45 protein-coding genes, 1 tRNA gene and 1 pseudogene (2 of these 47 cut by a window edge) are annotated in these 57,671 nt (G+C 62.8%); 21 read left to right on the top strand and 26 right to left on the bottom strand.

The features are described from left to right. Window positions 1-465: the 5' portion of a fumarylacetoacetate hydrolase family protein gene (locus HCN50_RS21020; protein ID WP_171711591.1), read on the bottom strand. 378 nt of this gene lie to the left of the window's left edge; the window shows 465 of its 843 coding nt (coding positions 1-465); the start codon lies at window positions 463-465; its stop codon lies beyond the left edge, outside the window. A 234-nt stretch (window positions 466-699) separates the two neighbouring features. Further along, window positions 700-1,548 (bottom strand): MBL fold metallo-hydrolase, encoded by an 849-nt coding sequence (locus HCN50_RS21015; protein ID WP_171711590.1) that lies wholly within the window; start codon window positions 1,546-1,548, stop codon window positions 700-702. Between the two features lie 116 nt (window positions 1,549-1,664). Here HCN50_RS21015 and HCN50_RS21010 point away from each other — a divergent pair, with 116 nt between their 5' ends. Beyond that, window positions 1,665-2,078, top strand: a complete 414-nt coding sequence (locus HCN50_RS21010; protein ID WP_171711589.1) for a DUF3775 domain-containing protein — start codon at window positions 1,665-1,667, stop codon at window positions 2,076-2,078. Here the strand turns inward: HCN50_RS21010 and HCN50_RS21005 are convergent, their stop codons facing one another. The 3 genes from HCN50_RS21005 to HCN50_RS20995 all read right to left on the bottom strand — a co-directional run bounded on the left by HCN50_RS21005 (window position 2,079) and on the right by HCN50_RS20995 (window position 5,719). Beyond that, complete coding sequence (locus HCN50_RS21005; RefSeq protein ID WP_171711588.1) at window positions 2,079-3,068, bottom strand: NADPH:quinone reductase; 990 nt, start codon at window positions 3,066-3,068, stop codon at window positions 2,079-2,081. 10 nt (window positions 3,069-3,078) lie between these two features. After that, window positions 3,079-3,861, bottom strand: coding sequence for an SDR family oxidoreductase (locus tag HCN50_RS21000; RefSeq protein WP_171711587.1), 783 nt, complete (start codon window positions 3,859-3,861; stop codon window positions 3,079-3,081). Between the two features lie 250 nt (window positions 3,862-4,111). Then, window positions 4,112-5,719, bottom strand: coding sequence for a GMC family oxidoreductase (locus tag HCN50_RS20995; protein ID WP_171711586.1), 1,608 nt, complete (start codon window positions 5,717-5,719; stop codon window positions 4,112-4,114). A gap of 325 nt (window positions 5,720-6,044) precedes the next feature. On the opposite strand from HCN50_RS20995, the gene HCN50_RS20990 reads away from it, so the two are divergent. From HCN50_RS20990 to HCN50_RS34495, 5 genes are all read left to right on the top strand, one after another. Further along, a tRNA-Met gene (locus HCN50_RS20990) sits at window positions 6,045-6,121 on the top strand. 854 nt (window positions 6,122-6,975) lie between these two features. Continuing rightward, window positions 6,976-7,248: a DUF4167 domain-containing protein gene (locus HCN50_RS20985; protein WP_171711585.1), complete on the top strand. Its 273-nt coding sequence runs from the start codon at window positions 6,976-6,978 to the stop codon at window positions 7,246-7,248. Window positions 7,249-7,403: 155 nt separating this feature from the next. Further along, complete coding sequence (locus tag HCN50_RS34500; RefSeq protein WP_171711584.1) at window positions 7,404-8,231, top strand: universal stress protein; 828 nt, start codon at window positions 7,404-7,406, stop codon at window positions 8,229-8,231. Window positions 8,232-8,305: 74 nt separating this feature from the next. After that, the gene (locus tag HCN50_RS20975; protein WP_171711583.1) at window positions 8,306-8,920 is read left to right on the top strand and encodes a uracil-DNA glycosylase; all 615 of its coding nucleotides are present in this window, start codon (window positions 8,306-8,308) and stop codon (window positions 8,918-8,920) included. Window positions 8,921-9,105: 185 nt separating this feature from the next. Continuing rightward, on the top strand, window positions 9,106-11,454 hold the full coding sequence (locus HCN50_RS34495; RefSeq protein WP_171711582.1) for a glycoside hydrolase family 113: 2,349 nt from the start codon (window positions 9,106-9,108) through the stop codon (window positions 11,452-11,454). A gap of 24 nt (window positions 11,455-11,478) precedes the next feature. On the opposite strand, the gene HCN50_RS20965 is transcribed toward HCN50_RS34495, so the two are convergent. Next, window positions 11,479-11,823, bottom strand: a complete 345-nt coding sequence (locus HCN50_RS20965) for a hypothetical protein (RefSeq protein WP_171711581.1) — start codon at window positions 11,821-11,823, stop codon at window positions 11,479-11,481. A gap of 535 nt (window positions 11,824-12,358) precedes the next feature. Between HCN50_RS20965 and HCN50_RS20960 the strand changes: the two genes are divergently transcribed. Then, the gene (locus HCN50_RS20960) at window positions 12,359-13,180 is read left to right on the top strand and encodes a class I SAM-dependent methyltransferase (RefSeq protein ID WP_171711580.1); all 822 of its coding nucleotides are present in this window, start codon (window positions 12,359-12,361) and stop codon (window positions 13,178-13,180) included. 16 nt (window positions 13,181-13,196) lie between these two features. Here the strand turns inward: HCN50_RS20960 and HCN50_RS20955 are convergent, their stop codons facing one another. Genes HCN50_RS20955 through HCN50_RS20940 form a run of 4 tightly spaced genes read right to left on the bottom strand, consistent with a single transcriptional unit; the run spans window position 13,197 to window position 16,867 of the window. Then, a complete protein-coding gene (locus HCN50_RS20955; protein ID WP_235977119.1) occupies window positions 13,197-13,610 on the bottom strand; it encodes a hypothetical protein in 414 nt (137 codons plus the stop codon). Next, on the bottom strand, window positions 13,607-14,788 hold the full coding sequence (locus HCN50_RS20950; RefSeq protein WP_171711579.1) for a glycosyltransferase family 4 protein: 1,182 nt from the start codon (window positions 14,786-14,788) through the stop codon (window positions 13,607-13,609). The genes HCN50_RS20955 and HCN50_RS20950 overlap by 4 nt, the downstream gene beginning before the upstream one ends. A 10-nt stretch (window positions 14,789-14,798) precedes the next feature. Then, window positions 14,799-16,076, bottom strand: a complete 1,278-nt coding sequence (locus tag HCN50_RS20945) for a glycosyltransferase (protein WP_171711578.1) — start codon at window positions 16,074-16,076, stop codon at window positions 14,799-14,801. Then, window positions 16,073-16,867 (bottom strand): WecB/TagA/CpsF family glycosyltransferase, encoded by a 795-nt coding sequence (locus tag HCN50_RS20940; protein ID WP_171711577.1) that lies wholly within the window; start codon window positions 16,865-16,867, stop codon window positions 16,073-16,075. The genes HCN50_RS20945 and HCN50_RS20940 overlap by 4 nt, the downstream gene beginning before the upstream one ends. A 210-nt stretch (window positions 16,868-17,077) precedes the next feature. On the opposite strand from HCN50_RS20940, the gene HCN50_RS20935 reads away from it, so the two are divergent. After that, a complete protein-coding gene (locus tag HCN50_RS20935; RefSeq protein WP_171711576.1) occupies window positions 17,078-18,178 on the top strand; it encodes an endo-1,4-beta-xylanase in 1,101 nt (366 codons plus the stop codon). Window positions 18,179-18,199: 21 nt separating this feature from the next. Here HCN50_RS20935 and HCN50_RS20930 read toward each other — a convergent pair whose 3' ends face one another. From HCN50_RS20930 to HCN50_RS20885, 10 genes are all read right to left on the bottom strand, one after another. Further along, window positions 18,200-19,639 (bottom strand): lipopolysaccharide biosynthesis protein, encoded by a 1,440-nt coding sequence (locus tag HCN50_RS20930; protein WP_171711575.1) that lies wholly within the window; start codon window positions 19,637-19,639, stop codon window positions 18,200-18,202. Window positions 19,640-19,642: 3 nt separating this feature from the next. After that, window positions 19,643-20,695, bottom strand: coding sequence for an acyltransferase family protein (locus tag HCN50_RS20925; RefSeq protein ID WP_235977118.1), 1,053 nt, complete (start codon window positions 20,693-20,695; stop codon window positions 19,643-19,645). Further along, window positions 20,695-21,801: an acyltransferase family protein gene (locus HCN50_RS20920; RefSeq protein WP_171711574.1), complete on the bottom strand. Its 1,107-nt coding sequence runs from the start codon at window positions 21,799-21,801 to the stop codon at window positions 20,695-20,697. Before HCN50_RS20920 ends, HCN50_RS20925 begins: the two co-directional genes overlap by 1 nt. Further along, window positions 21,794-22,867: a glycosyltransferase family 4 protein gene (locus HCN50_RS20915; protein ID WP_171711573.1), complete on the bottom strand. Its 1,074-nt coding sequence runs from the start codon at window positions 22,865-22,867 to the stop codon at window positions 21,794-21,796. Before HCN50_RS20915 ends, HCN50_RS20920 begins: the two co-directional genes overlap by 8 nt. Window positions 22,868-22,887: 20 nt before the next feature. Next, a complete protein-coding gene (locus tag HCN50_RS20910) occupies window positions 22,888-24,288 on the bottom strand; it encodes a VpsF family polysaccharide biosynthesis protein (protein ID WP_311968088.1) in 1,401 nt (466 codons plus the stop codon). After that, a complete protein-coding gene (locus HCN50_RS20905) occupies window positions 24,285-26,597 on the bottom strand; it encodes an AAA family ATPase (RefSeq protein ID WP_171711572.1) in 2,313 nt (770 codons plus the stop codon). Before HCN50_RS20905 ends, HCN50_RS20910 begins: the two co-directional genes overlap by 4 nt. Beyond that, window positions 26,578-27,933: an outer membrane beta-barrel protein gene (locus HCN50_RS20900; protein ID WP_311968107.1), complete on the bottom strand. Its 1,356-nt coding sequence runs from the start codon at window positions 27,931-27,933 to the stop codon at window positions 26,578-26,580. Before HCN50_RS20900 ends, HCN50_RS20905 begins: the two co-directional genes overlap by 20 nt. Before the next feature lie 367 nt (window positions 27,934-28,300). After that, complete coding sequence (locus HCN50_RS20895; protein ID WP_235977116.1) at window positions 28,301-28,894, bottom strand: polysaccharide biosynthesis/export family protein; 594 nt, start codon at window positions 28,892-28,894, stop codon at window positions 28,301-28,303. Window positions 28,895-29,041: 147 nt separating this feature from the next. Then, window positions 29,042-29,776, bottom strand: a complete 735-nt coding sequence (locus HCN50_RS20890) for a metallophosphoesterase family protein (RefSeq protein ID WP_171711570.1) — start codon at window positions 29,774-29,776, stop codon at window positions 29,042-29,044. An 83-nt stretch (window positions 29,777-29,859) separates the two neighbouring features. Continuing rightward, a complete protein-coding gene (locus HCN50_RS20885) occupies window positions 29,860-30,003 on the bottom strand; it encodes a hypothetical protein (protein WP_171711569.1) in 144 nt (47 codons plus the stop codon). Here HCN50_RS20885 and HCN50_RS33705 point away from each other — a divergent pair. The 5 genes from HCN50_RS33705 to HCN50_RS20860 all read left to right on the top strand — a co-directional run bounded on the left by HCN50_RS33705 (window position 30,002) and on the right by HCN50_RS20860 (window position 36,109). Then, entirely contained in the window at window positions 30,002-31,312 is a 1,311-nt protein-coding gene (locus tag HCN50_RS33705; RefSeq protein WP_235977115.1) for a sugar transferase, read from the top strand. The genes HCN50_RS20885 and HCN50_RS33705 overlap by 2 nt on opposite strands. A 41-nt stretch (window positions 31,313-31,353) precedes the next feature. After that, on the top strand, window positions 31,354-32,787 hold the full coding sequence (locus tag HCN50_RS20875) for a mannose-1-phosphate guanylyltransferase/mannose-6-phosphate isomerase (protein WP_171712008.1): 1,434 nt from the start codon (window positions 31,354-31,356) through the stop codon (window positions 32,785-32,787). A gap of 83 nt (window positions 32,788-32,870) precedes the next feature. Then, window positions 32,871-33,659: an FkbM family methyltransferase gene (locus tag HCN50_RS20870; protein WP_171711568.1), complete on the top strand. Its 789-nt coding sequence runs from the start codon at window positions 32,871-32,873 to the stop codon at window positions 33,657-33,659. A gap of 67 nt (window positions 33,660-33,726) precedes the next feature. Beyond that, window positions 33,727-35,046, top strand: a complete 1,320-nt coding sequence (locus HCN50_RS20865; RefSeq protein WP_171711567.1) for a UDP-glucose dehydrogenase family protein — start codon at window positions 33,727-33,729, stop codon at window positions 35,044-35,046. Window positions 35,047-35,092: 46 nt separating this feature from the next. Beyond that, window positions 35,093-36,109: an NAD-dependent epimerase gene (locus tag HCN50_RS20860; protein WP_171712006.1), complete on the top strand. Its 1,017-nt coding sequence runs from the start codon at window positions 35,093-35,095 to the stop codon at window positions 36,107-36,109. Here the strand turns inward: HCN50_RS20860 and HCN50_RS20855 are convergent. Next, complete coding sequence (locus tag HCN50_RS20855; RefSeq protein ID WP_171711566.1) at window positions 36,094-37,071, bottom strand: helix-turn-helix domain-containing protein; 978 nt, start codon at window positions 37,069-37,071, stop codon at window positions 36,094-36,096. The genes HCN50_RS20860 and HCN50_RS20855 overlap by 16 nt on opposite strands. A 152-nt stretch (window positions 37,072-37,223) precedes the next feature. On the opposite strand from HCN50_RS20855, the gene HCN50_RS20850 reads away from it, so the two are divergent. The 4 genes and pseudogenes from HCN50_RS20850 to HCN50_RS20830 all read left to right on the top strand — a co-directional run bounded on the left by HCN50_RS20850 (window position 37,224) and on the right by HCN50_RS20830 (window position 42,861). Beyond that, a complete protein-coding gene (locus HCN50_RS20850; protein ID WP_171711565.1) occupies window positions 37,224-39,200 on the top strand; it encodes a primary-amine oxidase in 1,977 nt (658 codons plus the stop codon). Between the two features lie 47 nt (window positions 39,201-39,247). Beyond that, window positions 39,248-40,333 (top strand): TRAP transporter substrate-binding protein, encoded by a 1,086-nt coding sequence (locus tag HCN50_RS20845; protein WP_171711564.1) that lies wholly within the window; start codon window positions 39,248-39,250, stop codon window positions 40,331-40,333. 71 nt (window positions 40,334-40,404) lie between these two features. After that, window positions 40,405-41,981, top strand: a pseudogene (gene ggt, locus HCN50_RS20840) (gamma-glutamyltransferase). Window positions 41,982-42,054: 73 nt separating this feature from the next. Continuing rightward, window positions 42,055-42,861 (top strand): MBL fold metallo-hydrolase, encoded by an 807-nt coding sequence (locus tag HCN50_RS20830; protein ID WP_171711562.1) that lies wholly within the window; start codon window positions 42,055-42,057, stop codon window positions 42,859-42,861. A 2-nt stretch (window positions 42,862-42,863) separates the two neighbouring features. On the opposite strand, the gene HCN50_RS20825 is transcribed toward HCN50_RS20830, so the two are convergent. From HCN50_RS20825 to HCN50_RS20815, 3 genes are all read right to left on the bottom strand, one after another. Then, a complete protein-coding gene (locus HCN50_RS20825; RefSeq protein ID WP_171711561.1) occupies window positions 42,864-43,949 on the bottom strand; it encodes a 2Fe-2S iron-sulfur cluster-binding protein in 1,086 nt (361 codons plus the stop codon). Then, window positions 43,950-45,833: an ethylbenzene dehydrogenase-related protein gene (locus tag HCN50_RS20820; protein WP_171711560.1), complete on the bottom strand. Its 1,884-nt coding sequence runs from the start codon at window positions 45,831-45,833 to the stop codon at window positions 43,950-43,952. 253 nt (window positions 45,834-46,086) lie between these two features. Further along, on the bottom strand, window positions 46,087-47,280 hold the full coding sequence (locus HCN50_RS20815; protein ID WP_171711559.1) for a hypothetical protein: 1,194 nt from the start codon (window positions 47,278-47,280) through the stop codon (window positions 46,087-46,089). A gap of 866 nt (window positions 47,281-48,146) precedes the next feature. Here HCN50_RS20815 and HCN50_RS20810 point away from each other — a divergent pair. From HCN50_RS20810 to htpG, 3 genes are all read left to right on the top strand, one after another. Next, a complete protein-coding gene (locus HCN50_RS20810) occupies window positions 48,147-49,862 on the top strand; it encodes a type I secretion system permease/ATPase (RefSeq protein WP_171712002.1) in 1,716 nt (571 codons plus the stop codon). Then, entirely contained in the window at window positions 49,859-51,829 is a 1,971-nt protein-coding gene (locus HCN50_RS20805; RefSeq protein ID WP_171711558.1) for an HlyD family type I secretion periplasmic adaptor subunit, read from the top strand. The genes HCN50_RS20810 and HCN50_RS20805 overlap by 4 nt, the downstream gene beginning before the upstream one ends. Before the next feature lie 105 nt (window positions 51,830-51,934). After that, a complete protein-coding gene (gene htpG / locus HCN50_RS20800) occupies window positions 51,935-53,800 on the top strand; it encodes a molecular chaperone HtpG (RefSeq protein ID WP_171711557.1) in 1,866 nt (621 codons plus the stop codon). A gap of 28 nt (window positions 53,801-53,828) precedes the next feature. Here the strand turns inward: htpG and HCN50_RS20795 are convergent, their stop codons facing one another. Then, window positions 53,829-55,322 (bottom strand): GMC family oxidoreductase, encoded by a 1,494-nt coding sequence (locus HCN50_RS20795; protein WP_171711556.1) that lies wholly within the window; start codon window positions 55,320-55,322, stop codon window positions 53,829-53,831. A gap of 97 nt (window positions 55,323-55,419) precedes the next feature. Then, window positions 55,420-56,382 carry an alpha/beta fold hydrolase gene (locus HCN50_RS20790; RefSeq protein WP_171711555.1) on the bottom strand — a complete coding sequence of 321 codons (963 nt, stop codon included), beginning with the start codon at window positions 56,380-56,382 and terminating at the stop codon, window positions 55,420-55,422. Between the two features lie 333 nt (window positions 56,383-56,715). Between HCN50_RS20790 and HCN50_RS20785 the strand changes: the two genes are divergently transcribed. Next, a protein-coding gene (locus tag HCN50_RS20785; RefSeq protein WP_171711554.1) for a DUF3095 domain-containing protein crosses the window boundary here: on the top strand, window positions 56,716-57,671 show its 5' portion. The gene runs 196 nt beyond the window's last position; the window shows 956 of its 1,152 coding nt (coding positions 1-956); the start codon lies at window positions 56,716-56,718; its stop codon lies off the right edge, out of view.

Below are 57,671 nucleotides of genomic sequence, written 5' to 3'. Positions count from 1 at the left end.
ATCGTTGCAGATGCAGTAACCGGCGACGTGGTTGAGCGCATCGGCCTCTGAGACATATTTGGCGCGGGTGCCGATGATGGCAGCGATTTCGACTTCCCAGTCGAGCTTGGTCGAGCCGCGCGGCTTCTCGACCGCATCGTTCGGGCCAGAGAGTGCGGTGTTGGCTTTCAGGAAGAAGATCGGTTCGGTTGGGATCGGCGATCCCGTCTCCTTGGCGTGGTCGCTATAGTTCAGGCCGATCGCGACAAATTTCGAGATGCCGGTGACCGGCGCGCCGAAGCGCGGCTTGCCGTCGACGGCGGGAAGCTTGGAGGTATCCAGGCCGGCGAGTTTGGCCAGCGACGCCGGCGAATAGGCCTCGCCATCGAGGTCCCTCACGTGCGCCGAAAGATCGCGCAACTGGCCGGATTTATCGATCAGGCCGGGCTTTTCCGCACCCTTGGCGCCGTAACGAACAAGCTTCATTTTGTCACTCCCTGCGGGGTTATCAGGCTTATCGGTGGTATACCTCGGCACGCTTCATGGAACAGCGGGGCCGGAAATTCAACTGCGGACTGCCCGGCTCCGCCACATACCACCCCCTCATCCCTGAGGAGCCCACCGAGCGGGGTCTCGAAGGATGGCCCCCGGGCCTCATCGTTCGAGACGGCGTTTGAGCGCCTCCTCGCCATGAGGAGTGAGAGCGACCTTCCCCAAATATCACCCCAACGCAATGAACCTGAAAGCCTCGCCATCACGCCTGATATGGCCGGCATTGAAATGCCCGCCGATCACCAGCGTCGGCGTGTCGGCAAAGCGCGAGAACAGTTCGCGTCGGGTTTCGGCCGATTGCCTTACATCGGAATCTGCGGTCGACGACCAATCGAGATGGGCCATCTGGCAGGGATGGTGGGCGACGTCGCCGGTCAGCAGGGCCTCCTCGCCGTCGGACCTGATATGGATGCTCATATGACCGGGGCTGTGACCGGGCGTCGGGATCAGGGTGATTTCATCCGTCAGCCTGGCGTCGCCGGCGACCAGATCGGCCTTGCCGGCCGCAGCGATCGGCTGCACGGAATCATCGAACACGGCACGCTTGTCCGGCGCATCGCTATGGTCGCGCCAGTGCTCATATTCGCTTTTGCCGAACACGTATCGCGCATTGGTGAAGGTCGGCACCCATTTGCCGTCGACGAGTTTCGTGTTCCACCCGACATGGTCGACGTGCAGATGCGTGCACAGCACAGTGTCGATGCTCTCAGGCGGGAAGCCCGCCGCCGTCAGCCTGTCGAGGAACGGGTCCTTGCGATTGTTCCAGGCCGGAACGTTACGGCCCTGCTTGTCGTTGCCCAAGCCGGTATCAACGATGACCCGGCGTGAGGGCGTTTCCACCACAAGCGAGTGGATCGACATTTTCAGCCGGCCTTCCTCGGTCGCAAAATGCGGAATGAGCCACGGCAGTTTCCGGATTTCTTCATTGGTTGCGAGTGGCAGAATGAAGCGGGTGCTGCCGACCGTCTCCAGCTCGACGACCTCTGTGATTTTGACCCTGCCCACGGTCCAGTGCATCCCGGCGTTTCCTTCTCGTTTCTGATCGCTCAAGGATGCGGGTTTCCATGTTCCGGTGCAATGGATCATCTGTCCGCGTTCGGCGTTATCGCATAGCCCGTATGAAGGAACATGCGATGCCACAGCTCACGATTTCGCCTGAAAAAGTCGGCTTCCTCATCGAGAAGGCGCGGCAGTTCGATGTCAAGGAGGCCATGTCTGATCCGGACTCCGGATCCAACCCCACCGATGACGACATGATCGACGTGCTCGAGGACGACGGCTGCGACCCTGTCGCGCGCGAGATCGCCGGCTTCATCGAGGCGTTGAGCGAGGACGAGCAGGTCGACCTTGTCGCGCTGATGCGGCTCGGCCGCGGCGATGGGACCATCGAGGAATGGAGAGATTTGCGGCGGCAGGCCGCGGAAGGGCGGCGTGGCCCCACGGCGCGCTATCTTTTGGGCGAGCCGATGCTTGGCGATCTTCTCGCCGAAGGTCTCGACGAGTTCGGTCTCACCTGGACCGAGGGGCGGACCACGCCAATCCAGTGACTATCGGGCGCAGTCCACGATGACGGTGCCGAGCTTGTCGCCTTTCTCCACCGCCAGATGCGCCTGCGCGGTGTCGGACAGCGCGAATTGCGCGGCGATATTGTGAATCCGCGGGCCCGCCGCCAGCCACTTCGTGATGTCCGCTTGTGCCGCCGCCAATAGTGGCGGCGGCAGCGCGAACAGCACGAGCGTGCGCAACGCGATGCATTTCTCCATCAATTCGCGCATCGGCACCACAGGCGTGCGGTTGCCGTTGGTGGCATAGACCGCAATCGTCGAATTGGTGCCCATCAGTTTCAGTGTGGTCGCGATGTTGCCGCCAAAATCGACATCGACGACACGGTCGACGCCGCGCTGTCCAGTGAAGGCCATCGCCTTCGCGACAACGTCATCGGTTTTGTAATTGACGACGAGATCGGCGCCGGCAAGCCGCGCCTGTTCGGCCTTCGCGGCTGAGCTGACGGTCGCGATCACCCGCGCACCGCCCCACTTAGCAAGCTGCACGGCATAGTGCCCAACCGCGCCGGCCCCGCCGGTGACGAGCACGGTCTGCCCAACGATCGGTCCGTCGCAACAGAGACAGCACCATGCTGTCATTGCGGGAATGCCGAGTGTGGCGCCTTCGGCAAAGGACAGATTATCCGGCAGCGGCGTCACCAGATGTTCGGCGAGCGCGATATATTCGGCAGCGGTACCGAAGGCGCGGCCGTTGCGCTGGCCGTTGAACAGCCAGATCCGCTGGCCGATCGTGAGCCGCGTGACCCCGTCGCCGACCTGATCGATGATGCCGGCGCCATCGCTGTTCGGAATGACGCGCGGATATTCCATCGGTCGGTAGCCGCCGCCGCGGCGGCCGACATCGGCCGGGTTGACGCCGGACGCCTCCAGCCGCACCCGGACTTCGCCCGGGCCCGCCAAAGGTGTCGGCATCTCGCCATAAGCCAGCACCTCGCGCGCTGGCCCTGTTCGCTCGTACCAGACCGCTTTCATCCAGCACCCCTTAGAGCGTGCCCGGGAATGCGCCGCCGTCGAGCAGGATGTTCTGCCCGGTAATGAATCCGGCCTTGGCGCCGCACAGGAAGGCGCAGGCATAGCCGAACTCGTCCGGATCGCCGAACCGCCCGGCTGGATTCTGCTTGGCGCGCTCGGCAAACACCTGGTCCGCGGTAATACCGCGCTTCTCGGCTTCGGCTTTTCCCACGCCGCGCAGGCGGTCGGTATCGAACGGTCCCGGCAGCAGCGCATTGATGGTGACGTTGTTGATGACGGTCTTGCGCGACAATCCCGCGATGAAGCCGGTGAGGCCGGCGCGCGCGCCGTTGGAAAGCCCCAATATGTCGATCGGCGCCTTCACCGCGGCCGAGGTGATGTTGACGATGCGGCCGAATTTCCGCGCCATCATGCCGTCCACCGTCGCCTTGATCAGTTCGATCGGCGCCAGCATGTTGGCGTCGATCGCCTTGATCCAGTCGTCGCGGGTCCAGTTGCGGAAATCGCCGGGCGGCGGGCCGCCGGCGTTGTTGATCAGGATGTCGGGTTCGGGGCAGGCCTTCAGAACGGCTTCGCGGCCGGCAGGCGTCGTGATGTCGCCGACAATCTCGGTCACGGTGACGCCGGGATTGGCTTTGCGGATTTCGTCGGCGGTCTTTTTCAGCGCCTCGGCGCCACGTGCGGTCAGCGTGACATGCACGCCTTCATTGGCCAGCGCGATCGCGCAGGCGCGGCCCAGGCCCTTGCTCGATGCGCAGACGATGGCACGGCGGCCTTTGATCCCAAGATCCACTGTTGTTCTCCCGTTGTATCAGAATGATGTTGTTGTAGTCGGATGCGGCTACTCTAGCCAAGTCGGACGCTGCTGATAAGGCGCTGAGTCCCGCCGATAACGCATATTGCGATCCCGGAAATCTGTGTATTCCCTCGGTGTCATTGCCAGGCTTGACCCGGCAATCCATCGCAACAGAAGAGCTCTTTTGAACAAATGATGGATGCGCGGGTCAGGCCCGCGCATGACCAGCGGGGCGCTACAACGCAAATCAATTCACCCGCATCTCCGCCCTTATCATGTCCGCGGCCTTTTCCCCGATCATGATCGTCGGCGCGTTGGTGTTGCCGCCGATCAGCGTCGGCATGATCGAAGCATCGACCACGCGCAATCCCTCGACGCCGTACATTTTCAGCTTCGGATCGACCACCGCGAGCGGATCGTTGACGCCCATCTTGGCGGTGCCGACCGGGTGATAGACCGTGTCGACACGGGCGCGCAGGAGATTGCGGATGTCGTCATCGCTATGCACGCCTTCCGTGAACATCTCCTTCTTTTGCAACGCGCGCAGCGCCGGCGTCTCCATCAGCCGCCGCGTGGTCTTGAAACCGGCGACCATAGTTTCGAGATCTTCCGACTCGCCGAAGAAATTCGGATCGATCAGGGGCGGCGCAAACGGATCGGCACCGAGCAGCGAGACGCTGCCGCGGCTTTTCGGTCGCAGCAGGCAGACGTGGCAGCTAAAACCGGTGCCGCGGTGGCGCTTGCGGCCATGGTCGTCGGCCAGCGCCATGCCGAAATGAAGCTGGATATCGGGAATCGCGAGGTCGGGCCGGGTTTTCAGGAAGCCGCCGCATTCCGCGAAGTTCGACGTCATCGGCCCGGTGCGCTCGCGGCGATACTGGCGCATCGCCCGTAGCAGTCGCGGTAGCGCCTTAAGCGAAAGGCCGTTGAAGTGTGGATTGTCGGACATGTAGCCGAATACGAAATCCGGGTGGTCCTGCAGATTCTGACCGACTCCGGGCAGATGATGCACGGTGGCGATGCCGTGCTTGCCAAGCTCGGCACTGTCGCCAACGCCTGACAGCATCAGCAGATGCGGGGTCTGGAACGCGCCGGCCGAGAGGATCACCTCGCGCCGCACGCGAATTTGTTTGAGCTCCTTGCCTTGCCGGTACTCGACGCCGACCGCGCGCTTGCTTTCGAACAGGATGCGGGTGGCGTGGGCGTGCGTCTCGACGCGCAGGTTGGCGCGCTTGTCCATATGCGGGTGGATATAGGCGCGCGCGGCGCTGCAGCGCTCGCCGTTCCGCTGCGTCAGTTGATAGATGCCGAGGCCTTCGTGCTCGTCGGCATTGAAATCCTCGCGCAGGCGGAATTGCGCTTCCTGCGCGGCCTGCAGGAAGATCTGCTGCACAGGGCTGCCGGTGCGCGACTTGTTGACGGCGAGCGGGCCGCCCTTGCCGTGATATTCGCCGTCGAAATCGGCATTGTCTTCGGCGCGCTTGAAATAGGGCAGCACGTCGACGAACGACCAGCCGGTATTGCCGAGCGAGGCCCATCGATCGTAGTCGGAGCGGTGGCCGCGGATATAGACCATCGCATTGATTGCGGAAGAGCCGCCGAGTCCCTTGCCGCGCGGCTGGTAGCCGATGCGGCCGTTGAGGCCCTTCTGCGGCACGGTGTTGAAGGCCCAGTTGTTGACTTTGCCTGCAACCATCAGCACGAGCGCGAACGGGGTCGTGACCACCCAATTGTCGTTTCGGCCGCCGGCATCCAATAGCGCCACCGACGTCTTCGGATCTTCCGACAGCCGTCCCGCCACCGTGCAGCCGCCGGAGCCGCCGCCCACCACCACGAAATCGAACCTATCGGTCACGCGCATCCCCCGGCTTTTATGTTCTGCTGCGCCCTCTGGCGGCGCTTTGGGGCGCAAAACTCCGCTTTTGCGGCGTTTATGGCAAGGGCGGTTCCAGGTGACGGATTTGGCGCTTCAAACCCCCGTTTTTACTGTCATAAAATCTGCAAAAGCCGATCTTTGCCCCTTTCCAAAGCAGGGGGACGTTGATACATACCCCTCGCGCCCGATGGCCTTGCCCGGGTCGCCTTCTCAGGAAGCCTCCGGACGGGATCGGTCGGCGCGACATACGTTGGCCGGCTTTCACGTCGGGTCCGGTTTTTTCGAAGGCAGCGCAACGGTTTATCGCGGGGTGGAGCAGCCCGGTAGCTCGTCAGGCTCATAACCTGAAGGTCGCAAGTTCAAATCTTGCCCCCGCAACCAACGATACTGACACTCCCGTAGCTGGCGCTGCGGGAGTTTTCGTTTTGGTGGACTTTCCATGGGCCTGGCGGGCCATCCGCGCAAGATCGTGTCCAAGCCGCCGGACAGCGCCGCGTGCATTGTATGACATCGGCATAATATATCGGCGAAATTCTCGGCGGCAGGGAGCGAGCCGGCGCTCGGGCTGTCTGGCCAAAGCACCGGGGACCATTTCCCGTCGTCGGACGTTAGTGTCTTGAGAGAACGGCCACTGGCGAAGCCGTTGCGCGGGGCGCGAGGCACTATCAACTGGAGACGATCATGCCAGAGCGAAGAACAGTGCAGAAAGCCAGGCGAGACAAACGCGCGGGCAAATCGCCGACTACACAGGCGGGCGAGTTTGTGCATGAGGAGATTCGCAAGGTCCGCCGCGGCCAACATGGCGCGAGATCGCCACAGCAGGCGATTGCAATCGGCCTGTCCAAGGCAAGGCGTGCGGGCGTTCCGCTCCGTCCGCCAGCAAAAGGCAAGGCCAAGGCAAGGACCCGCAAAAGCGCCAAGTACGCCTATGAGGCGGGCCAGGGCAAGCGAAAAACCCGACGCCGGCCGCGCGTTTCACGTGCTGTATCGCAGGCCCTCAAGCGTGAACCACGCGGCACGGCGTCGCGTGCAGCTCTATCGAAGCAGGCACGAAGCGCCGCGTCGCGTCGCTCCGCCTCGGCCCGCTCAGCGACGGCTCGTAAGGCCGCGAAGACCAAAGGCGCGGCGGGGCGCTCTGCGGCAGCCAAAAAGGCAGCCCGGACCAGAGCGCGCCGTCGGCGATAGCGCGGCAAATTCGAGCTCGCGCGCGGAAGATCAATTATGCAGCTATCAACATGGCGAGAAGAACACGGTCACGGAAAAGCAACGTCGTCAGGACCCGCCTCCCGAGGCAGTCTCAGAACGCACAAAGGAATTACGAGCGCTACGTAGAGCTGGCTCGCGCCGAAGCGCTGAAGGGCGATCTGATCGCAGCGGAAAATTATCTTCAGCACGCCGAGCACTTTTTGCGGTCGATGCATGGTGAGGCGCATAGCGGGCGGCATTCGCCACAGCCGGCAATTTCGCCCCAGCAGCGGCTAAGGCACAAGCCGCCAGGGGCGGCATAGGCCCGCGTATAGGCCGCGAGGTCCCGCATAGGCATCGGTGCGTTCGGAACTATTGCCGGTCGCGCGGACTTTTTCATTGTGAGCGGCCGTTCTATGCGAATGAACTCGCAAGCCCTTCGTCCCACAAAGGGCGGGTTATCACGAGGAGGCTGGCCGTGATCAAGGATATTGTCGTCAACTTAGCAACCGGTAACTCGCGCGATCCTGCCACCGCGTATGCGATATCCGTCGCGAGGATGTTCGATGCCCAGATTGCCGGCGTCGCGATGTGCTATTCCCCGGTGATTCTGGCCGCCGGCATGGAGGCCGTTTCGGCCGACTTCGTCGAATCCCTGCGCGAAGAGAGCGCCAGGATGGCAAACGAGGCCATCGGAAGATTCAAGCAGGCGGCGGCGAAGGCTGGTCTTTCCGCCGAGGCGCAGATGCTCGAGACCAGCATTGAAGGAAGCCCAAGGACATTTGGCCACATTGCGCGGACGTTCGACCTTGCCATCGTTGCACAGACCGACCCTGAAACGACGAACGCCACGGGCCTTGACGCTGAAGCAGCGATGTTTGAATCCGGACGGCCTGTCATCGTCGTACCCAGCATCCAAACGGAGGGCATCAAGCTCGGCTTCATTGTCGTCTGCTGGGACGGAAGCCGCACCGCCGCGCGGGCGCTCGCGGACTCCATGCCGATCCTGGAGCGCGCGAAATCGATCGAGGTAATCAACGTAGGTGATGGCCGTCGGGAAGCCGAGGAAACCCTGGCGGCCGTTGGTAGACATTTGGCTCGCCACGGCTTGAGCGCTAGCACCAAGGCGCTTGCCGCCGATGGTACCGATGTCACAAACGTTATCCTGTCGCACGCGGCAGATCTGTCGGCCGACCTTATCGTCATGGGCGGCTACGGCCATTCGCGGCTACGCGAGTTCATCCTCGGCGGCGTGACGCGCGGCATTCTCGACACGATGACCGTTCCGGTATTGATGTCGCATTAAGGTCCGACGTTAGGGCTCGGTGCTGTCGAACGGCACTGATGCCCTTGATCGTGTTTTGGCAGGTGTAGACACCGATGGCCGAGACAAGCACCGCCAGCAAGCGTCTCGATCAGCGCCGGGTCGCGCCTGACGGTCTCTTCCGGCGACCGCGGCTATACTTGGTTGGCGAGGCACCTGGCGCCGAGGAAGCTGAGCAGGGCAAGCCCTTTGTCGGGCCGGCCGGTTGCGCGTTGCGCGAACTGCTCGAGCAGGCTGGGATCGACCTCAGGCAATTGCGCTTCGCCAACGCGATTCCGTTTCGGCCGATCGAATACACGACAAAATCCAAGCTGCGTAATCGGACTCCAACGATCGAGGAAATCGATCATTACGGTGCCGCGGTACTGACTGACATCCGGCGCTCAAAGCCGCGCGTGGTCGTTGCGCTCGGCAGCACGGCGGCTCGCCTGTTCAGGGCGTCGCGTTCGATCGGAGCATCGCGCAAGGCAAAGCTCCAGTTTGACGGCCGTCCCCTGCAAATCACCTTTCACCCGGCCTACGTCCGCCGCTTCGGTGGGGCGGACGGCGCCGCTTGGCGCAAGATGGTTGCTGACCTGCGCCGAGCCTGGAAAGCATCGGCAATGTATTCAAATGGCACTCAAAGCCGGCAGCATCTCCCGAGGGTTCGAAAGCTGTTTAGCGAGTTGTGAATTTCGTGGGAGCAGTTCGGCGAGTGCTGAGCGCCGCGTCCGGTTCCTGAATTGGAACTCGTGACTGCTCTGCAGTGTTAGCGCAAGCGCTGAAAAAATTCGTTGGCACCCCGTACAAGTCCCACGCATTTTAAGCTGAACGTTAATCCCTCGCGCTATCCGTCGCACAGGGCGAGGGTGCACAGGTGGCAAGTATATTTGACGTTCAGGGCTTTGGCGCCCTATCCGAATGGAACGGACAATTCTCGAGCGCGTCGGCCAAACAGGCATTGCAAAAAATTGCGTCACTCGGTTCGAATTCGGTCGAGCTGACGGCGCGGATCTGGACGCAGACGGGGACCTCCAATGCCGTCTTTGCCGAACCGACCAAGACCGAGAGCGACGCCAGCCTGCTGGTCGGATTTCGGGCAGCGCATGACGCCGGCCTCTCGGTGCTGTTCAAGGCCGCGCTCTCGACGTTGAACGGCACCAGGATATCCAACCTGGCGCCGACGGACGTTGCGGCCTTCTTCACCTCCTACCAGGTCGAGATCGTGCATCTCGCCACCATCGCGCAGTCCGCGGGCGTCGAGATGTTCGCGATCGGCAATGAGATGAGCAGCCTGTCCGGCGAGCAGTATCGCGGCTACTGGACCGATCTCATTGCCGCGGTCCGCCAGGTCTATCTCGGCGAATTGACCTATGCGGCAGCGACCGACGAGGCCCTGCATGTCAGCTTCTGGGATCAGCTCGACACCATCGGCGTCAACACCTATCCGCCATTGACGGCCAGCAACGCGCCAACCGTGCAGGATCTCGTCAACGCCTGGACTTCGGTGCCGTTCAACCCCTATTACGCGGCGGCGTTCGACTACAAATCGCCGGTCGACTTTCTCCATTCGCTGGCGACAAGATACGACAAGCCGCTATTGATGACGGAAGTTGGCTATCGCAGCATCGACGGCACCGCCATCGCTCCGGGATCGTGGACGAGCAGCGGCACGGTCGACGTGATGGAGCAGGCGGATGCCTACAACGCGTTCTTCCAGGTGTGGTCCGCGCGTGGCGGAAGCTGGCTGAAAGGCGCCGAGCTCTGGCAATGGGACCTTAACAATCAATATTCGAGCACGGGCTATTCCGTGATGGGAAAGCCGGCCGAAGCCGTCGTCTCGCAATATTTTCACGGCGATGGGGCGGTGCCCAACCTTACGGCATCAGGATCAGCGATCGCCGACATCATTGATCTCGGCCGGGGCAACGACGACATCAACGCCGGGCTTGGCGATGACGTCATTTGCGGTGGCGCCGGGGACGACACTATCGTTGGCGGGCCGGGCGCAGGCGGAAGATTGGCCGTCAAGACCGTTACCTTGATTGGCTATGGTTCGGTGGTCGGAGGCATTGGCGCCCAGGTCCAGATTCTGGTCAACGGCAAGCCGGTATCCGGATTGCTGGAATTCAAGCCGGCGGTGGATTCCTCGGGTTACCAGACTTTCACGGTGAGCTTCGAAAACCCCGACGCGATCACCAGCATCGATATTTCGCTGGCGAACGCTACGCCGGGGCGGGCGCTGCATATCAAGGATTTCCTGATCAACGGCGTTGCCGTTACGCCCGCCGACAGCGTCAACGCCAGTTCACCCGGCACGTTCGACCTTTACGTCCGCAATATTCATGTCGACGCCTCCAACCACCAGGACTGGTTCCTTGGCGCATCGACGGACAACGATGTGATCGATGGCGGCGCCGGCAACGATGTCATCACCGGCGGCATCTGCGACGATATTGTTGACGGCGGGGACGGGATCGATACCGCCACTTTCACCGGCAGCGTCCGCGACTACGACATTGCGATTGCCGATGGCCAGATCGTGGTGCATGACCGGATCGCGGGCCGCGACGGCAGCGATCATCTTGCAAATCTGGAATTCCTGCGGTTCGCCGACGGCGCGATCGACGCCGGCGACCTCTTCGCCAGTCTTGCAGGCCGGTCCGGCAGTACGCTCCAAGTGCTGGCGACAGACGGCGCTGGCAAGATTACCGGACAGGTCATCCGGCACGCCGACGGCTCCGCCGATCTCTATACATTCGCGGTTGCCGGCGGCGCCCTTATTTCCAGCTCGCCGGTCGATAGTGCTCAATCGTCCGAACAACCCCGCCCCGATGCGGCGCATCATCTCCCTTGCTTGCTCGCGTCGCCTTCCGGTGAAGCTGCCGCCCGGTTTGCCTTCCACTATCATGGCTCACCTGTCGGGAGGGTCGAAGCGGCAGGCGTTACACTGACTCCAACGGATGCGAGCGATATCCTAAGCGGCACAGGCCGCGACACGTTTGTCTTCAGCGAGACGGTCAGGCACGGCATGACAGATGATTTCAAGGCATCGGAGTCGATCAGACATGGTGTGAGCCAGATCGAATCCTCAATCGCTGCCGACGCTGCGCATCTTCACAGTCATCTCGCCGGACATGATGTCGTCATCAGTGCCGGTCATGAGGCGTCCGCCATGCCTGCCGGCGTTGCGTTTCCGACACCAGATCATCTGCTCTTCATCTGAGGGCGCCGCTGCGCCGGTTCACACCTATTCGGGACCGACGGTCACGACCACGACGCCGTCGACCTTGATCAGGAACGTCATGGTGGGCTGGTCGGACGCCGGAGCTCGTTCCACCGCATGCCGGAACGCTGCGATCTCTGCTTGCGTTGCTGCGCGCAGGCCGAGCGTCGAATCTGGTGCGCAGATCGGAACGCCGTCCGAAGTGAACGCAGCCAGATCGGCCTGCAGGTCGGCGTCGCGACAGATTTCCTGCGCCTCGGCCGGGCCACTGGCTTCAAAGGCAAGCGTTGGCCTGCGGTCGATATCGAGGACGAAAACGATAAGCGAACCGGATGCGTCTGGCCGCTGCGATGGTTCGCGGGCTGACATGCCAAGCAACTCCTCGATCAATCAGATGGCACGCCGGCCGACGGATCAACTTTTCCCCCAGATCAGGAATTGTCAAATGCCCCTTCATTGCGTCGTGAATGCTGGGTTACGCTCTTCGGCCGATATTCACGCCGGCCGGCCGCGCGAAGCGAGCCGGGATTTCGAGATATCCTAAAATTTATTCGAAACAGGATAGCGGGTTCGTGCGTTGCTTTTCGCGTGCCTTCACGGTGGGGCTGGCCGTTGTTTCCTGCGAGACCCAAATTGCGATCCGAATTGTTCCCGCCTTCGCATTGCGCTGCCCCTGTGTTCGAAATAGCATCGATCGCTAACCAGGAGCGGGCAGGGCAGAAGAGATGATATACGAGGTCCTTCTTTGCAGCTTTCTGCCGTCGATCATTCGGTAGCGAAAACGGAACCCGCGCACTGGAAAAAGCGTCTTCGCTGTCCTCGCTGCTCCTCGCCGTTGCGGAACGTATGGTCACAGCCAACCTGTTCGAACCGTGCCTGCGACTATAGCAGGGTCGGGTTTCCGATGGCCGGTGCCCAGCCGGTGCTGATCGATTTCGCAGTCAGCATTTTTGAACGCAGGATGTACGAGGCCGAGAGCGGCTCGGTACTGCAGCGGGACGTCAGCCGCCGTTCCCTTGGATCGCGGCTGCATCGACTTACCTTCGGGGGCAATCCGGTCGCTGTCGCCAACAGCCTGAAATTTATCGATCTGTTGAAGCGGGAATCGAAGCGGCCGGCCGTGCTGGTGGTCGGAGGCGGGACCATCGGTTTAGGCGCAGACGAACTTTACCGGGATGACTCCATCGAGCTCGTGGGCACCGATGTCTATGCCTCGCCACACACCGTGCTGGTGGCCGACGCCCACCGCCTACCCTTCGAAGACGGCGTGTTCGACGGCGTCTGGGTGCAGGCCGTGCTGGAACATGTGCTGGAACCTGCAACTGTCGTGGCCGAGCTGCATCGAGTGCTGCGGCTGGAAGGCTTGGTCTATGCGGAGACGCCGTTCATGCAGCAAGTGCACGAGCGGGCCTATGACTTCTCGCGGTTCACGCAGAGCGGTCACCGCTGGTTGTTCAGGCGATTTTCCGAGATCAGCGCCGGGCCGGTCGGTGGCGCCGGCGTGGCGCTTGAATGGTCGATCCGCTATTTCGCGCGCGCGCTCGGCGCGGGCAACAAGCTGTCGCGCCTGATCGTGCTGCCGTTCTTCTGGATCAGATATCTCGACGCATTCGGCCGCGGCCGGGCCGCAGCAGACGCCGCCAGCGGCTTCTTCTTTCTGGGCCGCCGATCCGAACAGGCGATGGATCCGCACGCCATGCCGGAATACTACAACCGGCAGAAATGAGTTTCGGCGCGCCACTCTACGAAAGGCCCTTGATCTTCTTGCACGGTGTCGATGACGTCGACGACATCCGCGCGACGTCCGTCACCGACCGGATGGAAAGTTTTTCCTTGCGCGTAATGAAGCGCAGCACGCCATGAGGGTAGGCGTCGCAGAACTGCGCCAGCGTGGAAGCCGTTGCTGAAACGCTGTCCTGCTTGGGGATCACGGCGATGCCGCCGTCCCTCAGCATATATGCCTCCTTCACGTTGGGCATGGCCGACGTCGCGATGCAGATCTTGAACAGATCGTTGTAGCCCTGGGGGGTCAGGGACTGGTCCCCGCCGGGCGTTCCCAATAGATATTCGCGGCTCTTGCGGCAGTTCTCATTGTCCGCTCGCGCCGCGCCGGCCGGGAGCGACAGCACCATCGCAACCGCGACCAGTAGCTTCATGCCGTCAATCCGATGGCGCGCTCGGCCATCGCGCGCTTGCCCGCATAGGTGAGGCCATAAGTCGTTGCCGCGCATCGTTCCCATGAAAGGGCGCGGGCATGGGCGGATGCGCCGGCCGCGAGAATGGCGCGGAGACCCCGGTCCGCGGCCAACTCCGCGATCGCATCCGATATGCTCGCAACCGAAGCGGAGGCGAGAATTCCGGTCTCGTCGGCGAGCACGGCGTCAGGCACTCCGCCGACCTTGGTCGCAACGCTGGGCAGACCGGCGGCGCCGGCCTCGAGGTAGACCAATCCGAACCCCTCGACGCGGCCGGTCGTGTCAGGCAGTCCCGTCAGGCAAAAGAAATCCGAAGCCGCATAGAGATCGCGGATCTCCTCGTTCGGCTGAGGGCCGAGGAAACGAATGTCGCAGGCCACTTGAGCGGCGGACCGTCGCAGCTCGCCGACATAATCGGCTTCGCCGTCCGGTCCGACCACGAGCCATGTGATGCGGCGACGCAGATCGTCCGGTAGTTGCAACAGCGCAGCAAGCGTCAGATGATGCCCCTTGCGGCGCGTGATCCGCGCGACCGTAATCATCACCAGCCGGTCGTCCGGCAGACGATGGGCGAGCCGAACCTCCCGGCGTGTCCTTTGTCCGCCGAACCAGAATTCGGAAACGCCCAGATTGACGGTGCTGATCCTGCGCGGGTCGACGGCGAAGCGCTCGCGGAACAGCATCTCGGTGAAACGGCTGTTGGCGATGACCTCGGTCCGCGGCCCGAACACGCCGGCGCCGTGTATCGCGATGCGCTTCAGCGGCATCTGCGTTTCGTTGATCTCGGTGCCGTGCACAGTCATCAACACCCGTGCCGGCGTTCGCCATCGCGAGAGTGCGACTGGAATGAAGAACGGCCAATCGGCGGCATGGATCACATTGTATTGAGCGCGGCGGACGCCGCGGCGCGCCAGCATGATCTTGCGCGGCAGGTCGCGCATCGAATGCAACCCGCCGCGAAAGCGAACAACCTCGAACGGCAGGGACCGATCATCGTCAGCCGTCTGCCGCGCATAGTCAGGCGCCAGCACGGTGACCTTGGCGCCGAGTCGGCTGGCGGCCGCGGCAATTTCGCGGGCGTAGGTCCCGATGCCTCCCATCGCGGGGGCGAACTCGCTGGTCAACAACAGGATGTTCAAGCCGGCGCCCTCAATAGGTCGGCGCCGCGGCGGCAAGTCCGCGTGCATCCTGAATCTCATGATGATAGCGGAAGACCCGCGCAAGCTGCGTGCTTGGGGTGAATGCGCTGATGGCGTCGGCGATCTGCACGGGATTCATCGTATCAGCCTCGATCGAGTTCCGGACATCGACGAATCGCTCGACCAGCGCGTTCACCATGTCGTCGCGGCTGCCGTTTCGCGCCACCAGGTAGCCACTGACGCCGGTCCGGATCACGGGTTCGAGTTGCGGCAGATGCATGGCAACGACGGGACGTCCGACCGCCAGCGTTTCGAGCACGCAGCGCGGCATGCCTTCGAACTCGGATGTCAGGATGCCGGCATGCGCGCTTGCCAGCGTCTCCGCCATGCCGGCGGCATCCTTGAAGCCGTGGCGCACGGTAATGTCCTCGATCGCGGCAAATTCGGCGAACCGGTGCGGATCGCTGGTGCCGATATAGTGAAACTTGATATCGCCGTTCAGCCGCTGCCGCAGGCGATCGATGGTGCGAAACATCAGCGACGGATCCTTGAACTCATCGAGGCGGCCCGCGAACACGATCTGGAACGGCGACGAATTCAGCGGCCATAGTTGCGGTTTGAAGATATCCGTATTTACCCATGTCCAGAGCGTGTCGATCTTTTCCTTGCGGCGCGGATAGGTCTGCTGCAGCCGCTCGGTGATGAACGGGTTGACGCAAAGGAATTTCTCGCTCATCGCGACGGCGAACCGTTCGCCGGTGTTGTGAACGAAGGCGTATTTCCGCAGCAGCGAATCCATCTGCAGTTTCGGCGCGCCCTCGCCGTGCAGCATCTGCACGAACGGAAGCCGCAGGATGGCCGGCAGCCAGGAAAATTCCACCCGCCGCAGATCGACCGAGCATCGCCTGGCGCGGATCAGCCTTGCGATCGTGCCGAAGTGGCGGAGCAGCGCCATAAAGAATTGCCCGGTCAGCGACGAGCGGATCGTGCGCGCCGCTTCGCGCGCCTGCTCGTCCGAGTAATGCAGGATCGGCAGGAAGTCGAAGCCGCGGCCTCGGAACGTCAGCCGATGAAGCCGCCCGAGCTCCAATTCGCCCGTCGAGTCGACGCCGATGAAGAGAATATCGGTGTCCGTCGGATGGAATGTGATGAAGTCGCGGATGTAGGTTTCGAGGCCGCCGACCTTCTTGCCGCGCGGGTCGAACGGATGAATCAGGCAGATCTGATAACGTGGCTTGATCCGGTTGGCGTTTCGCGCCCGCAGCGCCAGGGTCAAAGTTGAAGTCATGCCGCTTTCCTCATGCGTGCCTGGACGATTTGTGGAATGGTTCGCGCAACGAGACGCGGAACCACACTCATGCATCGGACATAGCGGGGACCGAGCCGGCGCGGCTCGCGCAGCATGCGCCACGCCCACTCAAGCCCCGTTCTGCGTGCGAAGGACGGTGCACGACTCTGTGTGCCGGCAATGAAATCGAGCGCGGCTCCGATGCACAACACGCCGGTCCCATTAAGCTCGTCGAGGCACCGCGCCGCGAACAACTCCTGTCGCGGCGCGCCCAGCGCAACGAAGCAGAGCCGGGCGCCCGATGCGCGAATGCGCTCGATCGCGGTATCGGCTTCGCTGGAGTAGGGATCAAACCCCGCTCCAGGCGCAAAATATCCGGCGATCTGCAATCCCTGGAATCGTTCCGACAAACGCCGCGCCGTCATCTTCAGCGTGAGATCATTTGCGCCGAGCAGAAAGACAGGGAGTCCTTTCTTTCGCGCCTCCGCACAGACGGGCTCGACGAGATCGGCGCCGGTGGTGCGTTCGATTCGCGTGCCCATCAGTCGGCTCAGCACGACAATCGGGAACCCGTCGGCTGTGACGAATCGCGCACGGCGATAAGCGGCGCGAAAGTTGGCGTGTTGCTGCAACTGAACGACATGATCAAGATTGAGTGTGCACACGCTGAAGTTATCGCCATGTTGCGCGGCTGACACGATCGACGAAACCGCTTCGGGAAGCGAGGGAACGTTGATCGTGATGCCATCGACAGTGAGGCTGGGCTGCAGCTGTGGCGGCGGTTCCGACATGTCGACCTCCTGTTGATGATGTGTGATCGTGCGATGCATTCGCGCGGGGACCAATCGACATGCCCGTTTGCTTTGAACGGGAACTGCGTACTGAGAATTGTCTTCGACCGGCATCGTCACGAAATCGAACTAATGCGACGCAACGATGGCGATGCCGCGTTGCGAACGACAAGACATCGCGGAGAAGCATTCACATGATGGAGATCAGCTATGCAGGAGTGGTCGAGACGAGATGCGCTCGCTCTCATCGCAGGTGCAACTGTTGCCTCGCACGGGAACACGGCATTCGCCGCACCGCTTGCGCAGAGTCTCGGTGCCATCGCGGCGAAGAATGGAATCACATTTGGCGCGGCCGCGGGTCCGGTGATCGAAAAGGATCTGGCCTATCGCGAACTGTATCAGACGCAGGTGCGTATCGTGACGACGGACGTCGCGATGAAGATGGGAACCATCGCGCCGCAGCCGGGGCCGAAGCGATTCGAGAGCGCCGATCGTCTGCTGCAATTCTGTGCAGCCCACAGCATTCCGATGCGCGGTCATTGCCTGATCTGGAACGAATGGGTTCCGCAATGGATCAAGAGCATGAGCAGCGCCGAGCGCGAGAGGTTCTTCGATTCCTATATCGAGGAGGTCGCTGCCCGTTATGCAGGCAAGCTGCATTCATGGGACGTCGTCAACGAACCGTTCTGGCCGGGACACAAGGCGCCCGGTGGTTACAGGCTCGGTCCCTGGTACGACACGTTCGGCACGGGATATGTACGCCGCGCCTTTCAGCGCGTGGCGATGGTCGACCGCAAGACCAGACTGGTTCTCAACGAGGCCCAGAGCGAGCGCGACGACGACGTCGGCCTCACGGTTCGCCGCGGCTTGCTGCAACTCGTCGATGAACTGAAGCAGGCCGGCGTGCCGCTGCATGCGGTGGGATTGCAAAGCCACCTGCAGCCGCGCTATCCGCACGACCCCGGACGCTTTGCCGAATTCCTTCACGCGCTCGCCGAACGTGGGGTCGAGATCTACCTGACCGAATTCGACGTGCGCGACGATACGTTCCCGGATGACGTCGCGGCGCGCGATGCCATGATCGCCGAAACGGCCGAGAAGTACCTGAACAACGCGCTGCGCGTACCGGCGGTCAAGGTGGTGATTGCCTGGGAACTGGCCGACAATTACTCGTTCTATACCGATGCAGCGAAGAAGAAGGACCCTCTCGCGCAGCGACTGCCGCGTCCGCTGCCGTTCGATTCATCGATGCAGAAGAAGCCGCTCTGGTTCGCGATGGCGCGCGCGTTCGAGAATACCCGGAAGTCGTAAGGCGGATCGTGCCGGATGCGCTCACGCCCCCGAATGCTGCGGGCGTGGGCGGAGCATCCGCACCAGCGTTGGCGCATAGAGCAGGGCAAGCACTGCGAAGTAGACGGCGGCGCCTGCCGCGACATGCGCCGCCAATACGCCAAGGGTACGAGCTTCTGGGAAGATCCGCAGCAACGCCGCCATCGCGATCGTGGCCAATGCGATGCGCAGGACATGGCTGACCGGAAGACGCAGGCCAAACCGGGTGAAACCGATCGAGAAGCTGACGGTGGCGGCGGCCAGTGCCGCCAGCACGGTTGCGCCGGCAACGCCTGTCAGTCCCCAGTGCGGCAGGAACAGGGCGCTCAGCGCCACAGTCGTCGAGGCGTCGATCGCCGTAATCGCCATCATCCAGCGCGTGTGGTTCTGCAGCAGAAACACCTGGTCGCCGAAATGGGCACGCAGGTTTCGGATTGCGCCGGCAAGCGTCGAGAGCGGCAGGATGGCGAGCGTCACCGCCTGGAACGGCGCTGCGATCAATAGATGCACGATCTCCGTTCTCAGCATGAATATGCCGGCGAGGCTCGGCGCCAGGATCGCGACCAGAAGCGCGCTGTTGGCGGCAAGCTGGCGCATGCCGGCCTGGCTGCCCTCCTGTTCCATGCTCCTTACCGCAAGCGGAAACGCGGCGGCTGTCACCAGCATGGCCGCGACCGCCGCGGCGCGCTGGCCGAGACCGTAACCCACTGCGAACAGTCCGGCCGCCGCCACTCCCGACATTTGGTTGACGATGAACCGTGACGCATTGAGGCCGACCCAGCCGAGCGCGCCGCCGACGATCAATGGAAGACCGTAGCGCAGCGCGTGCACGACAATCTCCCGGTCGACCGGCCAAAGGCGGTAGCCGCAGCGGAGTGTGGGTATCACGATCAGCGCCGCGGTCAGTTGCGCCGCGGCGTATCCCGCAAGCGGCCACTCCGCCGATTGGCCGAATAAGCCGATCAGGGCCAGGCCGAGGAGAAATCCGACGGACGGCCCGAATACTTGCTGGATGGTGTAGACCCGGATCTGCTGCTGCGCGCGGGCACGCTCGCCGATATAGAGGTTCAGCGACCGGGTAATCACGTAGGCAACGCTGGCAACGAGAACTCCCGCTTTGGCGTCAGGCGCGATGACCAGAAGCAGAATGCCGATGACGGCGGCGCTTTGCAGCGCCAGGGACGCCAGCAGGATCGCGTTTTCGGTGCGATAGAAGCGCGGCGCGTCGTTGGCGTCCTGGTACCGGCCGAGAAAGCGCAGCGCATATTGCGACCACCAGGCGAGAAAGCCGATCTGCAGCAATTCGTGCGTGGCCGTTATCAGTGTGATGATGCCGAGCGTGTGCTCGTCGACGACATGGGTCCATACGATCATCGCCAGAAGCTGGAACAGCGGTCCGACGAATTGCGCGGGCAAATAGAGCAGGGTGTGTCTCAAAAGCATTTCTCAGGCCCCCAGCCAGCGACAGAGTCGGGGGGAGGCGAGGTGCCGGATCGCTATCAGCGCGGCGATGCTGACGAGGCTGGTCAAGCCGAAGGCAACGGCAAAGCCGGCGACGCTGCCGAACTCGCGCAGGTGGGCGTGATCGCGTAGCGCCATGACGATGAAGATGTGCCAGAGATAGATGAAGTAGCTGCCCGAACCGATCCATCCAAGCAGCGGTGAACTCGGCTGAAGGGCAAATAGAGAAACACAGAAGAACGCTGCAAAGCAGAAGAACGCTGTCGAATCATAGGTCGCGGCATCACCAAGGTCGAGAATGCGCACGGCGGCATAGAGGATATACGCCGTCAGCGCGGCGCCAGGCAGCGCGCGGCCCATCGTCCCACCGCTCAGGTCCTTAAACATTGCGGTTAGCGCGCCGAGCGCGACGAACGAGAACCAGAACGGAATGTCACGCATGCGGACTTCATCGAGCAAGGCCTCCGATGCGCCGAGCCGGGAGATGGCCGGATCGAGATAGCTGCCGGCAAAGAGGCCGCCGCCGATTGCAAGTGTCAGCAGGGCCGCAATCCGCTTTCTTGAATCCGGTTGACCTGTCCTGCCAACCGCAAAGACGAGCCATAGACCGAGCGTGCAGCAGACATAGACGAAGACGTAGTAGTAGACGAAGACGTATCCGAGAGCGAACCGGGCGAGCGTCGTGCCGATGCGATGATCCATTGCCGGATTATGCAACGCCATGTAGGCATAGGCGGCGGCGAACGCGATCGCGTAGGGGATCAAGGCTGCCTTTAGCCGCTTGCCCAGCGGAACGCGGCCGGAGAGCGCCGTCAGATATCCCGAAGCGAAGAGAAAGACCGGCACGCAGGGTCGCAGCGCGGCGTCGAGCGATTTTGCCCAGATCGCGTCGAGCGGCTGCGGCAGCGAATGTATTCCGATCACCATGACGATGGCGATGCCCCGCATGGCATCGATCACGCCGTCGCGGGCTCGCGCCTCTGCGTGCGCGCGGCTTAGGGACGACGGGCTTGCCGATATGCGTTCGACGACAGTCATCATGGGCTCTCCTGCCGCGAGATCGCAGGGGCCGGCTCCAGCCTGGTGGCGCGGCGGTCATACGCCTCGGTCAGATACCGCCGCAGCGGCGTTTCGAACGTGCGCAACGAGACGACGCTTGCGAGGGCAAGAACGATGATCGCCACTGGCGCCAGGATCAGCCGTTCATTCGGCGACAGCGAAAACAGCCGCGATCCAAAAGTGATGATCACGGTCGCAACCGGAATATGCAGCATGTAGCAGGAATAGGTCAGCGACGACCAGCGAGCGAAGCCGAGCCGCGACAGCAGCGTTTCTCGCCCGGCGCAGTCCGCCTGCACGGCAAGCATCGCGATGGCATAGATCGCGAGCAGTGCGGTCATCGTCGGCAACAGCGAGCCGAGCACGATAAACGCGGCCAGCGATGCCGCCAGCGCACCGCGAATCGTGGGCCAGCGCGCGATGCGGTCGCGAAACAGATGACAGGCGATGCCGAGGCTAAACGCAGGCAGCGCCCTGAAGGCGCCGCCTTGATTGATCCAGTCGGCCCACGGTGTCGTTCCGGCGGTCGCCACCCAAACGGAATTGGCGAGCGCGGCTAAGGCCACGAGCGCAATGACCGCCTCCTTGCGGCGGTGCGCGATCAGCGCGACGGCCGGGAACAGCAGATAGCAGAACATCTCCGCCGACAGCGACCAGCTTGGGAAGTTGAACGTCAGCCGCTCGCCGACGAAGGCGTGAAGCAAAAGGAACTGTGCGGGCAGGTCGGAAAGCGGGTAACGGGCCGGGTTGTCGGTCCGGGCGGCGCCAAAGTGAAGCGCGCCGGCAAGCGCGACGTAGAAGGCAAGCGTTGCGAGATGCAGCGGGTAGATGCGGGCGAGGCGGCGCCACAGGAAGCGGCCGATCGATGCGGCGTCGTTGACGCGGCCAAAATACTGACGGGCGATGACAAAGCCGGAAACAACAAAGAACAGGTCTACGAACAGATTGAAATGCCAGGTATGGGCGACCATGAAGAGGCCGACCGCCACGTCCTTGAAGTAATCGGAATAGTGCAGGACCACGACGGCGCCGGCCGCGATGATCCGCAGCCCGTCCTGATGCCGTGTGCCGGTGATGTCATGCAAGGCGGCGGTACTCCGGAGTCGTGCTGTCCCGGAGACGAGCGAGGCGGGCGATCAGGCTGATGACGTTCTCGCGGTCGCCGCGCGCCAAATCGTTCCAGCGCGCCAGATTACGTATCGCCTGCGCCACATACCGGGCGCGCCAGTCCTCGTTCGATAGCGCGGCCACAATCCGCGTCGCCGCAGAAGCGGGATCGGCGGTATCGATGTGGATGCCGGACTCGCCGAGCACCTCGCGGAAGATGGCGGCATCGGGGGCAACGATCGGCAGGCCGGCGTACTGTGCCTCCAGCAGGGGTAGCCCCAGGCCTTCGTCATGGGAGGTGCAGACGAACAGGTCTGCGGCGTCGAGCAACTGATTGACGCGGTCGGCAGACTGATATCCGTGCAGCGTCACGCCCGGTTGCTTCTCGAGGGCTTGCCAGTCGTTGCCCCATCCCGGCCTTCCGACGATATCCAGGGTGGCGTCCGGAAATCCCTGCATGCGCAACGCGTCGAGAATCCGCGCGGCTGCTCCAAAGTTCTTGCGCGGCTCCACGGTGCCGAGTGCGATCAGCCGAAGTGGCCGGGGCTGTGCGCCTCGTTCGCGGCGTCGCCCGGGATCGAGGCCGAACACGTTGCGGACCGCGGGCCGATAAAGCGTCACCTCGGCGTCAGACCGGCAATGCGCGGCGAGCTTGCGCCTGGTGTCGCCCGAATTGGCCAGAAAGCGCGGATAGTGGCGCAACGCGAACTTGAAGGGACCTGCCATATAGAGCCGCGCCCGCATATTGAGCTCGGCGCGCCGTGTGATCAGGAAATCATCATGGATATAGGGCAGCACTCGCGATGCGAACGGCCGCAACAACGGACTTGGCGGAAAGCCGGGACAGAGCAGGATCGAGGATGAGGCGGCAAGCCGCATCGGCAGCCCCAGCGTCTGCGTCGTCAGCATCTGGCGGAGGCCTTGCGCCGTCACCGGCACGACGTCGAGCGGCGCAAGCGCCGCGGCGGAGAACAGCTCCAGCGTGATGCGCTCCAGACCGGTGACGTGACGTCCGAGATGGGTGTTGTCGACATAGATAGCCATGCGAAGGAGAATCCTGGAAGTTATGCCGGAACGGACCGGTAGCTGACAGGCGCGCGAACTTGCACCGCTGGGGCAACGCGCCGCTGCTCACGCGGCAGCAAGGCCGAGATGAGGATCACGAATTGCGCAAGCTGAATGTTCTTCGACGAGAAGCTCACCGAACTGGCGGCGATGATGACGATCAGCAGAACAATGGCCCATACCGCGGGGCTCGAACGGCGCTGCAACTCGATGAAGAAGCAGACCAGGCCGGCCATCAGCAGGAGGGTGTGGATGAGGCCAAACTGGACGATGGAGGAAATCCAGAAGTTCTCGATGCCGTAGTTGAGACCGAGCTGCGACTGCAGCGCGTTCACCCGCACCGGATTGGGGCCGAGGATCAGTTCGTTCCACTCGAAATGCGAGAGCAGGTTGAAGGTGGCGAAGCGTGCCAGCGCGCTGCCCTTGTCCGAGGAGAAGCGCAGCAGCATCTTGTCGAAGATGCCGAGGTCGAGCGCGGCGAACACGATGGCGCCTGCAGCAAACAGCACGCAGATGGCGAGAATGGCCGCAGGAAGCGGCATTCGCTTTCCCCGCATCAAGCGGATTGCCTCAAAGCCACCGACCAGCCCGATCACCGCCAGCACCGTGACCAGCGAGGTTCGGCCGCCAAAGGCCATCAGCGACGCCAGGCAGAACGCGATCAGCGGTAACCGCACCAGGAGCGGCGGGCAGATCGCCGGACGAAGCACCAGCGCGAGTACATAGGCGCCCACGATGCCGGATGCCGTGAGCGGGTGGCCGAGCAGCGCCGCGGAACGCCATTCTCCCACCACCACGACGTCGCCGAGCGTCAGCGGGATCAGCCGATGGCCGGAGAAATACTCATAGTAGCCGAGCACGACATTCACGAGGATCGTCAGGTGAATGGCCCAGACCAGCGGGCGTTTTTGTCCGGCCGGTAGTTGCCACATCACCATTGCGATCAGGATCGGCAGCAGAAAGGTATCGATGATCACCGTGAACGGGCGTTCGAGCACGATCACCTGAATCAAGAGAAACAGCCAGCAGAGCAGATACGCCAGCAGCAGCTTCGATTCGGAAAACATCCGATTGATCTCGCCGATCGGGCCACGGCTGCGCAGCAACAGCAGAGAGAATGCCAGCAGGGTGAAATAGGTTGCCGGGTGCAGCTTTTCATAGAAGTTGCCCCCGGCCGTCAGGTAATGGATTTTCCAGTTGGTCAGAACCGAGGAAGAGAGCGTGAACGTCGCAGTGACGGCCAGCAGCATCAGGCCGGCCGCGATCTGCTGGATGAACGCGTCGGCATTTGCAATGCGTCCATGGGCATGGGAAGCCGTGCGCAGTGCCGCTGATGCAGGTTGGCGAGCATGCACGCGTGCGACGCCGGCCGATCCGTTCAGCGGTCCGCGCGCTCTCACCGCGCTGCCCCCGCGTGAAGACTGGCGGCGCCGTAGGGCTTGAGATAGGCCGAGCTGCGGTAATAGTCATAGAACTGCAGGCGGCTGAGATCGACGCGGGTCAATACGGTCCCCATGATCCGGTCGCTCACCGGGGACAACAGGTTCATGGCGTGGGACAGCACCTCGCCAGGGGTCTGGTCCCAGGCCAGCGCCATGATGATGCGATCGGCGAGTTCAGCGAGCGCCCGGCCATCGACCAGGGGCACCAGCGGCGGCGAGTCGATCACGATCAATTCGTAGCGATGACGGAAGTGATCGAGAACATCGACGATCCGGTCGGAGAACATCAGCTCAGTGATGAATTCGACTTCCTTGATCGGCGTCGACGGCAGAATTGAAAGTCCGGTGCTGCGATCCACCAGGATGGCGTGTTCCGGCGAGGTCTGCCCGATCGCGACCTCAAGGAGCCCGGCATCGGCCCGCGGACAGAGCGCGCGGGTTACTTGCGGGTTGCGGAGGTCGCCGTCGATGAGAAGCGTCCGGATGCCGAGCGTCGCCAGCGACTGCGCCAGGTTGATGGCGAGCGTGGTTTTGCCCTCGCTGTCGAGCGCAGAGGTGACCTGTACGACCTTCACCGGCTGTGACCGCATCGTCCGCTGCAGCGCGAGACGAACGGCGCGGATCGCCTCCGCGAAGAATGTGCCGGGTTCGTCGATCGCATAGCGCGTCAACGGCGGCTGCAGCGGCGCGGGCAGCAGCTTCATGGTCTTCGGATCATAGCGGCCGAGTTCCTTGCGTCCACGCCGGGCGAGACCGGCGAGCTCACGCGCGCCGATCAACGGCACCGCGGCAAGCGCCGGGACGCCCGAAATGGCTTCGGCCTGTTCGAGCGTCTTGATGCGGCCGTCGAGATAGTCGGTAAGGAACGCCAGCACGCTGCCCGCACCGAGACCGAGCATCACGGCAAGGCCCAGGATCAGCATGGTCTTGGGCGATGATGGCTTGATCGGAACGCTTGCCTTGGTGACGATCCGGGAATCCGGCATTTCCAGGCTCTCTTGCGCCGTCGTTTCCTTGGAGCGCGCCAGATACGATTCATACTGCGTGCGGTTGGCCTCGGCCTCGCGTTGCAGTTCGCGCAAGCGCACCTGCGCCTGGCCGGAAGAAGTCGATACGCCTTGCAACTGGTCGAGGCTTTGCTGCAGCGAGGTCTCGCGGGAGCGTGCGACGTCGTAGTCGTGCTTGGTACTTTCCAGTATTCGCCGGATTTCCTCGTTGATCAGCTTCTGGGTATCGCGGCGCTGCGCCCGGACGTTGGCGACGGCAGGGTGACGTGCGCCATATTTGCTCGACAGGTCCGCCTCGTTCTTGGCGATGTCGGCATATTGTGTGCGCAGCTTGGTGATCATTTCCGAGGAGATGGCCGCGTTGATGCCGCCGGGATCGCCACCGGATTTCGCGATGTCCTGGATCTGCTCATATTTCGCCCGGGCCTCTGCCGTTTGCGCGCGCGCGGCGATCAGCTTGCCGTTGAGATCGGTGATCTGCTGGTCGTTGAGCGTGACGCCCTGCGACACCACCAGATTGTTGGCAGAACGAAAGTCCTCGACCGCTTTTTCCGAAGCTACGACTTTCGACTTCAAATCCTCGATCTGGCCGTTGAGCCAGTTCGCCGCGATGCGCGTCGCGTCGTATTTGGCGCGCACCTGCTCGTCGAAATACGCGTCGGCAATCGCGTTGGCGATGGTGGCGGCCTTCTGCGGCGATTCCGAACTGACGGCAATGTCGACCAGGAAGGTGGTGCCCTGCCGCGTCACCTTCATGCGCTTCTGAAGGATCTCGACCGACCGCGACTTGGCGGCCTCCTCGGGGCTGGCACCGCCGCTCGGTCCGCTGCTGCGGAACAGTGCCTTGATCGGATCGAGGAGGCCGGGCTTCGGCGTGAACTCCTCGTCTTCCGTCAGCTTCAGTTTGCCGACGACGCGCATCAGGATCGCGACCGACTGGATCAGCAGGGTCTGGCTTTCGATCGTCGCATCATCCGTGCCGAAGTTCGACAGCACGGACTGGTTGGTTTCGACGACATTGGCGCGGCGCGGGTCGACCAGCACGGTCGAGGTCGCGGTATATAAAGTGGTGGCGAGCAGCACATAGGTCAGCGCCAGCGTAAGCAGGGCGATGGTCGGCAGCACCACCAGCCTGTAGCGGCGGCGCAGGATGCGGCCCATCTCGCGCAAATCGACGGTCGGATACTGCCAGCCTTCCGCGGGGCGGGCGACCGGCTCGTCAGGGATCACATAGGGCAGGTCAGAATTGCGCTGTAACATTCATTCCTACCAGGTGCTTGTCGAAGCTGAAGACCGGAACATCGCTGTCGCGCTTGGTGTAGCGGTAATAGGCGGAGACGGCGCCGAAGCGATTGACCAGATATTTGACACGCGTATCGGACGTGAGCACGTGATCCTTGCGGAACTGACCGAAGAACCGGTCGTTCTCGTATCCGCCTGCAAGCGACAAGATGACGTTGCGGCGCAATTCGTAGTCCATGCCAAGCTGCACCGCGTTGGCGAGCACGCCGGTGGCGCTGGTGTCGGACGTCTGCGTGACGAGCTGTTCGGCATTGAAATGCACGTCGAGCAGGCGCGTGGGCCGCCATGTCAGCCGCGCGCGATAGGAAGGACCTTCGATCATGCCGATCGAGGGATCGTCGAAACGCTGCTGGACGTAACCTGCGCCAAATTCGCCGGTGATGAGATTGCTCAAGCCGATGGTGATGCCGGACAGCGCGCGATAGCCTTGCGAGTCCAGGGTGTGACCCGGTGTCCCCCTGATGTCGCGCTGATTGCCTTCGACGCCGCCGAACCAGCCGAGCGTGGAGGAGATCGCGTAATCGATCCGGCTATGAAGCGAGTAGATCTGTCCGTCGCGGGCGTCCTGGTTGATGACGCTGCTGTCCTGCGCGCGCGTCGATCCGAAGTCGTAGGAATCGGAGCGGAACCCGACCGATGTCGTCAGCCGGTTGAATTCCTTGCGCAGCGTGACGTCGCCGGACATCAGATTGTAGGGCGTCGGCGATATGGCGTTGCTGGGCGAATTGAGCGAGCCGACGCCTTCGTTCAGATGCGCGATCTGAAAGCTGCCCAACAGCATCGTGTCTTTTGTAATATCGATCCAGCCATTGCCCTTCAGGCTGGCATTGGTCTGGTCCAGGCTCGAATTCTGGTTATAGACCGTCGACTGTGCATCCAGTTTCAGATCCAGACCGTGTCGGCCCCACAATGAGTGCGCGCGAAGCGTCGGTTCGATCACCGCCGCGATGTCGGAACGCTGCGTGGTGTTCGACGCAAAGACGTTGCTGTCGTAAAACGTGCCGGCGGTCAGCGATGGGTTGAACATCCAGGAACCGGAGCGAATGCCGATCGGTTCGTAGCCGGGCTGTTGTCGCTTTTTCACCGGCATGTCCTCTGGCGGAATCTCTTCGGGGTTATCGGGATCGGTCCGGTCCGGCAGCGATGACGGCTCGAAGATTTTCTGCGCATTCCATGGCGAGGCGAATTCTCCGCTGGTCCACGGAATGGCTTGGGCGCTCGCAGCCGATCCAAGACCCAGCAGGATCGCCGCCGCCGGCGCGGGCAAGAGGCTGAAGCGGCATCGACCGAGCACGCATACCAAACGGAATCTTTCTTCGTTTCCGTCGGACGCATTCGGCGATGCAATTTCACACTCGAATCCCATAACCCATCCCTTGCGGGAGCGCGAAGGCGGCGAACACTTAACGGGCGAAGCCCATCGCTCAGAAAATGATCGTCGACTGCGCATAAGAAAGGCAGGCCTCATACTCGGTACGCGGGCGCAAGGTTTTTGAGTTTTGAGATTGAAGTGATGCGCACGCCTGCAACGCGCCTTGCCGGAAAAGTTTCCCCGCGCTGCAAAATTTTTCGCATTCGCGAAACGCTGTGACGACGGCGCAACACAAACGCCGTCGTCCGCTCGCGAGCGCCATTCACCTCATCCGCAGTTCCATGGGTTGCTAGAAGTAGCGCTCCGGAATCCGAATGTTGTCGCCCGGATAAACCGGAACGGGAGCATCGAGAGGATAGGTCTCTTCCACGCCGGCGCCAGCCCGGCGCAAAAAGACTTTGTTTTCATTGGCGCGGTACGTGAAGCCACCGGCGCTCGCGACTGCATCCAGCACCGTCAAGCCGTGGCGATACGGATATTCACCGCTCTTCTTGACTTCGCCAAGAATGTAGTACGGGCGGTACTGCGCGATCTCGACGTTGACGCGCGGGTCGCGCACGATGCCCTTTGCGAGCGCGGATGCGATCGATTTTTCAAGCTGCCGCGTCGTCGTGCCGGCAGCCTTGATATGGCCTGCGAGCGGAATCGAAACTTGGCCGCTATTGCTGACTTCATACTCGCCGGTGATGTCGGGTTCACCGTAGACCTTCAGCCTGATTCTGTCGTTGGGGCCGAGGATGTAGCTCTCCGCCGACGATGACGAGGCGGAGGGCGGCGTTTGCGCCGAAGCGCGCATCGAAAATCCGGCATTGATGCCGGCGACTACAAGGACGACGAGAAGAAGGGGAAGCGTCAGGCCGGCGCTGGACGACCGTTGCTGCATGGCTGCATCTCCATGAGTGCACGTACAGCCGCTGATGTTATGGAAGCAAACAAGGCGAAAGAATGTGAAGGCGAGAGTTCCGTTCGATTTGGTGAATCGTATCGTGCGACATCACGGTCCCACAGAGATCACAAGAATGTGCAGACATCACAAGAAGAGGATGGTCGATCCTTCGATCGCAATGCAGGTTAAGGTTCCCGTACGCCAGGCACATGTGTCGATGTTGATTCGGTTGGGGCGGATATCCGGGTGCGGCACCGGCGTATGACCGTGCACGATGAAGCGCTCGTGCTTCCGCGTGGAGTCGAGAAACTCGCTCCGAATCCAGATCAGGTCGTTTACATCCTGATGCTCGATCGGAATGTTCGGACGGATGCCGGCGTGCACGAACAAGAAATCGCCACAACAGAAGTGATCGCGCAAGCACTGCATGACCAATTCGTGTGCACGTGGAAACGCGTTAACAAAGCGACGGTGCAAGCTGAAGGCTGTTTCGTTTTCGTCGTGCAGCTCGACGCCGTAAGATGCAAGCGTCTGCAAGCCGCCCAATTGAAGCCAGTACGGCAGGATCGTTGGATCTCGCAGGAACCCTTCCATCACGGCTTCGTGGTTGCCGCGAAGACACACTGCGCGGTTGGCGACGAGCCGGGCTGCGAGCAGATCAAGCACCGTTTTGGAATGCGGTCCGCGATCGATGTAGTCGCCGAGATAGATCTCGACCGCATGCGCGATCGGTCTGCGCCTTATGTCGTCGTCGATGCGTGCGGTTATTTCGCTCAGCAGATCGGCCCGGCCGTGGATGTCGCCGACCGCATAGATGCGTGTATCGGCCGGCGCTGAAGCGGCAACGGTGCGCGAAGCTGTCGCGGACATCAGGGGCATGGTTTGAAATGTCGATCATGGAACTGCATGGCGGTCAATCCATGACCTTCAATCCATGACGGAACGCGCCGAGGTCTTCACGTCTAGAAAAACAGCAGACGGATCAGAACAATCATCGCAATCCACGCGATCGCATTCCCGAAGATAATGCGGTTCCTGAGCTTGCGGTGAGACAGCGACCTGTCGTGCTGCACCAGCGCGCGGCAATCCACACGTTCGGCCATCATGGGCGCCTCCCCGGATATGTTCCGCGAAGCGGACGGCTCGCGAATCACTGCCGTCTCTGTTTTCGTTCGAAGCCAGGCGACCATCAGCCAATTCGCGCGCCTCAATTACAGTTGCGCACCAGGCTGCGAACAGATCGCTTGGCTTTCGATGAACAATCTCGTTCAAAATAACGACGTGAGCGCCATTTGTTGCCCACGCAGCGACGCTGCATGTGCTCGATCGAACATCGAGAATCGAACTATGGATTTTGTTCCGCGATTCTCGAATATGCATAGCAGCGTCGATTCATGCGCAGCTCATCAACTAGGCAAATCGCGACTAAGCGTCTCCGAACAAACCGGAATATCGCGTCGCACAAATCACGGTAAAGATTTCGTTGTGACGCTGCGCGCGAGATTTTCGCTTTCGCGCCCAACTTCGTTCAAAATTCTGGAAAGTCTTAGCGACCGCGAAAGCGGACGTTCGCTGATGCGAAATCGGCGCGCCGATATTCGAGCACGCGACATGCTCGATCACAGTTCAGTTCCCGCAAAGAGGAGAGTCATGGCCTCGATCGTGACAGCCAACTTCGATCGGAACAACGTCACGCCGATTCGAAGAGAGCGAACGGAGATATCGGTCCGTCCTGTAGAATTTGCCGGCGGCGGCACGCATCGAACGTACCGGGCGCGTCGCCGTTCGCGCCGGCGCGTGCGGACTGAACCGTCGTCGTCGATCGCAAAGCGCGTGTTCGACATCGCTGCAGCGAGCATCGCATTGCTGTTCTTCGCACCGCTCCTGATCGTGATTGCAGTGGCGATAAAGGTGACCTCGCCGGGGCCGGTGCTGTTCTTCCAATACCGTTACGGCTACCGAAATCGCCGCTTCAAGATCTACAAGTTCCGCACCATGCGCAACGACGCGGGCGACGTCCGCGGCATAAGGCAGACCGTCCAGGGCGACGCGCGCGTGACGCGGGTCGGAAAACTTCTCCGCAAGACCAGCCTCGACGAGATTCCGCAACTGATCAACGTGATCAAAGGCGACATGTCGCTGGTCGGGCCACGGCCGCATGTTCCGGGAATGCTGGCGGCCGATCTGCCCTATGAAGATCTTGTGCCCTACTATTTTCAGCGCCACACGGCGCGGCCGGGCATTACCGGGCTCGCCCAGGTCAGCGGCTGCAGGGGAAGCACGGCCGAGTTCGGGCCGGCGGTTTCGCGGATCGATTACGACCTCCACTACATCGAGCGATGGTCGCTGCGCATGGATATCATGATCATAATCCGCACGATCCGTAAGGAATTCCTTTCCGGCAGCGGATTCTGAAATCTTCCGTAATTTTATACATCGAAGGACATGCAATGGCGATGATCGAGCCGCGCGGCCGTGTCGTACCCGTTCTCCTGTCAGGCGGCGCCGGCTCGCGGCTATGGCCGCTGTCGCGCGAGACCTATCCCAAGCAGCTTCTCTCGCTGCTTGGCGAAAATACTTTGCTGCAGCAGACGGCGTTGCGGGTCGACGATCGTGCGCTGTTTACCGATCCGATGGTGATTGCCAACGCCGAGCACCGATTCGCGATTGGCGAGCAGTTGCGGGCGGTCGGCGTCGATCGTCCGACCATCGTGCTCGAACCGGTCGGAAGAAACACCGCGCCCGCCGTCGCGATCGCCGCGCTGCTCGCCAGCGAGACCGACCCCGATGCAGTGATACTGGCGATGCCGGTCGACCACTGGGTCCGCGATCACGCCGCGTTCCGCACCGCCATATCGACGGGTGTTACGGCGGCGCGCTATGGCCGGTTCGTCCTGTTCGGCGTCCGGCCGTCGTCGGCGGCAACCGGCTTTGGCTACATCCGGATGGGCGATGAACTGGCCGCCGATTCTCCCATCCGCAACGTCGCGGGCTTCGTCGAGAAGCCGGACCTGGTGACGATCGAGCGCCTGTTGGCCTGCGACGAGCATCTCTGGAACAGCGGCATCTTTCTGCTGCCGGTGCGCCAGTTCATCGACGAACTGGCGCACCGGGCGCCGGAGGTTCTCGCCGCCTGCCGCAAGGCCCTGGCCGGTGCCACCCGCGATCTCGATTTCCTGCGCCTCGACGAGGGCGCGTTCGAGGCCTGCCCGTCGATCTCGATCGACTACGCGATCATGGAGAAGACCGACAATGCGGTGGTCGTTCCCGCCACATTCGACTGGAGCGACGTCGGAAGCTGGTCGGCCTTGTGGTCGATGGCGGAAAAAGATCAGTCCGGCAACGTGGTGATTGGCGATGCGGTGGTGGAAGACGCATCCGGCTGCTACGTCCGCGGCGACGGCCAACTGGTCGCGGCGCTCGGGGTCGAGGATCTCGTCATCGCCACGTCGCCGGATGTGGTGCTGGTAACCAGCCGCAAGCGCGACCAGGATGTCGGAAAACTGGTCGAGCGGCTGAAGGCCGACGGCCATCGGTCGGCAACCCAGACCCACAGCGTCCATCGCCCCTGGGGCTACTATCAGTCGATCCATGCCGGCGAGCGGTTTCAGGTCAAGCGCATTACGGTCAATCCCGGCGCCAAGCTGTCACTGCAAAAGCATTATCACCGCGCCGAACATTGGGTCGTGGTGAACGGAACCGCGATCGTCACACGCGACGACGAGGAAATCCTGCTGCGCGAGAACGAATCCATCTTCGTGCCGCTCGGGTGCATGCATCGTCTGGAGAATCCCGGAAAGGTGCCGCTCAATCTGATCGAGGTTCAGTCGGGCAGCTATCTCGGTGAAGACGATATCGTCCGCGTTCAGGATATCTATGACCGCGTCTGAGATGCGCCTGGGGAGGCAGCATCCGCATCGAGGACGCCGCATGCCGATGGTCACATTTGCGTGCGACATGAAGGGAGGCGGCAATGAGCGCAAAGCAGCAGGTCAAGGAACTGGTGAAGGATGCGTTTCCATCGATATGGCTGCAATGGCACTTCATGAAGCGGCCCAAATCGGCGGAGCGGGAGCTGTCCTATCTCGACAAGGTGATTCCCGACGATTCGGTGACCGTCGATGTCGGCGCAAACTGCGGCCTTTACACGCGGCGGCTGGCTCGCCTCTCCAGGCAGGTTCATGCCTTCGAGCCGTCGCAGCAGATGGCCAGGCTGCTGCGCCGGACCTCGGCGCGCAATGTGAGCGTCCACGAGATCGCGCTGTCGGATCATGACGGCGATGCCGAATTGTACATCCCGCAGGGCGAGGACGGCCTGGTCTATGGCCTTGCCTCGCTGGAAGCGCGAAACGATCAATCGGCCAGGCTCGTCTCCGCCCATGTGCCGATCGCACGGCTCGACGCGGTGATCGACCAGGACGTGGCGTTCGTGAAGATCGACGTCGAAGGCCACGAATTGAATGTCCTGAACGGCGCCGTCGAACTTCTGGAGCGGTGTCAGCCGGTATTCCTCGTGGAGGCAGAAGACCGCCACCGCGCCGCGGCGACACGCTCGGTATTCGAATTCTTCCGGAGCAAGTCCTACCGGGGATTCTTCCTGCGGGACAACGACGTCGTCGCGGTGGAGCAGTTCGATTCGCGGCGGCTGCAAGATGCCGATGCCCTGCGGCCGGACGGCGGACGCAAGGACGGACGGTTCTACGTCAACAACTTCTTTTTCTTTCCCCGTCATCTCGATGGTGAATCGATCTTGAGCGGCTAGCTCGCCGTTTATCTTTCATCCCTGCCGGCGCGGCCACAGCCGCGCGGCGTTTCAGACAGGAACCGTAATGCGTATAGCAATGATTGGCGCCGGCTATGTCGGGCTGGTGTCAGGAGCGTGCTTTTCCGATTTTGGCCATCAGGTCGTCTGTATCGACAGCAATGCGGAGAAGGTTGCAACCCTCAAAAACGGAGAGATGCCGATCCACGAACCCGGGCTTGCCGAATTGGTGGCGCGAAACGTCGGCCAGGGCCGCCTGTCGTTTGCGAGTGATCTGAAATCGGCGGTCAGCGGTGCGGAAGTGGTGTTCATCGCTGTCGGCACGCCGTCGCGTCGCGGCGATGGCCATGCCGACCTTTCCTATGTCTATGCCGCGGCGCGCGAGATCGCGGAGGTGCTGCCGGAAAAGGCGGTGGTCGTTACCAAGTCGACGGTTCCGGTCGGGACCGGCGATGAGGTCGAGCGCATCATCCGAGAGGAGAATCCGGCGGCCACGGTCGCCGTCGTCTCCAATCCCGAGTTCTTGCGCGAGGGCGCGGCGATCCGCGACTTCAAGCATCCGGACCGGATCGTCATCGGAACAGATGACGCGCGCGCCCGCAGCGTGATGGCGGAAGTATACCGGCCGCTTCACCTCAACGCGTCGCCGATCCTTTACACCGATCGCCGCACCGCGGAGCTGACGAAGTACGCCGCCAATTCCTTCCTCGCCACCAAGATCGCCTTCATCAACGAGATCGCGGACCTTGCGGAGAAGGTCGGCGCCAATGTGCAGGAAGTCGCGCACGGCATCGGCCTCGATAACCGGATCGGGCAGAAATTCCTGCATGCGGGGCCAGGCTTTGGCGGCTCCTGCTTTCCAAAGGATGCGATGGCGCTGATCAAGACCGGCCAGGACAATGAGTCGCCGGTGCGGATCGTGGAGACCGTGGTCGCCGTCAACGACCAGCGCAAGCGGGCGATGGCGCGCAAGGTCGCCAACGCATTTGGCGGCAATATCCGCGGCAAACAGATCGCAGTCCTCGGCGTCACCTTCAAGCCCGATACCGACGATATGCGCGATGCGCCGTCGATTCCGCTTGTAACCGCGCTGCAGGACATGGGAGCCGAGGTTCGCATTTTCGATCCCGTCGGCATGGAACAGGCGAAGAAGGTGTTCGAGAACGTCACCTTCTGCGACAACGCCTATCGTTGCGCCAAGGGGTGCCACGCACTGGTTATCGTCACTGAATGGGAGCAGTTCCGGGCGCTGGATCTCAAGGAATTATCCACCATCATGGCCTGCCCCGTCATCGTCGATCTGCGCAACATCTACTCTCCGGTGGAGGTGGAGCGGAACGGCTTTCTCTATTGCGGCGTGGGTCGGCCGAAATCGGTGGCGTACTGATGCGCACACGCCGTCATGACATCGGCCGGTGGAGGAGGCGCGCATGATGCCGGATCAAGCCACTCTGGTAACGGGAGCCGCGGGATTCATCGGATTCCACGTGGCGCAGCGGCTGCTGCAGTCCGGCCATCGCGTGGTCGGGATCGACAATCTCAACGGATACTACGATCCGCGGCTGAAGGCGGCCCGGCTCGATATCCTGCGCAATGACCCGCGCTTTCAGTTCGAAAAGCTGGATGTGGCGGATCGCGTTGCGATGCCGGCCCTGTTCGCGCGCTATCGGTTTCCTGTCGTGATCCATCTGGCCGCGCAGGCGGGTGTGCGATACTCGCTTCGAGATCCGCACGCCTATGTCGACGCCAATCTGGTCGGCTTCACCAATGTTCTGGAGGGCTGCCGGCACAACGGCTGTCGCCACCTGTTGTTCGCGTCCTCGTCGTCCGTCTACGGGACCAACAGGAAACTGCCGTTCTCGGTCCACGACAACGTCGATCATCCGATCAGCCTTTATGCCGCGAGCAAGAAAGCCAATGAGCTGATGGCGCATTCGTACAGCCATCTTTACGGAATCCCGTGCACCGGCTTGCGCTTCTTCACGGTGTACGGCCCGTGGTACCGGCCCGACATGGCGCTGTTCGTGTTCGCGGACGCGATTATGAGCGGCAATCCAGTCAAGCTGTTCAATGGCGGCCGGATGCTCCGCGACTTCACCTATGTCGACGATGTGACGGAAGCCTTGGTTCGTTTGATCGATCGCGCGCCGCAGGGCGAGCAGCACGGGTTGGGCGGCGCGCCGGATCCGGGAGCGAGCGTCGCGCCCTGGCGTATCTACAATGTCGGCAATAACAAGCCACATGAACTGATGCTTGTGCTCGACATCCTCGAGCGGGAGCTGGGGCGCAAGGCCAAAAAGGAGCTGCTGCCGATGCAGCCGGGCGACGTGCCGACGACCTATGCCGATATCGATGACCTCGTGCATGACGTGGGCTTCCGCCCCTCGACCCCCATCGAAGACGGCATCCACAGGTTCGCGAGCTGGTATCGCAGCTATTGCGTGGCTTGATCGGACGCCGTTCTCTGGTCCGGCGCCATCGATGTATTAGCGCGAAAGTCTCGTGGCGTGGCGCCAAATCTGGCCTTGAACGTGCGCGTGGCATGGGCGGCATCGGCGAAGCCGCACTGGTGCGCCAGCGTCGCGATCGAAACATTGGCCGGCGAAGCCTGCCGCAACAGGTCGCGGAAGCGTTCGACGCGCAGATGCAGGACATGACGTTCGAACGTCGTGTCGCGGTCGGCGAAGATGCGATGAAAGGTCCGCTCCGAAATGCCGAACTCGGCTGCGAGCGCCGGCGCCGATCGAACGTTACTGATGTTTGTCCTCACATAGCCGTCGATCAGGTGGAACAGGTCCGCGCGGGCGAGCTGATGGCTGGCGCCGGTGGCGATGCGCAATAGCGCCGACAGGTAGGCCGCAATGTCGGACTCGGCATGTTTTGCCGGAGCGCTGGGCGCGGAGACCGCCGCATGTACGAAGGCCGCGATCGAGCGCGCCATTGTACCCGAGAGGGGCACCGGTCTGGCGCATAGCCGTTCCGCGTCAGGAACGGTCCGCAACAGGGACGCAGCCGGCACGGTCGCGATCAGCACTTCGGCGCGTTGTTCGGGGCCGAACAACCGATCTTCGAACGGACGCCGCGCGTCATAGAGCACGCCATATCCCGGATTGATCGTGCCTTGGTTGCCGGCCTGCATCATCGCGCTGCGCCCGCGGCGCTGGAAATCGAACATGAACTCGTCCGAGCCGGCCCGGCTCACCAGCCTGGCGTCACGGGTGTAGCATTGCGGGCTGCTGTCGAAGCGCACGAGCTTGGCATCGCCGATCTCAACAAACTCGAAATGGCCGCTGACGGCGGCGCAGCCGAGTGGCTTGGTCTCGATACTGGCGAACGACCGGCAGATCGCCTCGGTCCAGAACGCCTGGCGCTCCGTCGGGTGGATCGGGTCGGTGGAGACGCTGATCGGCATCGTGTGAACCAGATTCCGGTTTGTGGCCCTGCAGCGTCGCCCAGGACCGGGACCTGGCAAGGGCCGAGCTCGCGCATAAGGTGGCAGGTTCATTCAAGACGCGCCCGCCCGGGCTGCCGTAGCCTCCCAGATCCCCGGGAAAACGGTCCGATATGGTACGAACAAAGCCATCTGCCGCCAAGGATGCCGGTCATCCACTCGATCCGCTCAGCGAGGCTGAAGTCACGCTGGCATCCGAAATATTGAAGAAGAAAAAGCGGCTCGGCCCGTACGCGCGATTTACGCATGTGCAACTCGATGAGCCGGCCAAGTCCGACGTTCTTGGCTGGAAGCCTGATGTCGGGCTCGCGCGACGGGCCGCCGTCACCCTGTTCGACGCCAAGACCGGTGCGACGCACATCGCCACCGTCGATCTCGGATCGAGGGCAGTGACGCAGTGGCGCGAATATTCGACCAAGGCGCATCCGTATGGCCAGCCGCCGATCACGATCGAGGAGGTCTTCAAGGTCGGCGACATCGTCAAGGCAGATGCGGACTGGCGCCGCGCCATGAAGCGGCGCGGCTTGACGGATGAAGACATCGAGCTGGTCCAGGTCGATCCGTTTTCAGCCGGCTATTTCGACCGCGACGTGGAGAAGGGCCGCAGGCTGGTCAGCGCCGTGTCCTACTGGCGCAAGGACCTCAAGGACAATGGCTACGCGCACCCGATCGAAGGCGTGGTCGCGCTTGTCGACCTGATCGAGAACAGGATCGTTCATCTGGTCGACGAGCCCGAGGTGATTCCAATCCCGAAGAAATCGCGCAACTACGACCGGGCGTCGATCACGGAAACGCGCAAGGACGTCAAGCCGCTTGATATCGTGCAGAAGGACGGCCCGAGCTTTGCGGTCGAGGGATGGAAGGTCTCTTGGCAGAACTGGTCGTTCCGCGTCGGCTGGACCGCGCGCGAGGGGCTCGTGCTGCATGAGATTTCGTTTCGCGACGGTGCGCGCGATCGGCCGATCATCTATCGGGCCAGCGTCACCGACATGATCGTTCCCTATGCCGATCCAACGGCCAACCATTTCTGGAAATGCGCGTTTGATGCCGGGGAATATGGACTAGGCAAGCTCGCCAACGCCCTCGAACTCGGCTGCGATTGCCTCGGCCATATCCATTATTTCGACGTGCCGGTCGCCGATGATTACGGCCAGCCCACGATCATGAAGAATGCGATCTGCTTGCACGAGGAGGACTACGGAATCCTCTGGAAGCACTATGAGTTCCGCAACGAAACGTTCGAGGTGCGGCGGTCGCGCCGCCTCGTGATCTCGTTCTTCACGACCGTTGGAAACTACGACTACGGCTTCTTCTGGTACTTCTACCAGGACGGCACCATTCAGCTTGAAGTCAAGCTGACCGGCATCATCCAGACGGCGGCGGTCGCCTCCGGAAAGCCCTATCCGTGGGGCGGCATGGTCGCTGACAATTTGGGCGGTCCGACCCACCAGCATTTCTTCAATGCACGCCTGCACATGATGCTGGATGGCGAGGGCAATACGGTTACCGAGCATGAGTTCCGGCCGCGGCCGTGGGGAACGGATAATCCCTACGGCAACGTGTTTGATGTCACAGCCCGAACGCTCTCGCGCGAGCGCGATGGGGTCCGCGAGGCCGACGGCCGGACCGGGCGGTACTGGCAGATCACCAATCCCAACAAGAAGAACAGCGTCGGCGGCCCGACGGCGTATAAGCTGATCGCGCACAGCGCGCCCGTGATGCTTGCGCAGCAGGGTTGCTACATGACCGAGCGCGGCGGCTTTGCGATTAAGCATATCTGGGTGACGCGCTATGCCCCCGACGAGCGCTATGCCAGCGGCGAATTTCCGAACCAGCATGCCGGCGGCGACGGCTTGCCCAAATACGTTGCCAAAAACCGCTCGATCGAGAACCAGGATATCGTAGTTTGGCACAGTTTCGGGGCGACGCATGTCTGCAGGCCCGAGGATTTTCCGGTGATGCCGGTCGAATATGTCGGCTTCACGCTGAAGCCGAACGGCTTCTTTGCGGAGAACCCGGCGATGGACCTGCCGCCTGATCGAAACAGCGCGAGCCGCGACAACCGCGAGAAAGGGGCATGCTGCGGCTGACGGTCCGCGGGCTCGCTTTTTCACTTCATCAGACAAGGAGACTGACCATGAATCGCAGGAAGCTCCTCACGGCGGCCGGTGCGGCCGTCGCCTCCACCGCCGTCGCCGCCCCCGCCATCGCGCAATCCACGCCGGTCTTGCGCTGGCGCCTCGCCACTTCCTTTCCCAAGAGCCTCGATACGCTGTATGGCGCCTGCGAGATGTTCGCGAAGGCGATTGCCGATCTGTCCGACCAGAAATTCCAGATCGGCGTCTTTGGTCCCGGCGAAATCGTGCCGGCGTTTCAGGTCTTCGATGCGGTGACGAACAACACCGTGGAGATGGGAAACAGCGCTTCCTATTACTACATCGGCAAGGACCTGGCGTTCGCGTTCGGCACCGCCGTTCCGTTCGGCCTCAATACGCGCCAGATGAACGCCTGGCTCGCCTATGGCGGCGGCCTCGACATGCTCAACGAGCTCTACGCGACGTTTGGCGCCGTGGGATTCCCGTTCGGCAATACCACCGCGCAGATGGGGGGATGGTTTCGCAAGGAGATCAAGACACTCGACGACCTCAAGGGTCTCAAATTCCGGGTCGGCGGTGTGGCGGGGCAGGTGTTGAGCCGGCTCGGCGTCGTGCCGCAGCAGATTCCGCCAGGCGACATCTATCCCGCGCTGGAAAAAGGCACGATCGACGCCGCCGAGTGGATCGGCCCCTATGACGACGAGAAGCTCGGCTTCCTCAAGATCGCGCCCTATTACTATTATCCCGGCTGGTGGGAGGGATGCGCGAACGGCTTCCTGTACGTCAACAGCGCAAAATGGGCCGACCTTCCGAAGCCCTATCAAAGCATGGTGACGATTGCGGCGGGGCAGGTGGCCGGCGACCTCACGGCAAAGTATGACGCGCGCAACGCGTCTGCGATCAAGCGCCTGGTCGCGGCCGGCGCGCAATTGAGGCCGTTCTCGAGCGACATCCTGGACGCGTCGATCAAGGCCACCAACGAACTCTTCGCCGAGGTCTCGGCCAAGAACCCGAAGTTGAAGGCGCTGTACGAATCGACGATCGCCTTCCGGAACGAACAGTACCGGTGGCACCAGGTCTGCGAGGCCACTTACGACACTTACATGATCCGGCGGATCCGCGCCTGACGGCTTGGCAGTTTCGGGGGCTTGAATTGGATATTCGTACCGGCCGGCCCGTCACGCTTGCGCCAAACGGCATGGTGACGTCGCCGCACGCGCTGGCTTCGGCGGCCGGCCTTGACGTGCTTCGCGCCGGCGGCTCGGCGATCGATGCGGCGATTGCGACAAGCGCGGTGCTCGCGGTGGTCTATCCGCACATGACAGGTCTCGGCGGCGACGCGTTCTGGCTGATTCACGACGGTGCGAGCGGTGACATCCGCTACCTCAACGGCGGCGGCAAGGCGGCCGAGGGTGCGACGCTGTCCGCACTCGAAGCGCGCGGGCTGCAGGAGATCCCGCTGCGCGGGATCGTGCCGGCGACCCTGACGGTGCCGGGCGCGGTGGCGAGCTGGATCGAGGCGCACAGCGTCCATGGCAGGCTGCCGCTTTGCCGCGTGTTGGAAGGCGCCATCGCCTATGCGTGCGACGGCTTTCCGGTCACCGACCGCCTTGCAGGCTTCGTCGAGATCATGCGCGAAGACTTGCTGAGCGATCGCGAATCCGCGGCGCTGTTTTTTCCACAAGGCGCTGCCGCAGCGCCCGGCGCAAAGCTCGTCAACCCCAACCTGGCGCGCACGTTTCAATCGATCGCCGATGATGGTTGGCAGGGTTTCTACGAAGGGCCGGTTGCGGCCGAGATGGCGCGCTTCTCGGAAGAAGCGGGCGGCTTGCTCCGGCTGGCTGACTTCAGCCGGCAAAAGGCGATCTGGGGCGAGCCGCTTGTCGGCCGCTACCGCGACGTCACGGTCTTCAACACGCCGCCGCCGACGCAAGGCTTTACTGTGCTCGAAATGCTCAACCTCATCGAGCCGCATGAACTGCATCGCAAGGATTTTCTCGGACCTGACCATGTGCATCTCCTGGTACAGGCCAAGCAGATCGCCTATCACGACCGCGACGAGATGCTCGCCGATCCCGGCTTTGCCGAGGTGCCGGTCGAGCGGCTGATATCGAAGGAATATGCCGTCGAGCGCGGCCGGCTGATCGACGGAAGAGCGGCATTGCAGTGGGATATGGTGCCGTCATACGGCAGCCTGTCCGGCGATACGGTCTATGTCGCCGCCGTCGATCGCTGTGGCAATGCGGCGTCGCTGATTCAAAGTCTCTATGGGGCCTTCGGCGCCTGCGTGGTGGCTGGAAATACCGGCGTCATCCTGCAAAATCGCGGCGCGTATTTCTCGCTGGATCGCCGCCACCCCAATCGCCTCGAGCCCGGCAAGATCCCGCTGCATACGCTGATTGCTTCGATGGCCAAGCGCGACGGCAAGCTCTGGAGCGTGCTCGGCTGCATGGGGCGGATGGCCAGCCGCAAATCCAGCTCCAGCTTCATGCGGCGATGATTGATTTCGGCCTCGACATCCAGGAAGCGATCGAGATGCCGCGGTTCCTGTCCGGCCGCTTCGCACTCGGCGAGGCGCGCGACACGCTGCATATCGAGAGCCGCTTTCCTGAAGCTACGATCGAGGCGCTTGCGCGGCGCGGCCACACCATCAACCGTTGGGACGCGTGGAACGAAATGGCCGGCCACGCGCACGGCATCACGATCGATCGGCGTAACGGCATGTTGAGCGGTGGTTCCGATCCGCGCAGCGACGGCGCGGCGATCGGTTACTAATTGTTGATCGGCGTGCCGCATTGGCTCGCCTTGCCGTTTTGCGTTACCACTCCGTTCGACAGGAGTGATGCCGATGCCTTATTGGACCTGCGAACAATGTGGCGCCCAGTTTCCTGATAGCGCCGAGCCGCCGCCGGCCTGCGTGGTCTGTGAAGACGAACGGCAATTTGTCAACTGGAAGGGCCAGGTGTGGCTGACGCGCAAGGTACTGGCGGGAGGTCACAAGCTCGTCTGGCGCGACGATCTCGGCATTCCCGGTCTCGCGGTCGAGCCAAGTTTCGCGATCGGACAGCGCGCACTGCTGGTGCGGGAGGCGGACGGTTGCGTGATGTGGGACTGTGTGCCGATGGTCACCAGTGAGGCTCTCGACTATGTCCGCTCGCTCGGCGGGCTGAAGGCGATCGCCGTCTCGCATCCACATTATTACGGCGCGGTCGCGGACTGGAGCGAGGCGTTCGGCGGCGTACCGGTCTATCTGCACGGCGATGATCGCGGCTTCGTCACGCGGCCGCATCGCGCCATCGTGCCGTGGACCGGCGACAGCCATCGGCTTTCCGACGACATTCTCCTGGTGCGGACCGGCGGACATTTTGCCGGCGCCACGGTCATGCATTGGCGCGCGGGCGCGCAAGGCAAGGGCGCGTTGCTCACCGGGGACATCGCGATGGTGGCGATGGACCGCCGCTCCCTCAGTTTCATGTACAGCTATCCGAACTATATTCCGCTCAATGCTACGGCGGTGCGCCGGATCGCGCAGGCAGTCGAACCGCTGGCGTTCGACCGCATCTACGGCGCGTGGTGGGGCCGCAACATCGAAGCCAATGCCAAGGCGACGTTCGAAATGTCGGTCCGGCGGTATATCGCGGCGATCTCAGGCTGAGACTAGCGGTTACCCACGCCAACCGCGGCGACGCCGCGCGGCATCGGCGCCGTCTTTTGCGCCGGCCGCAGCGGGATAGCGCTCTTGGGCTCGCTGAGCCAGCCGGTGAGACGCGACATCAGGCCCGCCTGTTCCACCGTCCGCGCCTCCTGCACGAAAGGGTCGGTGTAGCAACGGGCGCCCGCGGCCTTGGCAATCCGCGCCACCGCGTCGGTCATCGCCGGTGCGCCTGCGGTATAGACCACGTCGTCCGTCGTCAGCTTTGGCAGGTGATCGGTCGGCCGGCCGCTGCGAACGGCGTGCGAAACCTGCTGCGGCTCCGATACCATCGGGATCAGGGTGACATTGGGAAACAGCGCCAGGCGGCAGAGCGCGGTGTGCATATAGAGCGAGCGCAGGCTCCGCGCCTGGACGATGAACACCATTTCGCGTTTCGGCTGCTCCATGATGGCGGCGACGGCGACCGACCACATCGGCGCGAAACCGGTGCCGCTCGCGACCAGTACGACGCGGCCTACATGGCCTTGCCGGAAAAACGCGCGACCGTACGGCCCCATTAGCTTGACGCGGTGCCCGGCGCGGATGTCGTGGCCGAGCGCCGAGGAAACCAATCCGCCCGAGACCTTGCGGATGTGAAAATGCAAGAGGCGGTCGTGCGGCGGCCCTTCCAGCGGATAGGTCGGGCTGTAGGACCTTGCCGGAAATCCCTGAAATTGCAGCTTGCAATACTGGCCGGGAAGGTAATCGAGCGGCTTCGGCAATTCGAGGTCGACCCCCACTACGTCGGGCGCAAGCTGGACGGTCTGCGCCACTTCCGCCGACAACGCCACCGGCTCCGGCGCGGCCTCGATCGCAATCTCGAGATCGGAAACTATCCTGGCCTGGCAGGCATGGATCATCTCGTCGCCGCGGCTGTGGCCGCCGAATACCTGGCCGTCGACGAGACGCACGCGGCAGGCGCCGCAGATGCCGGAGCGGCAATCGTGCGGAAGATCGACGCCGTTCATCAGCGCCCAATCGAGCAGAAGCTCGCCGCAGTTCGCCAGAAACGGCTCATTGTTGATCGTGACTTTGCAAATCTTTGCCATTTATTCCACCTCGATACGAATAGGCCGGACGTGCCGCGTGTGTCTGATCTGGCTGTGGTCGAATGCTGCGACCCGCATGAAGACGCCGCTTCTGATCGGCACGTCAAACTCGCTAGTGGTGTCGAGCCGACGTTTCACCTCCAGCGCCCAATGGCCGGAGGCCCACCGGGCTGCAGATCGAACGTCGGCGCGATCGCCTGAAAATTCGCCACCCAGGATGACGCCCGGGATCACGGTCCCGGTCGGGATGCGGGCGTCGGCGTCGGCCGAATAGGGCACTGAATCCTGCTCGGTCATGAACCAGCGTGCGCCGTCGCTTTCACCGTGAGTGGGATCGAGATCGATATCTCCCAATGCGTCTGATGTGGCCGCGACGGCTTTGGGCAGGCGCAGCGGCGCGATCAGGCGGCTGCGGCGCGCACCGCCGGCGACGTCGGCCTCGATGGTGAAATTGTCCCGGTAGTTCGCCGCTCCCGGATCCGGTGCGAAGCCGCCTTTGTAAGGCACGACGTTTGCCGCCTGCATCGGGGTCGGATTGAGCGGCGGTCCGAAATGGGCGTCATCCATCCACCCGGCTGCGCTGCTGGTCGCCTTCCACTGCCAGACATCGGCGTAGCCGGTGGCGGTGTAATGCAGCCCACGCCCGCTCATGGTGGCCGGCGCGCCGGCGACCGGCTGCGGCCCTGGATGAAAGGTTCGGCCGCCGGCCAGCGTGACGTCAGCGGTGGTCAGCAGCACCGAAAACTTGTCTTCATTGTATTGATGCTCGTCGCCAATCTGAAAGCCGGAATGAAGCAGGTGCCAGCCATCGGCTTGCTTGATCAGCGGCAGGTGCTTCAACGAGCGCGTCGAATCTTCCCAGGTGAACAGAAAATAGGCGTAGGTGCCGTCATGCACCGCGCGGATTTCGATTCTGGTTTCGCCCTTGCCGTCGAAATTGCCGCCTTCTCCGGTCAACAGCGAAAATGGCTTGACGCCGCGCCAGGCCCGATCTGACGTGTCGCCGTCGAGCGCCGGCGCGTCGGCGGGATTGATACGACGAATCTGCACGCTGTCCACGGAAAGCCGGTCCGTCGCGACGAGGAGCGAGCCGCCGGTGATCGCAGCGGCGACCGCCACGACGAACGCATTGGCCTGCAGCGTCGGGTTTCGCGATCGCGCAGGCGCGGCATGGGAGCGCGGTGCCGGATCCGGCTCAGGCGCTCGGTCACGGCGCGCTTCTGCGCGCGGCTGCAGCGGGTGGGACGAGACCTGGGGCGGCGCGTCCGGGTTCTTGGACTCCGGCGGGTGCGCCGACCGCTCGGCCAGCAGGCCCAGTAGTTCGACGGCATCGAGCCGCGGCGGCGGCGCCGGCAGCGGAGCGGGACGAAAGATGCGCATTAGTTGCGAAACGCCGCCGCTCTTGTACTGGGTCAGGACGTGAAGGATGACAAAGGCGAGGATCACCCAGGTCCCCACCCAATGCAGCATCGCCACGTCATAGCCGGAGTAGAAGCCGAAATAGAGCAGGCCGCCGCTGATCAACAGGCCCGACATCGTGACAAAGAAGATCCAGTACAGCAGGGCAATCACCGCGCTCAACCTGGCCTGTCCGCGGCTAAACAATCCGCGCAGGCGAACCCGGTCGAGCTGGACGCGGCGCCCGAGGCCGGAGCGGAGCATGTAGACGACGTAACCGATCGCCACGGCGACCAGAACGACGGCCGCCTGCATGTGGGCGATCCATACGCTGTCGCGCGGCAGTACGGCATCGAACCAGTTGATCCAGGTCCGGTCGGGGGTCTCGGTGGCAATGCGCAAGCCGGTAACGAGTGCAACCGCGAATGCTGCCACGAACGTCCAGTGTAGAATGATGGTCCCATAGTCCGTCTTACGCTGCCTCACGCCCTCGCCCCGCTACTTCACTTACCGAACAGCAACCGCGCCGAATCCACCAACTGCCGCTGCTGCTGCCGTACTGATGGTGGTCTCTTGTTGTCGAGACCCTCGTTGAGATCGTTCCTTGCGGGCGCAGGCTGGTGATGAGCTCTTTTGCGCCCGTCGCGCGAGCCAAATCGGCCAACGCTGTTCTTGATTTATGTATCGGCCTCCGGCGGTCCCGCAGCATCGGGGCAGCCGGAGGCCGCGCCGCGCGCCGCTATCCCCACGTGTGATGTAAATGATGTGCCAATTCCGGTATGCCCGATTGGGCATGGTCCACCTCACCGATGCTGACGTCGGCCGTCGCAACCGCCACCGGCTCGACGCTGATGGTGGGGGCCACGACTTGCTGCACGGCTGGCGTTGACGCCGCCGAGTTTTCGGCCACGGGCGGCACCTCCGCAACCGTCCCCAGCACCTCCGCGACAGTGACGCCGTCCGTATTGAACGTGCCGCCGGTGACAGGGATATTGTGGCCGCCGATATCGGCGGCGTTGCCGTGCATCTGGTCCGCAGCCGCCGTGACCAGGGCCACGTTGCCGGTCTGCAATCCCTTGATCATCGCGGCAATCTCGGCGCCAAGCGTGGCGCCTTGACTCGCGTCGAAATCGGTGACGCTTTTCTCGAAGGCCCTGAGATCGTCGATCAGCGCGGCGATCGCCCCGGCGTCCTGGCTGCCCGCGAGGTCGACGGCCTGCTTTCCAAGCGAATTGGACTGCGCGATGAAATGGGCCAGGAATACCGTCTGCACACCGCTGTCGAGATATTTCGGAGCCGGACCGGTGGCATCGGGAAGCGGCGAGAAGCCGCCGACGCCGTCCTGCGTCGCCATGTCCGCCAGGTTGGCGTCGCTCTGAACGATTTTGATGATGTCGAGGATGTTGTCGCTGCTGGCCTGCGCCGCGGTCGGGCTTATCGTAGGGTCGTTGATATAGACGAGTTCGAGTTGGAGCTGCCGCACGATCGTATCGGCGTGGACGCCGGTCAGCCCGTCGAACAGTTCCGGGTTGGCGGTCATCAGCGCCTGCATGTCCGATATCACGGCATTGATGTCATCGGTGATCTCAGCCCGGTTGCCGTCATTGACCCCGCCAAGGATCTGACTTGCCACGTAGTCGAACATCTCGCCGATCTCCGCGAGATTGTGAGGCGCGGGAGCCGGCGCGGTGGGCAGCGGCGTGGCCGGCGCCGGATTCGCCAGCACAGGATCGCTATTGACGGCATTGATGATGCTGAGTTGGCTGGCGCGAAGCGTTTGTTCGGCACCAGCGGTGTTACCGAACGTGCTCACCGCGGCGTTGGCCGCCGAAATGGCGCTGGTGATGTCGGACAGGATCGCCTGAACATGGCCGAGCGCGGCGCCGGAAAACTGGCCTGCATTGAGCTCGGCCAGCAAATTGTTCTGCACCACCGTGAGATCATTGGTGTGATGCGCAATGCTGCCAGCTCCTTGCCCGCCTTGGTCAAGGGCGCTTGGCCGCGGGGCCTCCGCCGGCGGCCGAGCCATGCCGTTGAAGGTGGCAAGGTCGGAGAAATTTGAGCCGATAGGCCGCATCGTCGTTTGGTTGGCCGGCGGCGTTTCATCAGTCAGCGTCGGCGACGGCGAGGCCGGTGCGATGGGCGGGCCGGCGGCTTCGTCGATCGGAAGATCGAGATCAACATCGGGCTGATTTCCTTGAGCGAAGCGAGCCATCAGTTCGTCCCCTGTCACCAGTCGAATTCATAACGTGTCGGCGCAGCCACCCGCCGGGGAGCGGGATGTCTGCACGGTGAAGGATCATCGAGCTTCATGGCGTCATTCGGCCGACACAGCGACCAATAAGCGCCGAAGCAAGGTGATAGACGGACGAATCCATGACGCGCGCCGCGCCGAAAAACGACCAATGAGCGCCTTTGCAGGCAAGCTGCCACAAACTTTTTTCCTGTCGGTCGCGGGAGTTCGAGGCGAAGCTCCCCTCGAGGTGGAATCTCGCTCGGCGCACGTGCGCATGGGACCGGTTACAAGCCCGGCTTTGTCACCGTTCTACCCACGAGCGAACTTGAACAATCGGCATTCGTCGCATTCTCGTCGAAAAATGGTCTGCATCGCGCGTCAATGAGACTTCCAGGGAGCCCCGGGGTCGGGCGGGTCGAAGGGCAGTTTCAATGAGTATCGCTCAGGGTCAGGCACAGGACCGAGCGCGGGCAGCAGCGGCGCCACGCGCAATATCTGGTCTGCGTGCGACGCTGGCTGCCGACGATCCCGTCACGAGCGCGCTGCGCGCGAGCGGACGGCGCATGATCGGCGTCGCCGTATTCAGCGGCGTCATCAACATCCTGATGCTGTCGGGATCGATTTATATGTTGCAGGTTTACGACCGGGTCATTCCGAGCCGTAACCTCGCGACCCTGTTCGGTCTATCTCTGATGGTGCTGATCGCCTATCTGGTGCAGGGATATTTCGACGCGATGCGGTCGCGAATGCTGTGCCGGATCGCAACGCTGTTCGACGCCGGCCTGCAGTCCTCGATCCATTGGGCGCTCGCCACGCTGCCGCTGCGTGGGGTCAAGCCGGTGCTGATGCAGCAGCCGCTGCGGGATCTCGATCAGGTGCGCACCTTCATGTCAGGGATGGGGCCGACGGCGTTCCTGGACATGCCGTGGATTCCGGTCTTTCTGATCGGCCTGTTTCTGTTTCACCCGGCGATCGGTTTTACCGCGCTGCTTGGCACCGCGGCGATCATCGCGATGACCTTGCTGAACGAGCGGATCTCGCGCGGTGCGGCCAAGGCGGCGATGGACATGAACGCGCAGCGCCAGGTGCTGGCGGACGCGACCCAGCGCAACGCGGAAATCGTCCGGGCGCTCGGCATGACGGACCGATTGACGGCGCGCTGGTCGCAGGCCAACGAGCGTTACCTCCAGGAGAATATCCGCTCTACCGACGTACATGCCAATCTCGGCTCGGCCGCGAAGGTGCTGCGCTACGTGCTGCAGTCGGGCATGCTGGGTATGGGCGCCTACCTCGTCATTGCCGACAAGGCGTCGGGCGGCATCATGATCGCGTCCTCGATCCTGATGGGACGCGCGCTGGCGCCCGTCGAAATCGCGCTCGGCACCTGGAAGCAATTGGCCGCCGCCCGTCAGGGGCTGGCGCGCCTGCGCGACATCTGCAAGGCGACCGCGCCGCCTCCGCCGCCTCCGGTCATGCTGCCGCGTCCCTGCCGTGAACTGTCGGTGCAGAATCTCGCGGTGGCCGCGCCCGGTTTCGACATGCCGATTGTGTCTGGTATCACGTTTTCGCTCAAGGCCGGCGCGGGGCTGGCGCTGCTCGGCGCGAGCGCATCAGGCAAGACCTCGCTTTCGAAGGCGCTGGTCGGAATCTGGCCGGCGCATCGCGGCGCCGTGCGGCTCGACGGCGCTTCCCTCGATCAATGGCGCAACGAAGATCTCGGCCGGCACATCGGCTACCTGCCGCAGGATGTCGGACTGTTCGACGGCACGATTGCGGAGAACATCTGCCGCTTCGAGGAGAATGCGAGCTCGGATGCCATCCTCCGGGCCGCGCAGATCGCCGGTGTCCATGACATCATCCTGCGTCTGCCGGAAGGTTATGCGACCCGCATCGGGGCCGGCGGCATGTCGCTGTCGGCGGGCCAGAAGCAGCGGGTGGGGCTGGCGCGCGCCGTGTACGGCGATCCCTTCCTGCTCGTGCTCGACGAGCCCAACGCCAATCTCGATGCCGACGGCGAAAACGCGCTGACGCGCGCCATCGGAATCATGCGGCAGAACAAATCCATCGTCGTCGTCATCTCGCATCGTCCCAGCGCGCTCTCCGCGCTCGACATGACGATGGTGCTCTACGAGGGCAAGGCGATCGCGTTCGGGCCGAGCGAGGAAGTATTCGCACGCGTCCGCAAGGCCAATGGCAAGGGGCCGCCGGGACCGCCGCAGCCCCCACCGCAGGCCAAGGCCGAGCCGCGTGCCTCACTTGCCGAGAGTGTTCCCTCATGAAGAGCTATGATCACGTGCATCCCGACGAAAGAGTGGTGCGGAGCCGGTTCGAAGGAACGGATGCTGAGGCCGCTGCGCCGCAGGGCCAGGCGCTGATCCTCGAATTGCAGCGATTGCGGCAGGCCTTCGAGCAGGACAACCTGCCGGAGCAGCGGCAGCCGCTTCGACGCCCGCCGCAGGATGAACGTCCGCCCGCGCGGCGACCGCGCCCGGGCCGCCCGAAGCGGCGGCAGAAAGGCAAAATGGGACGGGTGCTCGATGCGTGGCTTGGCCCCTTCGGATCGCAGCCCGACGACGTTGATATCGAGCCTCCGGCGCCGCGGGCCCGACGCGCGCGCGAGCCGCAGTTCGCGCCACCGCCGTCAGGCGGCACCCGCGGGCCGGCAGGCCATGCGTGGCTGAACGAACGGCCGGCGCGCGGTCCGATCATTGCGCCCGACGATCCGTCGCTCCTGAACATGCCGCGGTCGAGGCCGGAGCTTTTGCAGATCGACGACAGGCGTGAACCGCCGCGCATCGAGGCGCCGCAACTTGCGCCGCCGAGTCCGGCGGGCGTGGCGCCCGATCGTTCGATGACGCGCATCGTCCGCAATGGCCTGACTGCCGGGGTTGCATTCCTTGCCAATCGCGATGCATCGGCGGATGTGGCGGGCGCACCCGGTGAGAGCATCACGCAGCGGGCGGGGCGCGCCTTCGAGAACGAATTGCGCACCGGCTTGCGGGCGCTGCTCGTCGTCGGCGGATTGGCCGGCGGCTGGATGGCGTTCGTGCCGCTGTCGGGCGCGGTCGTGGTGCCCGGCAATCTGGTGGTGCAGTCCAATGTGAAGGCCATCCAGCATCCGACCGGCGGCGTGGTTGCGCAGATTCCGGTCCATAATGGCATGCGGGTCAACGCCGGCGATCTGCTGCTGCGGCTGGATTCGACGCAGGCACAGGCCAGCCTGCAGGTGGTGAGCAAGCAGCTCGACGAGGTGCGCGCGAAAATCTCCCGCCTGTCCGCCGAGCGCGATGGTCTGCCGAAGCCAGCCATTCCGCCGGAATTGTCGACCCGGCTGGACGACAACAATGTCAAGGCGGTGCTCGCCTCCGAAGCTTCGCTGTTCCGGGCGCGGGTGACCGCACGCGAGAGCCAGAAGGAGCTGCTGCAGAGCAAGGTATCGCAGCTCGGCGAGGAGATCATCGGCCTCGAAGCTCAGGTTGCGTCCAAGGCCAAGCAACTGGAGCTGATCACCGGCGAACTCACCGGCGTTCAGGATCTCTTCGACAAGCGCTTGGTGCCGCTGGCGCGGCTCACCACCCTGCAGCGTGAGAGCGCGAGAATTGAAGGCGAGCGCGGCCAGTTGCTCTCTACGATCGCCGAGACTAAAGCCAAGGTCGACGAGGCGAAGCTTCAGATGGTCAGGCTCGACCAGGACGTTCGCACCGAGATCGTCAAGGAGCTCGGCGAAGCGCAGGGCAAGGAAGCCGAACTCAGCGAACGAAGCATCGCGGCGCGCGACGTGCTCGAGCGCATCGAGATGCGCGCGCCGACGTCGGGCGTGATTCACCAGCTCACCGTGCATACCATCGGCGGCGTCATCCGCGGCGGCGATACCGTCATGGAGGTGGTGCCGGATTCCGACGATCTGCAGATCGAGGCGCGGTTGCAGCCGAACGACATCGATCAGGTGCGCAAGGGTCAGCAGGCTTTCGTCCGCTTCTCGGCCTTCAACCAGCGGGTCACGCCGCAATTGATCGGGCAGGTGTCGTTTGTCTCGCCCGATACTACCCGCGACCAGCAGACCGGGACGTCCTATTTCACGGTCCGGATCATGCTGCCGGAAGAGGAGCGTCGGCTCCTCGCCGGGCTGCAGCTCGTCTCCGGCATGCCCGCGGAAGTGTTCATGCAGACCGGCAGCCGGACCATGCTGAGCTACCTGTTCAAGCCGATTCTGGATCAATTCCAGCGCGCTTTCGTCGAGCGATGAGGGGGCCGGATACCGGTTTTTGACACGTTCTCGCAAATCTTGCCACTTTAAATGGCAGCGCTATATCAGGGCTTCCCGCCCTCCCTTGTCTATTGCGAGACCCGTATGACCACTACCACCGTCCCCGAATCGCAGCCGTTTCAGGCCGAGGTCGCCGAACTTCTGAATTTGATGGTGCACTCGGTCTATTCGGAGACCGACATCTTTCTGCGCGAATTGATCTCGAACGCATCGGACGCGTGCGACAAGCTGCGTTACGAGGCCATATCGGCGCCCGACCTGATTGCCGACGGCGCGCCGCCCAGGATCCGCATCGCGCCCGACAAGAAGGCCAATACGCTTTCCGTCGTCGACAGCGGCATCGGCATGGACCGGCAGGAGCTAGTCGACAATCTCGGCACCATCGCGCGCTCCGGCACCAAGTCGTTTATCTCTCGTCTCACCGAGGCCAAGGACGGCGCCAATCTGATCGGCCAGTTCGGCGTCGGTTTCTATGCAGCATTCATGGTCGCCGAGCGCATCGTCGTCACCAGCCGCCGTGCCGGTTCCGATCAGGTCTTCGTCTGGTCGTCCTCCGGCGGCAGCGGATTCGAAATCGCCCCTGCCAGCGACGAGGATGCCCAGCGCGTCACGCGCGGCACCGAGATCGTGCTGCACCTGAAGAAGGAGGCGGCGAAATATCTCGAGACCTACGAAATCGAGCGCATCGTCCGCGCTTATTCCGACAACATCCAGTTCCCGATCGAACTGGTGCCGGAGGAAGGCGAGCCGCGCCAGATCAATTCGGCCAGCGCGCTCTGGCAACGGCCAAGATCGGAACTCACGCCGGAGGACTACAAGCAGGCCTATCAGCAGGTCGCCGGCGCGTTCGATGAGCCTGCGATGACGCTGCATTATCGCGCCGAGGGCCGGCAATCCTATGCGGTGATGTTGTTCGCGCCGTCGACAAAGCCATTCGATCTGTTCGACCAGGCGCGCAAGGGCAAGGTCAAGCTCTATGTCCGCCGCGTCTTCATCGCCGATGACGCCGATGTTCTGCCGGCCTATTTGCGCTTCATCCGCGGCGTGATCGACAGCGAGGACCTGCCGCTCAATATTTCACGCGAGATGCTGCAGAACAATCCGCAGCTCACACAGATCCGCAAAGCGGTCACCGGCCGCGTGATATCGGAACTGGAAAGCCTCGGCGAGAAGGAGCCGGAAGCGTTCGCAAAAATCTGGGATGCGTTCGGTCCCGTGATCAAGGAAGGCATCTGGGAAGACTTTGAACGCCGCGAAAAGCTGTTAGGTTTGTCGCGCTTCACCACGACGAAAGGCGAGAAGCGCACGCTCAAGCAATATGTTGATGACCTCAGGCCGAACCAGACCGACATCTATTACCTAACCGGCGAAAGCGTCGAACGGCTGAAGTCGAATCCGAAGCTGGAATCCGCAACCGCCCGCGGCATCGAGGTGCTGCTCCTGACCGATCCGGTCGATGCCTTCTGGACCTCGGCGCCGCTCGATTTCGGCGGCAAGCCGCTGAAATCGCTGAGCCAGGGCGATATCGATTTCGCCCTGATCCCGCTCCTGGAGGAAAAGACCGAGGACAAGGCCGAGTCCGGCGCCGATGAAGCCACGACGATTGCGCTGATCAAGGATGCGCTCGGCGAGCGCGTCTCCGATGTACGCGCCTCGCAGCGGCTAACCTCGAGCGCCTCATGCCTGGTCGCCGGCGGCGGCGCGCACGACCGCATGCTCGAGCGCCTGCTGGCAATGCAGAACAAGGCGCCGACCACCAAGCCGATCCTGGAGATCAACATGCGCCATCCGCTAGTCGCCGCGCTTGCCGGCGACAAGGATGTGGCCGAGGACCTGTCGTTCCTGCTGCTTGAGCAGGCGCAGATCCTCGACGGCGAGCTGCCCGAAGATCCGGCCGCGTTCGCCAACCGGCTCAACCAATTGGTGCTGCGAGGGGTGATGAAGCAGTAGAGTGCGGGCTGGATCAGGCAGAAATCGATCAGGCGGCAAGTGAGGCTGCGATGCGTTCCGCCAGCATGATCGTTGTCAAGTTGATCGGCGTCGAGGGAATTTCTGGAAAAATCGAGGCGTCGACCACGCGTAGGCCGCACAAGTGCCGGATGCCGCCAGTCGAGTCGACGACGGCGGCAGGATCATCGTCGCCGCCCATAGGCACTGTCGCAGCGCCGTGATGATAGGTGTCGAGATTGGCCTCGATGATCGATCCGAGCGCGGCATCATCCGTCACGTGATCGCCAGGGCTGATCTCATGATCGATAAGATCCGCCAACGGCCGGGTCCGGGCAATGCGCCGTGCGAGCTTGACGCCCTCGGTCATACGGCGGCGGTCCTTGGCGTCGGCCAGCAAGTTATAGTCGATCTTTGGTGCAATCCGCCCGCTGCTGCTTTGCAGTCGGACCGTTCCAGTCGAAGCGGGAATCGTGACGGCGGTCGCCAACACCAGAGTTCTCCTGCGCTCTGGATCGAAGGAATTTGCTGCGGTGATCTGGAGATCTAGCTGATCTCCTATCGCCTCGGCTGTTCTCGTCCAGATGGTTGCGCCCCTAGCAGGATGCATTGTGCCGGCTTCCGGTCTCAGCACGTAATTGTTGTAATAGAACGGATGGTCGACGAGCTTCTCGCCCACCGGAAGATCGGCGAGGATGTTGATGCCCAAACTCTTCAGATGATGTTCCGGACCAATGCCGGACCGCAAAAGAATCGCAGGGCTGCCATATGTGCCTGCGCATAGAATGATTTCCCTGGCCTGAAAGAATTCTCCGGCGACCAGCACGACGCGACTGGCATGCTCGCCGTCGAACTCTACGCGGTCCACTTGCGCGTTGCCCCGAATCGTCAGGTTCGGGCGTGCGCGGATTTCCGGCGGCAAGTACGCGATGCCGGTGCTCTGGCGAACACCATCGATGACATTGAATGGATCGAGCCCGACACCTTCCTGCGTGGCGGCGTTGAAGTCCTCGACAAGACTGAATCCGGCGGCAATGGAGGCGTCAACGAAAGCTCGAAGTGCCGGGGTCGCGTCCTCCATCCTCTGCTGCCTGATGGGGAAGGGACCTGAGCGGCCGTGCCATTTATCCTCGCCGGTAGGCGTATTCTCCAGGGCCTTGTAGGTCGTCAGCACTTCGTCAAAATTCCAGCCATCGACGCCGTGCTCCATCCATCGCTCAAAATCGTTCTGTCGGGCTCTTTTGGCGACAGCGGCGTTGATCGCCGATCCTCCGCCAAGCACTTTTCCGCTCCTGGCCGCGATGGAGTAGCCGAGCCTGCCGGGTTCGCTCCGATAGCCCCAGTCGTGCATCGGGGCGCCGCCCAAGCGATCGGCGTCGGCGAGATCGTCGGGATAGTCATCGGGTGCATAGACGGGGCCCGCCTCAAGCACGAGGACCTCGCGCGAGGGGTGCTCGCTTAGCCGGCGGGCAAGTACACATCCTGCAGACCCCGCCCCGACAATGATGACGTCGTAGCTAGGCATTGCAAACATTCTCCCTCAAGTATGGTCCGGCAAAGTGACGGCTTTCATCGCGCGGAGATCACGCCAACGCTGAGACGACGCGACAATTCGTCATGCTCTAGGATTTCCCAATGGCCAGGAAACTCTTGAGCAGGTGTAACAATTCAGCCGGGCATTCCTCTGGCGTGTAGTGACCGCACCGTTCGATAATCTGTCCCTGCACGTTATCGGAGACCAGTTTCATGGTCTCGATGGTCAACTGGCCGGCTCCTCGTATGCCGCCGATGGCAAGCACGGGCATCGTGAGCTTCCGCTTCCTAAGCTTCTCGTTTTGTTGCGCCGTGAGCGGGATGGCCCGGTAGTATTCAAAGCCGGCCTTCATAGCGCCCGGCTCCGAATAGGCGCGGACATATTCATCCACCGCAACACGGTCTGGCCGAAAGGCGAGTTGGCCGACCAGCCAGCGCAGATAAGGGTCCTCGCGTCCCGCCACGAGAAATTCGGGAAGATCGCGCAACTGATTGAACATGAACTGCGCCATGCCCGCATTGGCTTCCGGCGGTAGCAGCATCGGCGGCCAAGGTGTGACGCCGGGAATGGTTGCTTCAATCATCACCAGTTTGTCGATGGATTCCCCGTGCTCGGCAGCCAGCGGGTAGGCAATCCACATGCCGACGTCGTGACCGATTACCGTGTAACGCGAGACGCCGAGTTCGCTCATCAGCGCGCGAATGTCATTCGCAGCCGTTTGGGTGTCATAACCATTTTCCGGCCGGCTGGAATCGCCCATGCCGCGAACGTCGACGGCGATGACCCGATAGGTCTTGGCGAGTTCGGGCATGATCTTGCGCCAAGCGTACCATGTCTGGGGCCAGCCCGGGATCAGGACCAGGGTCTGCTGTCCCTTGCCGCCTTCAACATAGTGCAGCTTTACGCCATTGACGTCGGCATATTGGCTCTTGAAGTCCAGGCCAAGATTTCCGTCCTCCGCGGTAGCCTTCAGTTGCTCGGCAGACGCGATCGGGTTCGCAACAACGAGGCTCGTCACCAGGACCAGCTTGCGCACTAGCGGCCACAGCATGTTCCGCTTCCTTCTCTGGCTTCGTAGTTGGAGAACGAGACCCGGGTGAGAAAGTTTCTCCTCGCTGTCGCATTCGGGGTCGCGCGACGAATCCCTTGCCGCCGCTTTCCATGGTACTGACCGAAATAAGCCTAGGATCGGCAACGAGTTGCTCGTAAAAGTTGAGGGGACGAGGTGCCTTAAGCGGACCGGTTCCGGGGAATGTGGCTCGACCGCTTGGTCGTCAACCTTGAAATGACTTCGCTTGTTCTATGTATTCAATGCGTCGGGTTCGAACCGAAACCGAAACTCGGCCGTATCTGTTCACGACACAACCCGGACCACCGCCACGCCATGACGCCTGACGGCACCGACACTTTTTATGGCTCGATCCCGGTCTTTCGCGGCTTCGGCAGCCTGATGGACCCGGCGCTGTATACGCCATTGCCCGACGACTGGACCGTCGGCGTCGCCGATATCGTGGAATCGACGAAGGCGATCGCCAATCAGCGCTACAAGGCAGTCAACATGGCGGGCGCCGCCGTGATCGCGGCCGTCACCAATGCGCTTGATGGCCGCGAATTTCCATTCGTGTTCGGCGGCGATGGTGCGAGCTTCGCGGTGTCGCCGGCCGATCTTTGCCGCGCGCGCGACGCGCTGGCGGCGACCGCGGCCTGGGTGAAGACTGATCTCGATCTGATGATGCGGGTGGCGCTGGTGCCGGTGCGGGATATCCGCGCGCAGGGTCTCGATATCAAGATCGCGCGCTTCGGGCCGTCGTCCAATCTGTCCTATGCGATGTTTTCCGGCGGAGGGCTGGGCTGGGCGGATGCCGCGATGAAGCGGGGCGAGTTCGCTGTGCCGGCGGCGGAGCCGGGCACGCAACCCGATCTGTCCGGACTATCGTGCCGGTTCGAGGAAATTCCTTCGAGCCGCGGGCTCATTCTGTCGGTGCTGGTGGTGCCGGCCAAGGGTGCCGATCCGCACGCCTTCCGCAAGGTGATCGAGGACGTCATCAGGCTGGTCGAGCAGAGCCCGGACGCGGGCCGGCCGGTGCCGCCGGATGGACCGCCTTTGCGCTGGCCACCGGCCGGCGTCGAATACGAGGCACGCGCCGCGCGCGGCGGGCCGCTGTTGAAGCGGCGCACCGTCGTGCTCGCCGTCACGCTGTGGGCCTATGTGGTGATGCGGTTCGGCATCAAGGTCGGCAATTTCGTGCCGAAGAACTACGTGCAGCAGGTGGTGGAGAATTCCGACTTTCGCAAATATGACGACGGCCTGCGGATGATCCTCGACTGCACGGTCGAGCT

Origin of the sequence: Bradyrhizobium archetypum (assembly GCF_013114835.1) — a bacterium.
Classification (GTDB): Bacteria; Pseudomonadota; Alphaproteobacteria; order Rhizobiales; family Xanthobacteraceae; genus Bradyrhizobium; species Bradyrhizobium archetypum.
Note: the sequence above shows the minus strand (reverse complement) of the source record. Positions and strands in the feature narration are given on the sequence as shown.

Bases quoted from the DNA above. Each gene is read 5' to 3' on its own strand.
- HCN50_RS20885 (WP_171711569.1), bottom strand. From the start codon at position 30,003: ATGATGGCCGAACGTGTGGATTGCCGCGCGCTGGTGCAGCACGACAGG.
- HCN50_RS20875 (WP_171712008.1), top strand. From the start codon at position 31,354: ATGATCGAGCCGCGCGGCCGTGTCGTACCCGTTCTCCTGTCAGGCGGC.
- HCN50_RS20865 (WP_171711567.1), top strand. From the start codon at position 33,727: ATGCGTATAGCAATGATTGGCGCCGGCTATGTCGGGCTGGTGTCAGGA.
- HCN50_RS20915 (WP_171711573.1), bottom strand. From the start codon at position 22,867: ATGGCTATCTATGTCGACAACACCCATCTCGGACGTCACGTCACCGGT.
- HCN50_RS21010 (WP_171711589.1), top strand. From the start codon at position 1,665: ATGCCACAGCTCACGATTTCGCCTGAAAAAGTCGGCTTCCTCATCGAG.
- HCN50_RS20890 (WP_171711570.1), bottom strand. From the start codon at position 29,776: ATGCCCCTGATGTCCGCGACAGCTTCGCGCACCGTTGCCGCTTCAGCG.
- HCN50_RS20790 (WP_171711555.1), bottom strand. From the start codon at position 56,382: ATGCTGTGGCCGCTAGTGCGCAAGCTGGTCCTGGTGACGAGCCTCGTT.
- HCN50_RS20825 (WP_171711561.1), bottom strand. From the start codon at position 43,949: ATGGCAAAGATTTGCAAAGTCACGATCAACAATGAGCCGTTTCTGGCG.
- HCN50_RS21005 (WP_171711588.1), bottom strand. From the start codon at position 3,068: ATGAAAGCGGTCTGGTACGAGCGAACAGGGCCAGCGCGCGAGGTGCTG.
- HCN50_RS20925 (WP_235977118.1), bottom strand. From the start codon at position 20,695: ATGACTGTCGTCGAACGCATATCGGCAAGCCCGTCGTCCCTAAGCCGC.
- HCN50_RS20985 (WP_171711585.1), top strand. From the start codon at position 6,976: ATGGCGAGAAGAACACGGTCACGGAAAAGCAACGTCGTCAGGACCCGC.
- HCN50_RS20975 (WP_171711583.1), top strand. From the start codon at position 8,306: ATGGCCGAGACAAGCACCGCCAGCAAGCGTCTCGATCAGCGCCGGGTC.
- HCN50_RS20850 (WP_171711565.1), top strand. From the start codon at position 37,224: ATGGTACGAACAAAGCCATCTGCCGCCAAGGATGCCGGTCATCCACTC.
- HCN50_RS20945 (WP_171711578.1), bottom strand. From the start codon at position 16,076: ATGACTTCAACTTTGACCCTGGCGCTGCGGGCGCGAAACGCCAACCGG.
- HCN50_RS20860 (WP_171712006.1), top strand. From the start codon at position 35,093: ATGCCGGATCAAGCCACTCTGGTAACGGGAGCCGCGGGATTCATCGGA.
- HCN50_RS33705 (WP_235977115.1), top strand. From the start codon at position 30,002: ATGGGCGCCTCCCCGGATATGTTCCGCGAAGCGGACGGCTCGCGAATC.
- HCN50_RS20965 (WP_171711581.1), bottom strand. From the start codon at position 11,823: ATGTCAGCCCGCGAACCATCGCAGCGGCCAGACGCATCCGGTTCGCTT.
- HCN50_RS20905 (WP_171711572.1), bottom strand. From the start codon at position 26,597: ATGTTACAGCGCAATTCTGACCTGCCCTATGTGATCCCTGACGAGCCG.
- HCN50_RS20955 (WP_235977119.1), bottom strand. From the start codon at position 13,610: ATGAAGCTACTGGTCGCGGTTGCGATGGTGCTGTCGCTCCCGGCCGGC.
- HCN50_RS20830 (WP_171711562.1), top strand. From the start codon at position 42,055: ATGCCTTATTGGACCTGCGAACAATGTGGCGCCCAGTTTCCTGATAGC.
- HCN50_RS20870 (WP_171711568.1), top strand. From the start codon at position 32,871: ATGAGCGCAAAGCAGCAGGTCAAGGAACTGGTGAAGGATGCGTTTCCA.
- HCN50_RS20960 (WP_171711580.1), top strand. From the start codon at position 12,359: ATGGCCGGTGCCCAGCCGGTGCTGATCGATTTCGCAGTCAGCATTTTT.
- HCN50_RS20795 (WP_171711556.1), bottom strand. From the start codon at position 55,322: ATGCCTAGCTACGACGTCATCATTGTCGGGGCGGGGTCTGCAGGATGT.
- HCN50_RS20810 (WP_171712002.1), top strand. From the start codon at position 48,147: ATGATCGGCGTCGCCGTATTCAGCGGCGTCATCAACATCCTGATGCTG.
- HCN50_RS20895 (WP_235977116.1), bottom strand. From the start codon at position 28,894: ATGCAGCAACGGTCGTCCAGCGCCGGCCTGACGCTTCCCCTTCTTCTC.
- HCN50_RS20930 (WP_171711575.1), bottom strand. From the start codon at position 19,639: ATGCTTTTGAGACACACCCTGCTCTATTTGCCCGCGCAATTCGTCGGA.
- HCN50_RS20935 (WP_171711576.1), top strand. From the start codon at position 17,078: ATGCAGGAGTGGTCGAGACGAGATGCGCTCGCTCTCATCGCAGGTGCA.
- HCN50_RS20805 (WP_171711558.1), top strand. From the start codon at position 49,859: ATGAAGAGCTATGATCACGTGCATCCCGACGAAAGAGTGGTGCGGAGC.
- htpG (WP_171711557.1), top strand. From the start codon at position 51,935: ATGACCACTACCACCGTCCCCGAATCGCAGCCGTTTCAGGCCGAGGTC.
- HCN50_RS20855 (WP_171711566.1), bottom strand. From the start codon at position 37,071: ATGCCGATCAGCGTCTCCACCGACCCGATCCACCCGACGGAGCGCCAG.
- HCN50_RS20845 (WP_171711564.1), top strand. From the start codon at position 39,248: ATGAATCGCAGGAAGCTCCTCACGGCGGCCGGTGCGGCCGTCGCCTCC.
- HCN50_RS21015 (WP_171711590.1), bottom strand. From the start codon at position 1,548: ATGCACTGGACCGTGGGCAGGGTCAAAATCACAGAGGTCGTCGAGCTG.
- HCN50_RS20940 (WP_171711577.1), bottom strand. From the start codon at position 16,867: ATGTCGGAACCGCCGCCACAGCTGCAGCCCAGCCTCACTGTCGATGGC.